General features: G+C 66.6%; 51 protein-coding genes and 1 riboswitch (2 of these 52 only partly in view). Of the genes, 24 read left to right on the top strand and 27 right to left on the bottom strand.

The window, feature by feature from the left end; genetic code table 11:
* Together ACODSU_RS02840 and ACODSU_RS02835 are read left to right on the top strand one after the other, a co-directional pair.
* On the top strand, positions 1-1,727 hold the 3' portion of the coding sequence (locus ACODSU_RS02840; RefSeq protein WP_488839904.1) for an acyl-CoA dehydrogenase family protein. It extends 1 nt beyond the left edge of the window; 1,727 of the gene's 1,728 nt are visible here — the last part of the coding sequence; the start codon is cut by the window's left edge — 2 of its three bases fall inside, at positions 1-2; its stop codon occupies positions 1,725-1,727.
* A 152-nt stretch (positions 1,728-1,879) separates the two neighbouring features.
* Positions 1,880-3,595, top strand: coding sequence for a tannase/feruloyl esterase family alpha/beta hydrolase (locus tag ACODSU_RS02835; protein WP_488839902.1), 1,716 nt, complete (start codon positions 1,880-1,882; stop codon positions 3,593-3,595).
* 58 nt (positions 3,596-3,653) lie between these two features.
* Here ACODSU_RS02835 and ACODSU_RS02830 read toward each other — a convergent pair whose 3' ends face one another.
* Positions 3,654-4,103, bottom strand: coding sequence for a carboxymuconolactone decarboxylase family protein (locus ACODSU_RS02830; protein ID WP_488839900.1), 450 nt, complete (start codon positions 4,101-4,103; stop codon positions 3,654-3,656).
* 275 nt (positions 4,104-4,378) lie between these two features.
* On the opposite strand from ACODSU_RS02830, the gene ACODSU_RS02825 reads away from it, so the two are divergent.
* On the top strand, positions 4,379-4,879 hold the full coding sequence (locus ACODSU_RS02825) for a DUF4365 domain-containing protein (RefSeq protein WP_476016422.1): 501 nt from the start codon (positions 4,379-4,381) through the stop codon (positions 4,877-4,879).
* Positions 4,876-6,000 carry a hypothetical protein gene (locus tag ACODSU_RS02820; RefSeq protein ID WP_488839898.1) on the top strand — a complete coding sequence of 375 codons (1,125 nt, stop codon included), beginning with the start codon at positions 4,876-4,878 and terminating at the stop codon, positions 5,998-6,000. The genes ACODSU_RS02825 and ACODSU_RS02820 overlap by 4 nt, the downstream gene beginning before the upstream one ends.
* 130 nt (positions 6,001-6,130) lie before the next feature.
* On the opposite strand, the gene ACODSU_RS02815 is transcribed toward ACODSU_RS02820, so the two are convergent.
* Both ACODSU_RS02815 and pobA read right to left on the bottom strand, forming a co-directional pair.
* Positions 6,131-6,373: a hypothetical protein gene (locus tag ACODSU_RS02815; protein ID WP_476016626.1), complete on the bottom strand. Its 243-nt coding sequence runs from the start codon at positions 6,371-6,373 to the stop codon at positions 6,131-6,133.
* Between the two features lie 335 nt (positions 6,374-6,708).
* Complete coding sequence (gene pobA, locus ACODSU_RS02810; protein WP_488839896.1) at positions 6,709-7,881, bottom strand: 4-hydroxybenzoate 3-monooxygenase; 1,173 nt, start codon at positions 7,879-7,881, stop codon at positions 6,709-6,711.
* 214 nt (positions 7,882-8,095) lie between these two features.
* Between pobA and ACODSU_RS02805 the strand changes: the two genes are divergently transcribed.
* The 3 genes from ACODSU_RS02805 (at position 8,096) to ACODSU_RS02795 (ending at position 9,920) form a co-directional block, all read left to right on the top strand.
* Complete coding sequence (locus ACODSU_RS02805) at positions 8,096-8,977, top strand: helix-turn-helix domain-containing protein (RefSeq protein ID WP_146870259.1); 882 nt, start codon at positions 8,096-8,098, stop codon at positions 8,975-8,977.
* Positions 8,978-9,076: 99 nt separating this feature from the next.
* Positions 9,077-9,454, top strand: a complete 378-nt coding sequence (locus ACODSU_RS02800; RefSeq protein ID WP_060985658.1) for a VOC family protein — start codon at positions 9,077-9,079, stop codon at positions 9,452-9,454.
* 37 nt (positions 9,455-9,491) lie between these two features.
* Complete coding sequence (locus tag ACODSU_RS02795) at positions 9,492-9,920, top strand: VOC family protein (protein WP_309827466.1); 429 nt, start codon at positions 9,492-9,494, stop codon at positions 9,918-9,920.
* 8 nt (positions 9,921-9,928) lie between these two features.
* On the opposite strand, the gene ACODSU_RS02790 is transcribed toward ACODSU_RS02795, so the two are convergent.
* The gene (locus tag ACODSU_RS02790) at positions 9,929-10,378 is read right to left on the bottom strand and encodes an Lrp/AsnC family transcriptional regulator (protein ID WP_060987274.1); all 450 of its coding nucleotides are present in this window, start codon (positions 10,376-10,378) and stop codon (positions 9,929-9,931) included.
* A 101-nt stretch (positions 10,379-10,479) separates the two neighbouring features.
* Between ACODSU_RS02790 and ACODSU_RS02785 the strand changes: the two genes are divergently transcribed.
* Both ACODSU_RS02785 and ACODSU_RS02780 read left to right on the top strand, forming a co-directional pair.
* Positions 10,480-11,100: a LysE family translocator gene (locus tag ACODSU_RS02785; RefSeq protein ID WP_015012064.1), complete on the top strand. Its 621-nt coding sequence runs from the start codon at positions 10,480-10,482 to the stop codon at positions 11,098-11,100.
* A 99-nt stretch (positions 11,101-11,199) separates the two neighbouring features.
* Positions 11,200-11,739, top strand: a complete 540-nt coding sequence (locus ACODSU_RS02780) for an EVE domain-containing protein (RefSeq protein ID WP_203422262.1) — start codon at positions 11,200-11,202, stop codon at positions 11,737-11,739.
* Positions 11,740-12,167: 428 nt separating this feature from the next.
* Here the strand turns inward: ACODSU_RS02780 and ACODSU_RS02775 are convergent, their stop codons facing one another.
* From ACODSU_RS02775 to ACODSU_RS02715, 13 genes are all read right to left on the bottom strand, one after another.
* Positions 12,168-12,878, bottom strand: a complete 711-nt coding sequence (locus tag ACODSU_RS02775; RefSeq protein ID WP_488839892.1) for a hypothetical protein — start codon at positions 12,876-12,878, stop codon at positions 12,168-12,170.
* Positions 12,879-13,065: 187 nt separating this feature from the next.
* On the bottom strand, positions 13,066-16,821 hold the full coding sequence (locus ACODSU_RS02770; RefSeq protein ID WP_488839890.1) for a molybdopterin cofactor-binding domain-containing protein: 3,756 nt from the start codon (positions 16,819-16,821) through the stop codon (positions 13,066-13,068).
* Positions 16,818-17,324, bottom strand: coding sequence for a (2Fe-2S)-binding protein (locus ACODSU_RS02765; RefSeq protein ID WP_488839888.1), 507 nt, complete (start codon positions 17,322-17,324; stop codon positions 16,818-16,820). The genes ACODSU_RS02770 and ACODSU_RS02765 overlap by 4 nt, the downstream gene beginning before the upstream one ends.
* Positions 17,325-17,341: 17 nt before the next feature.
* Positions 17,342-18,514 (bottom strand): ABC transporter substrate-binding protein, encoded by a 1,173-nt coding sequence (locus ACODSU_RS02760; RefSeq protein ID WP_488839886.1) that lies wholly within the window; start codon positions 18,512-18,514, stop codon positions 17,342-17,344.
* 120 nt (positions 18,515-18,634) lie between these two features.
* Entirely contained in the window at positions 18,635-19,360 is a 726-nt protein-coding gene (pncA, locus tag ACODSU_RS02755; RefSeq protein WP_488839884.1) for a bifunctional nicotinamidase/pyrazinamidase, read from the bottom strand.
* A gap of 75 nt (positions 19,361-19,435) precedes the next feature.
* Positions 19,436-20,179: an ABC transporter ATP-binding protein gene (locus ACODSU_RS02750; protein WP_488839967.1), complete on the bottom strand. Its 744-nt coding sequence runs from the start codon at positions 20,177-20,179 to the stop codon at positions 19,436-19,438.
* Positions 20,180-20,181: 2 nt separating this feature from the next.
* Positions 20,182-20,967 (bottom strand): ABC transporter ATP-binding protein, encoded by a 786-nt coding sequence (locus ACODSU_RS02745; RefSeq protein WP_488839882.1) that lies wholly within the window; start codon positions 20,965-20,967, stop codon positions 20,182-20,184.
* Complete coding sequence (locus tag ACODSU_RS02740) at positions 20,964-22,871, bottom strand: ABC transporter permease (protein WP_309827480.1); 1,908 nt, start codon at positions 22,869-22,871, stop codon at positions 20,964-20,966. The genes ACODSU_RS02745 and ACODSU_RS02740 overlap by 4 nt, the downstream gene beginning before the upstream one ends.
* A 167-nt stretch (positions 22,872-23,038) precedes the next feature.
* On the bottom strand, positions 23,039-24,250 hold the full coding sequence (locus ACODSU_RS02735; RefSeq protein ID WP_015012054.1) for an ABC transporter substrate-binding protein: 1,212 nt from the start codon (positions 24,248-24,250) through the stop codon (positions 23,039-23,041).
* A gap of 80 nt (positions 24,251-24,330) precedes the next feature.
* A complete protein-coding gene (locus ACODSU_RS02730; protein WP_488839880.1) occupies positions 24,331-24,915 on the bottom strand; it encodes an amino acid synthesis family protein in 585 nt (194 codons plus the stop codon).
* A 55-nt stretch (positions 24,916-24,970) separates the two neighbouring features.
* The gene (locus tag ACODSU_RS02725) at positions 24,971-25,612 is read right to left on the bottom strand and encodes an amino acid synthesis family protein (RefSeq protein WP_488839878.1); all 642 of its coding nucleotides are present in this window, start codon (positions 25,610-25,612) and stop codon (positions 24,971-24,973) included.
* Between the two features lie 21 nt (positions 25,613-25,633).
* Positions 25,634-26,554: a UPF0280 family protein gene (locus ACODSU_RS02720; RefSeq protein ID WP_488839876.1), complete on the bottom strand. Its 921-nt coding sequence runs from the start codon at positions 26,552-26,554 to the stop codon at positions 25,634-25,636.
* Between the two features lie 12 nt (positions 26,555-26,566).
* A complete protein-coding gene (locus tag ACODSU_RS02715) occupies positions 26,567-28,186 on the bottom strand; it encodes a 6-hydroxynicotinate reductase (RefSeq protein WP_488839874.1) in 1,620 nt (539 codons plus the stop codon).
* Between the two features lie 175 nt (positions 28,187-28,361).
* Between ACODSU_RS02715 and fdxA the strand changes: the two genes are divergently transcribed.
* The 4 genes from fdxA (at position 28,362) to ACODSU_RS02695 (ending at position 31,574) form a co-directional block, all read left to right on the top strand.
* Positions 28,362-28,691 (top strand): ferredoxin FdxA, encoded by a 330-nt coding sequence (fdxA, locus tag ACODSU_RS02710; protein ID WP_488839872.1) that lies wholly within the window; start codon positions 28,362-28,364, stop codon positions 28,689-28,691.
* A gap of 66 nt (positions 28,692-28,757) precedes the next feature.
* Positions 28,758-29,534, top strand: a complete 777-nt coding sequence (locus ACODSU_RS02705; protein ID WP_488839871.1) for a ferredoxin--NADP reductase — start codon at positions 28,758-28,760, stop codon at positions 29,532-29,534.
* Positions 29,535-29,586: 52 nt separating this feature from the next.
* The gene (locus ACODSU_RS02700; RefSeq protein ID WP_488839869.1) at positions 29,587-30,309 is read left to right on the top strand and encodes a TetR/AcrR family transcriptional regulator; all 723 of its coding nucleotides are present in this window, start codon (positions 29,587-29,589) and stop codon (positions 30,307-30,309) included.
* 77 nt (positions 30,310-30,386) lie between these two features.
* The gene (locus ACODSU_RS02695; protein WP_121941659.1) at positions 30,387-31,574 is read left to right on the top strand and encodes an amidohydrolase family protein; all 1,188 of its coding nucleotides are present in this window, start codon (positions 30,387-30,389) and stop codon (positions 31,572-31,574) included.
* Positions 31,575-31,668: 94 nt separating this feature from the next.
* On the opposite strand, the gene ACODSU_RS02690 is transcribed toward ACODSU_RS02695, so the two are convergent.
* Together ACODSU_RS02690 and ACODSU_RS02685 are read right to left on the bottom strand one after the other, a co-directional pair.
* On the bottom strand, positions 31,669-32,466 hold the full coding sequence (locus ACODSU_RS02690) for an outer membrane lipoprotein (protein ID WP_488839866.1): 798 nt from the start codon (positions 32,464-32,466) through the stop codon (positions 31,669-31,671).
* Positions 32,467-32,784: 318 nt separating this feature from the next.
* Positions 32,785-33,789, bottom strand: a complete 1,005-nt coding sequence (locus tag ACODSU_RS02685) for a YihY/virulence factor BrkB family protein (protein WP_404976619.1) — start codon at positions 33,787-33,789, stop codon at positions 32,785-32,787.
* A gap of 300 nt (positions 33,790-34,089) precedes the next feature.
* On the opposite strand from ACODSU_RS02685, the gene ACODSU_RS02680 reads away from it, so the two are divergent.
* From ACODSU_RS02680 to ACODSU_RS02665, 4 genes are all read left to right on the top strand, one after another.
* On the top strand, positions 34,090-34,863 hold the full coding sequence (locus ACODSU_RS02680; protein WP_056057149.1) for an SDR family oxidoreductase: 774 nt from the start codon (positions 34,090-34,092) through the stop codon (positions 34,861-34,863).
* 70 nt (positions 34,864-34,933) lie between these two features.
* The gene (locus ACODSU_RS02675; protein WP_488839864.1) at positions 34,934-36,625 is read left to right on the top strand and encodes a long-chain fatty acid--CoA ligase; all 1,692 of its coding nucleotides are present in this window, start codon (positions 34,934-34,936) and stop codon (positions 36,623-36,625) included.
* Between the two features lie 107 nt (positions 36,626-36,732).
* Positions 36,733-37,902 carry a serine hydrolase domain-containing protein gene (locus ACODSU_RS02670; RefSeq protein ID WP_488839862.1) on the top strand — a complete coding sequence of 390 codons (1,170 nt, stop codon included), beginning with the start codon at positions 36,733-36,735 and terminating at the stop codon, positions 37,900-37,902.
* A gap of 320 nt (positions 37,903-38,222) precedes the next feature.
* Positions 38,223-38,786 carry a shikimate kinase gene (locus tag ACODSU_RS02665; RefSeq protein ID WP_488839860.1) on the top strand — a complete coding sequence of 188 codons (564 nt, stop codon included), beginning with the start codon at positions 38,223-38,225 and terminating at the stop codon, positions 38,784-38,786.
* Between the two features lie 110 nt (positions 38,787-38,896).
* Here ACODSU_RS02665 and ACODSU_RS02660 read toward each other — a convergent pair whose 3' ends face one another.
* Together ACODSU_RS02660 and ACODSU_RS02655 are read right to left on the bottom strand one after the other, a co-directional pair.
* Complete coding sequence (locus ACODSU_RS02660) at positions 38,897-40,339, bottom strand: chloride channel protein (protein WP_488839858.1); 1,443 nt, start codon at positions 40,337-40,339, stop codon at positions 38,897-38,899.
* A 232-nt stretch (positions 40,340-40,571) separates the two neighbouring features.
* The gene (locus ACODSU_RS02655) at positions 40,572-41,501 is read right to left on the bottom strand and encodes a LysR family transcriptional regulator (RefSeq protein WP_488839856.1); all 930 of its coding nucleotides are present in this window, start codon (positions 41,499-41,501) and stop codon (positions 40,572-40,574) included.
* 158 nt (positions 41,502-41,659) lie between these two features.
* On the opposite strand from ACODSU_RS02655, the gene ACODSU_RS02650 reads away from it, so the two are divergent.
* Entirely contained in the window at positions 41,660-42,061 is a 402-nt protein-coding gene (locus tag ACODSU_RS02650; protein ID WP_488839854.1) for a RidA family protein, read from the top strand.
* Between the two features lie 72 nt (positions 42,062-42,133).
* On the opposite strand, the gene metH is transcribed toward ACODSU_RS02650, so the two are convergent.
* The 3 genes from metH to ACODSU_RS02635 all read right to left on the bottom strand — a co-directional run bounded on the left by metH (position 42,134) and on the right by ACODSU_RS02635 (position 46,333).
* Entirely contained in the window at positions 42,134-44,884 is a 2,751-nt protein-coding gene (metH, locus tag ACODSU_RS02645) for a methionine synthase (RefSeq protein ID WP_488839852.1), read from the bottom strand.
* A 20-nt stretch (positions 44,885-44,904) separates the two neighbouring features.
* Positions 44,905-45,006: riboswitch (S-adenosyl-L-homocysteine riboswitch) on the bottom strand.
* Positions 45,007-45,024: 18 nt separating this feature from the next.
* Entirely contained in the window at positions 45,025-45,789 is a 765-nt protein-coding gene (locus ACODSU_RS02640) for a hypothetical protein (protein ID WP_488839850.1), read from the bottom strand.
* Between the two features lie 88 nt (positions 45,790-45,877).
* The gene (locus ACODSU_RS02635; RefSeq protein WP_488839848.1) at positions 45,878-46,333 is read right to left on the bottom strand and encodes a PACE efflux transporter; all 456 of its coding nucleotides are present in this window, start codon (positions 46,331-46,333) and stop codon (positions 45,878-45,880) included.
* 74 nt (positions 46,334-46,407) lie between these two features.
* Here ACODSU_RS02635 and ACODSU_RS02630 point away from each other — a divergent pair, with 74 nt between their 5' ends.
* The gene (locus ACODSU_RS02630; RefSeq protein ID WP_488839846.1) at positions 46,408-47,349 is read left to right on the top strand and encodes a LysR family transcriptional regulator; all 942 of its coding nucleotides are present in this window, start codon (positions 46,408-46,410) and stop codon (positions 47,347-47,349) included.
* Positions 47,350-47,382: 33 nt separating this feature from the next.
* Here the strand turns inward: ACODSU_RS02630 and ACODSU_RS02625 are convergent, their stop codons facing one another.
* Positions 47,383-48,219, bottom strand: a complete 837-nt coding sequence (locus ACODSU_RS02625; RefSeq protein WP_488839844.1) for an MBL fold metallo-hydrolase — start codon at positions 48,217-48,219, stop codon at positions 47,383-47,385.
* A 98-nt stretch (positions 48,220-48,317) separates the two neighbouring features.
* On the opposite strand from ACODSU_RS02625, the gene ACODSU_RS02620 reads away from it, so the two are divergent.
* A complete protein-coding gene (locus ACODSU_RS02620; RefSeq protein ID WP_488839842.1) occupies positions 48,318-49,307 on the top strand; it encodes a GlxA family transcriptional regulator in 990 nt (329 codons plus the stop codon).
* A 150-nt stretch (positions 49,308-49,457) separates the two neighbouring features.
* Positions 49,458-50,369 (top strand): PPK2 family polyphosphate kinase, encoded by a 912-nt coding sequence (locus tag ACODSU_RS02615; protein WP_488839840.1) that lies wholly within the window; start codon positions 49,458-49,460, stop codon positions 50,367-50,369.
* Between the two features lie 57 nt (positions 50,370-50,426).
* Here ACODSU_RS02615 and ACODSU_RS02610 read toward each other — a convergent pair whose 3' ends face one another.
* Positions 50,427-51,173, bottom strand: coding sequence for a hypothetical protein (locus ACODSU_RS02610; RefSeq protein ID WP_488839838.1), 747 nt, complete (start codon positions 51,171-51,173; stop codon positions 50,427-50,429).
* Between the two features lie 279 nt (positions 51,174-51,452).
* Between ACODSU_RS02610 and ACODSU_RS02605 the strand changes: the two genes are divergently transcribed.
* From ACODSU_RS02605 to ACODSU_RS02595, 3 genes are all read left to right on the top strand, one after another.
* Complete coding sequence (locus ACODSU_RS02605) at positions 51,453-52,760, top strand: Glu/Leu/Phe/Val family dehydrogenase (RefSeq protein WP_422848344.1); 1,308 nt, start codon at positions 51,453-51,455, stop codon at positions 52,758-52,760.
* Between the two features lie 300 nt (positions 52,761-53,060).
* Positions 53,061-54,749 carry a class I adenylate-forming enzyme family protein gene (locus ACODSU_RS02600; protein WP_488839835.1) on the top strand — a complete coding sequence of 563 codons (1,689 nt, stop codon included), beginning with the start codon at positions 53,061-53,063 and terminating at the stop codon, positions 54,747-54,749.
* Between the two features lie 8 nt (positions 54,750-54,757).
* Positions 54,758-56,281, top strand: a complete 1,524-nt coding sequence (locus tag ACODSU_RS02595; protein WP_488839833.1) for an MFS transporter — start codon at positions 54,758-54,760, stop codon at positions 56,279-56,281.
* A gap of 19 nt (positions 56,282-56,300) precedes the next feature.
* Here the strand turns inward: ACODSU_RS02595 and ACODSU_RS02590 are convergent, their stop codons facing one another.
* Positions 56,301-56,636, bottom strand: the 3' portion of a protein-coding gene (locus tag ACODSU_RS02590) for a hypothetical protein (protein WP_488839831.1). It continues 834 nt past the right edge of the window; the window shows 336 of its 1,170 coding nt (coding positions 835-1,170); the start codon falls outside the window, past its right edge; it ends in the stop codon at positions 56,301-56,303.

Here is a 56,636-nt window from a genome sequence, read left to right as displayed (position 1 = left end):
TGCAAGCCCGCCAAACCCTTGCCGACATCCAGCACCTGCTGACCACCGTGCTGAAGGCGCCCACGCGCTGGCAGGGCCTGGCGCCGTTTGCGGATACCGATGGCGACCTGGCGGCCCAGGTGCTGGACGAAGCGGCTAAGTTTGTGGACAGCGCCATCGCCCCGCTGCAGCGCAGCGGCGATGAAGAAGGCTGCCGCTTTGACGGCGGGCAGGTGCACACCCCAGCAGGTTTTCGCGATGCGTACCAGGCCTTCTGGCAGGCGGGCTGGCCGTCGCTGTCTTGCGCGCCCGACGATGGCGGCCAGGGCCTGCCTGCGGTGCTGGAGTGTGTGCTGTTTGAATGGCTGGCCGGAGCCAACCACGGCTGGACCATGGCGCCCGGCCTGCTGCACGGCGCGTACGAATGCATCAAGCACCACGCCAGCGCTGAACTCAAGGCCCAGTACCTGGAGAAGGTCGCCACCGGCGAATTGCTGGCCACCATGTGCCTGACCGAAGCCCACGCGGGCAGCGACCTGGGAATGGTGCGCACACGCGGCGTGCCCCAGCCCGACGGCAGCGCGCGGGTGAACGGGAGCAAGATCTTTATCTCTGGCGGCGAACACGACCTGACGGACAACATCGTGCACCTGGTGCTGGCGCGCCTGCCCGATGCGCCGGCGGGGCCCAAGGGCCTGTCGCTGTTCCTGGTGCCCAAGGTGCTTCAGGATGGAAGCCGCAATGCCGTGGTCTGCGAACGCATCGAAGAAAAGATGGGCCTGCACGGCAGCCCCACCTGCGTGATGCGCTTTGATGACGCCACCGGCTGGCTGGTGGGCGAGCCGAACAAGGGCCTGAACGCCATGTTCGTGATGATGAACGCCGCCCGCCTGCACGTGGGCCTGCAAGGCATTGGCCTGCTGGAGGCCGCGTGGCAAAAGGCCAGCGCCTATGCCGCAGAGCGCCGCCAGATGCGCGCCCCCGGCGCCAAGGACACCAGCCTCATTCAAGACCACCCCGCCATCCGCCGCATCCTGCACACGCAGCGTGCATGGATCGACGGCGGCCGCGTGCTGGCCTACCACACGGCCCTGCAGCTCGATGTGGCCAAGCACAGCACCGACGCCGGCGAACGCGCCGCCGCGCAGCGCTGGTGCGCGCTGGTCACGCCCGTGCTCAAGGCGGCACTCACCGACCAGGCTTTCCACGGCGCCAGCGCCTGCCTGCAGGTGTTTGGCGGCCACGGTTATGTGCGTGAATGGGGCATCGAGCAGATCGTGCGCGACGCGCGTGTGGCCATGATCTACGAGGGCACCAACGAGATTCAGGCCATCGACCTGCTGGTGCGCAAGGTGCTGGCCGATGGCGGCCAGGGCCTGGGCGCCCTGCTGGGCAGCCTGCCCGGCGCAGCCCCCAGCGCCGCCGCCAGCGCGCGCCGCCATGCGCTGGTCGAGATCACGCAGACCCTGGCGATTGCCGCCCAGTCCGACCCCGAACTGCCCTACTGGGTAGCCGACGACTACCTGCGCGCCGTGGCGCTGGTGCTGCTGGAATGGGCCTGGGCCCAGATCAGCGCCGCCCGCCCCCACCGCGCGGAACAGTCCACGGCCGCCACAGACCGCTGGACCCCACCCGCCCAGGCCTTCGCCCAGTGGGTGCTGCCCGAATTCGACCTGCGCACCACCATCCTGCGCCAGCGCATTGCCCAGGCGTTTGAATTCAGGCCCCAGGAGGCCGCAAACGCATGAACCATATGCGCCAACAGCTCCTGATTCAGTAGCAAACACATCTTCCATCGATCTCCCTCCCACAGCGTGTTGAGGCCACGTTGCGGGGTTCCTTGCGCCTCAAAAAAACCACTGGAGACAACACCATGCGCTTGAAGATGAGAAGAAACCGGATGCGTGCCCACCAACCCCTGGCGCTCTCGGCCGCAGCCGCTGCCTTGCTCATGGGCTGTGGCGGCTCGTCCGATGCCGCCCTGCCCCAGCTCTCCGCCGCCACACCGGCCACCCTGCAGTCGTGCGCCACGCTGGCCAGCAGCCTGGCGCTGCCCGACACGCGCATCACCTCAGCCGAACAGGTGCCCGCAGGCCCCATCACCGTGCAGGGCGTGACCACCCAGGCGCCCGCGCACTGCCTCGTCAAAGGCAAGATGAAAGAGCGCACCGGCCCCGTGGACGGCGCCAGCTACGCCATCGGGTTTGAAATGCGCCTGCCCGTGGAATGGAACGGCCGCTTTCTGCACCAGGCCAACGGCGGCCTGGACGGCAGCGTGGTCACCGCGCTGGGCTCGGTGAGCGGCGCCGCACCCGTGGCACCCGGCCTGGTGCAAGGCTTTGCGGTGCTCAGCTCTGACGCAGGCCATGGCGCACCCACCCCGTTCTTTGGCGTGGACCCGCAAGCCCGGCTGGACTACGGCTACCAGGCCGTGGGCACCCTCACCCCCATGGCCAAGAACCTCATCAAGAGCGCCTACGGCAAGGCGCCCGACCGCTCGTACCTGGCCGGCTGCTCCAACGGCGGCCGCCACGCCATGGTGGGCGCATCGCGCTATGCCGACCAGTACGACGGCATCCTGGCGGGCAACCCCGGCTTTCACCTGCCCAAGGCCGCCACCACGCAACTGTGGAAGGCCCAGCAATACGCCAAGGTGTCCACCAAAGACGCCACCACCGGCCTGCCCGACCTGACCACCGCCGTGAGCCCGGCCGAGTTCAAGCTCATCAGCAGCAAGATCGTCGCCAAGTGCGACGCACTGGACGGCGTGGCCGACGGCCAGGTCAACGACGTGGCCGCCTGCCAGGCCGCCTTCAACCTGCAGACCGACGTGCCCACCTGCACCGGCGCGCGCGACGGCAGCTGCATCACCACCGAGCAAAAGGGCGTGCTGGCCAGCATCTTTGCGGGCCCCAAGAACAGCAAGGGCGAAGCGCAGTACACCGGCACCTGGTTCGACCCCGGCATTGCGGGCGCCAACTTTGCATCGTGGCACTTTGGCGCGCCCGCCACGCGCGACGCAGGTGCAGTGGCCTTCATCTTCACGTCGCCCCCATCCAGCGTGGCCGCATTCACCGCCATCCCTGGCATGCAGTACGCGCTGAACTTCAGCATGGAGACCGACTACCCCAAGATGTTCGCCACCAACACCACGTACACCGAGTCGCCCTGGTCGTACATGACCCCGCCCAACGAAGCCGACCTGAGCGCCCTGAAGAACCGGGGCGCCAAGATGATCGTCTTCCACGGCGTGGCCGACGGCGTGTTCTCGCCCATGGACACCGCCAACTGGATGGACCGCCTGCAGGCCAACCACAGCGGCAAGGCCGACGCCTTTGCCCGCTTGTTCCTGGTGCCCGGCATGAACCACTGCTCCGGCGGCCCCGCCACCGACCAGTTCGACATGCTGGCCCCGCTGGTGGCGTGGGTGGAACAAGGCAAGGCCCCCGACAGCGTGACGGCGAAAGTGCGCGGCGCAGGCGCCAATGTGGTCAACGCCGAACTGCCCGCCAGCTGGTCCGCCAACCGCACCCGGCCGCTGTGCGTGTACCCCAAGGTGGCACGCTACAACGGCACGGGGGATGTGGAAAGCGCAAGCAGTTTCAGCTGTAAGTAATCAGTTCAACGCTTGAAAAGCGGGAAGCCCGGCGCAAGCCGGGCTTCTTTTTTTCCTTTTACGCCTTGGCGCGAGGCTTCATGCGAAAGCTGACGCCCATGCGGTTGATGGCATGCATGGTGGCAATCGTGAGCGTCAGGTCCACCAGGTCCTTCTCGCCAAACACGGCCAGCGCGGCCGCATAGGCCTCATCAGAGGCATGGGTCTCGCTCACGCGCGTCACCTCCTCGGCCCAGGCCAGCGCAGCGCGCTCCTGCTCGGAGAACAGATACGCCGCCTCATGCCACACGGGGACGAGCACCAACTTCTCCACCGACATGCCTTCGGCCAGCAGGTCACGCGTGTGGATGTCGATGCAGTGCGCGCACCCGTTGATCTGCGACACGCGCAGGAAGACCAGGTGCGTCAGCAAGCTGGGCAGGCCCGTGCCCTGGGTGACGAAGTGGTGCAGCGTCCCGATGGCCTTGGCACCCTCGGGCGATACGTTGAACCAGACAGCGCGATTCATACAGCAGTTCCTTCACATTGAATGTTGAGCAGAGGGCGATATCGACCTCCTGCTCTCAAGACGTGTGATGTGAGGGTGCTGTGACAGATGCTGGTGAATGGTTGCGAAGTTCGCACGGCCCAAGATATCGCGCCACCGCAACTGGCGAAAGCTAAAAGGGGATTTAGGGCCTTTCCGCCTGCGCCAAGACAAGGCAAGGCTGCATGTAGCTACAGACTTGTTCGGATGCATTCGCGTGTAGCATGACGAGATAAGAAGGGCGGGGTGTCAGACGTATGGATCCAAAAAAGCAGAAAGAGGAATTCAACTACGCATACCTGTCCGCGTTGGCCGCCCACGCCGGGATCAATCGCGGAGACCTTCGTGTGGACAACGACAGCGTGGACGTCCTTTTCCAGAGTGTCGGTTACAGAGGGAGAAGGTTTCGGAATCCACAGATCCAGCTTCAGCTGAAGTGCACATCGCAAGACCTTATACGGGACGGTGTGATTAAGTTCCCGCTACCTCGAAAGAACTATGACGACTTGCGCGGTGACGATGTGATCACGCCCCGCTATCTCGCGGTTTTGCTTGTGCCAGCGGACACAGCCCGATGGATCGAGCATAACGACGGCTACATAGCCCTCTTCAACAACTGCTACTGGGTTTCACTTCGGGACTATGGTCCCACCGACAACGAGCACAGTGTCACTGTCGAGGTTCCCCTTGATCAGCGCCTGACAAGCGACACGCTGCTGAACATGATGGATCGCGCCAGCGAGGGGGAGTGGCTGTGACTGAAATCGTCAAGCGCTCTAAGGAGGTCTCGCCTGAACAACTGGAGGCGTATCTGCGCAATGCGCATTGGGTTCAAACTGGCAAGCTTCGCAGCGTCGCGACCATCTGGAACCGACAGGATGACCTTGACGCGGAAGTTGTACTCCCGCTTTCGCGCTCCGTAAAGGACTATGTTCCGCGCCTTCGCGATGCACTGGCAGCCGTCGCCTCTTTTGAACGGCGCGGGGTGCTTGATGTCATCAGCGACATTGGACGAATGTTCGCGAACGTCATAACCGTTCGCGTCATCCATGCTGATACTGACGACGGCACGATACCGATTAACGACGGGGTTCTACTGATCACCAAGGCCAAGGACTTGCTTTCTGCGGCCGCACAATCAATCTTCGCTAAACGTAAGCATTTCACCGGCAAGCCAGCTCCTGATGCGAAGGAGTACGTGGACACTTTGCTGCTTGGACAGACGGAAATCGGAAGCTACGTCGTCAACGTCATCGCGCCAGTTCAGGGAGGCAAGATGGCACCAGTAGAAGCGGACTCAATTCCGCTTGCGAAGGCTGTCACTCTAAACCTCGTCACCGGCCTGGAAGCTCTTGAAAAGGCTAGTAAACGATATCGGGAAACTGGGAGCTTGCGGGAATTCGAGACCACCATCGTTCAGGGGGCAAGCGCAAATATGTGTGACGCCCTTCTAGGCTTCAGTGGCATCAAGAGGAACAGGGCCTTCGAAGTTAAGGTGAGCCCATCAGAAGGTTCAATGTTCGAAACGGAGACTCGCACCTTCAAGTTTGATGCCCCTCAAGTCGAGATACTTGAGAAGGCCTCCGGGTACTTCAAGGATGACTACGTCTTGACGGGCCGAACATTGACTGGGTACGTAACGAAGCTCAGCAAACCGAAAGAGGATGAGGCAGGCACGATCACGCTAGACACTCAGTTTGACGATCTGAATAGAAAGGTACGGATTGAGCTTGGCAAGGACGACTACCACATCGCTGTTATCGCTCATGACACAAAGCAATATGTTCAGTGCAGCGGGGATGTTCATGTGAAGAGCAAAACGGCCAGCCTTCTGCACCCGCAAAACTTCCGCATTGTGGGCCTCGACGACCTCTTTTAGTGCGGGGCCAGGGTCTTCTCCGGTATTTGTAGCGCCCGGTACTTTCGCCATTCTGGTAGCGGACCACAACGGTGTGGTGCAGGCAGTTAGAAGTCTGATGCACCGCAGACCATCGCAGGGCGTTAGCTGCCTACTCCGCCGTGCCCGGCGTGCGTTCAGCCGGTGTCTGCAATCTGCTGGTTTCTTCTTTCGCCTTCTTCCCTTGGTCGTGGTGCCACTTGATGGCGTAGAACATGCAGGTGCCAAACACGAGCACCTTGAAGGTGATAAAGACTATGGGGACCCAATCCATTGTTGATGGCTTTCCTGGTTGTTGATGGGCACCCACTAACGTCAAGTGCACTGCCTCAAAACGCTGCGTCGGCAGCTTCATCGTGTTCAAGCCATCGTCGAATCACACATCGACAGCACGGGGCACATGATCTGAAAACTTGGTGTGATGCTATCGGGCCTGGTATGCGGGCGTAAGCATCAGTTCCGCCTAAATTTTGCGTAGCAGATGGCGATTGCCGTGCAGGGCGGTTGCATGGAAAGCGGCTTTGTCATTGGGTCCCGCAAGGGGGCCGCAGTGCGCAGGCCGTAGGGCGCGCCGCGTGAGCAGACGGAGCACCGCTTGCACACAACGCTGACCGGGCACATACAAAAAAGGCCTGCATGAGAGAACCCCATGCAGACCTTTGATTGGGTAGCAGTGCTACTGCCGGGCGCTCAGAACGGCAACCCCACATAATTCTCCGCCAGCGACCCCAGCGCCTTCTCGGACGAGAACAGGTACGCCAGGTCCGTGTCCTGCAGCTTCTGGTCATACGCCAGCGACTCGGGGAAGGTGTGCAGCATGGTCGTCATCCACCACGAGAAGCGCTGGGCCTTCCATACGCGGGCAAGGGCCTTTTCCGAGTATTTGTCGAGGCCGGTGCTGTCGCCATTCTTGTAGTGCGCCACCATGGCGTGGTACAGGTAGTAGATGTCGGATGCGGCGCTGTTCAGGCCCCGTGCGCCGGTGGGCGGCACGATGTGGGCGGCATCGCCCGCCAGGAACAGGTTGCCGTAGCGCATGGGCTCGGCCACAAAGGAGCGCAGCGGGGCGATGGACTTTTCAATGGATGCGCCGGTGATGAGCTGCTCGGCCACTTCGGCAGGCAGGCGGCGCTTCAGCTCGGCCCAGAAGGCTTCGTCGGACCAGTCTTCTACGGTGTCGGTCAGCGGCACCTGGATGTAGTAGCGGCTCAGCACCTGCGAGCGCAGCGAGCACAGCGCAAAGCCGCGTTCGTGCTTGGCGTAGATCAGCTCGGGCGAGACGGGCTTGGTGCGCGAGAGCACGCCCAGCCAGCCGAAGGGGTAGACCTTTTCGTATTCCTTGAGCACGTCGCGTGGGATGGACTTGCGGCTCACGCCGTGGAAGCCGTCGGCGCCGATGACGAAGTCGCAGTCGATGCGCACCACCTCGTCGCCACTGCGGTAAGTCACATACGGGTTGGCGCTTTTGAGGTCGTGCGGCTGCACGTCTTCGGCGTTGTGGATGACGATGCCCTTCATGCGGTCGCGCGCTTCGTACAGGTCGCGTGTCAGCTCGGTCTGGCCGTAGACCACTACGGAGCTGCCGCCGCTGTACTTGTGCAAATCGACCCGGTCCATCTTGCCGTCGTGGGCAATGATGAAGCCGTCGTGGATCTCGCCTTCCTTGTCCATGCGCTCGCCGCACTGGGCCTCGCGCATGAGTGCGGCAAAGCCATGCTCCAGCACGCCGGCGCGGATGCGGCCCAGCACGTATTCGCGGCTTTGGCGCTCCAGCACGATGGTGTCGATGCCCTTGAGGTGCAAGAGCTGCGAGAGCATGAGGCCCGAGGGGCCTCCGCCAATGATGCAAACCTGGGTTTTCATGGTGTCTCCTTTGTGGCGAGCGGCTCACAAAACTCCCCTGGCGTTGTTGTCCCGCCTTGCCGTACTACTTGTACTGTCTGCGGCAGGACGCCTAGCCAGGGCCGCTTCGCTGAGTTGTGTGAGCCGCTCTGTTGGGTTGATGACATGGGTCAAAACGACCACCCAAAGATACGTGGCACAGTCGCCGCGTTGAATGGACGGATGGAGCCAGAACATGCACTTTTCGAACATCGGAACCATCCACTCGTACAGCCTGTTCGGCGAGTCGCAGCACCTGCCCGATGTGCTGCACTGCGAGACGATTGCCGAGCGATCGGCGCTGCACGACTGGGAGCTGGCGCCGCACCGGCACACGCGGCTGCATCAGGTGCTGCTGATCACCTCGGGCGGGGGTGTGGCGCACCTGGATGGCGAGCGGATTGCGCTGTTTGCCGGTGCGCTCATCAACGTGCCGCAGGGGCATGTGCACGCATTCCGCTTTACGCAGCACACGCAGGGCTGGGTGGCCACGCTGGCGGACGAGCTGATGGACGAGATTTTTGTGCGCGTGGGCGATGTGCGCCGCGACCTGGCGCGCCCCGCCGTGGCGCCTGCGCCGCCACAGCTGCACCAGGCCATGGGCCAGGTCTGGCAGGAGTTCTCGGGCCGGGCCAAGGCGCGTGCGCTGGTGCTGCGGGGCCTGAGCGCCACGCTGCTGGGCTGGGTGGCGCGCGCGATGGAAGACCACAGCCCGGACGACACCCACGCGCCAGAGTCCAGCCTGGTGCAGCGGCTGGAGGCGCTGATCGAGGCGCATTTTCTGGAGCACTGGCAGGTGGCCGACTACGCGCGGGCGCTGGCGGTGTCGCCCACGCACCTGAGCCGCGTGGCGCGTGCTGCCACGGGCGTATCGGCCCAGCGGCTGATTGAGGCGCGGCTGATGCGCGAGGCGCGGCGCAACCTGGCCTACACGCACCTGGGCGTGGCCACCATTGCCTACACGCTGGGCTATGCCGACCCGGCGTACTTCACGCGCGCCTTCACGCGCGATGCGGGGCTGTCACCGCGTGCGTTTCGGGCGCAGGTGGCGGCGTCGGCGCCCGCTCCGGCAATGTGATGCGGGGTGACAGGCTGCTGACACTCCGCTGTCAGCAGCCCCCGCTCACCATCGGGGCTTCTTTCTTTCCATCACCCATTGAACGACAAGGAGCCTTTCATGAAAAACGCCATCGCCTGGTTTGAAATCCCCACCACCCAGCTGGACCGCGCCCAGGCCTTTTACGAGGCCGTGCTGGGCCAGCCCATGCGCCGCGAGAACATGGGGCCTAGCGAAGGCGCCGTGTTTGCCTACGACCCCGAGGCCGATGGCGCAGGCGGTGCGCTGATGATGGGCCCCACGGCGCCCCAGGTGTCGGGCAGCGGCACACTGGTGTACCTGGACGCATCGCCCTCGCTCGATGCTGCGCTGGAGCGCGCGGTGGCCCACGGCGGCCGCGTGGCCCTGCCCCGCCAGGCGCTGCCACCGGGCATGGGGTTCTTTGCGCACATCCATGACCTGGATGGCAACCGTGTCGGGCTGCATGCGCCCGATTGAGACCTGGCACCGAACCCTCTCACCGAAAGGAGACCCCATGGAAACACAGGAACTGCACCGAGGCCGGCTGATCGACCACATTCAGCTCGTGGTGCGCGACCTCGCCGCCAGTCGCAGCTTCTACACGGCCGTGTTCGACGCACTGAACGTGCCCATGGGCGGCACGGCCGAGGACTACTTCTGGGCGGATGAGCTGTTTGTCTCCACCGCCGACAGCGTGGCCGCACAGGGGCACCTGACAGGCCGCACGCACCTGGCGTTTCAGACGCAGGACCGGGCGATGGTGGATGCCTTCTACAAGGCGGCCCTGGCCCATGGCGGCAAGGACAACGGCGCACCGGGTGAGCGCGCCTACCACCCCGGCTACTACGCCGCGTTTGTGCTGGACCCGGACGGCAACAACATCGAGGCCGTGTTCCATGGCGACGCGCAGCGCAGTGCGGCGTCGGTGAAGATCACGTTCTGAAGTGTGGGTCAGCCCGCCTCCGGCCGGGCCAGTCCACGCAGCGGGATGGGCGTGGAGAACACGATGGACGTGCGCGTTTCGCCATAGCCGTTGATGTCGCCCAAGAAGCGCTCCAGATCGGGCAGGTCGCGCGCCACGACCTGCATCACATACGAGTCGTTGCCGCTGACATGGTGGCACTCAAGCACCTGGGGCGACTGGCGCAGCTTGTCGATCAGTGCCTTCTTGCCGGGCTGCGGCACGTTGATGCCCACCACGGCGCGTACGCCGTAGCCGACTTTGGTGGGGTCGATGTCGGCATGCACGCCACGCACCACGCCCGCTTCCTGCAAACGCCTCAGGCGCTCCAGCGTGGCGGGCACCGACAGGCCCACGGCCTCGGCCAGTTCCTTGAGCGAGGCGCGGCCATCGGCCTGTAGCGCGCTGATCAGGCGCCAGGCTTTGTCATCGACTTCCATACAAGCCTTTCTCGATGGGCACAGAAAAAAGCGAAACCCAATTCTGGATTCGCCGAATTTTCTGCATTCTCCATCGCCAGACGCCGCCCTAGCATCGGTGCATGGACTTCACTTCAATCACCGTGTTTCTGCAAGCCGCCGTCATCGGCGTGCTCATTGCGGCCCCTGTGGGCCCCATTGGCTTGCTGACAATGCAACGCACTCTGGAGCGCGGCCTGGCGGCCGGGCTGGCCACGGGCCTGGGCGCCGCTATGGCCGATGCGGTGTATGGCGCCGTGGGCGCCTTCAGCGTGCGCTGGCTCATCGACGGGCTGACGCAGGCCAGGACGCCGCTGGCGCTGGGCGGTGGCGCACTGCTGCTGGTGCTGGCGTGGCGCACCTGGCACGCGCCAGTGGCCCACAACGCCGCACCAGCACGCGACGCGCGCGGCCTGCTGGGCCTGGCGGCCGGCACGTTTGCGCTGACGCTGGCCAACCCGGCCACCATCGTGTCGTTCATTGCGGTGTTTGGCTCGCTGGGCGGCGGCCGGCCCAGCCTGCCGTCGCCGCTGTGGATGGTGGCAGGTGTGCTGGTGGGCTCTGCCGCCTGGTGGCTGCTGCTGACCAGTGCGATTGCCTACCAGCGGCAGCGCTTTACGCCCGCCTGGCGCCTGCGCATCAACCGGGCGTCGGCCCTGCTGCTGGGCGGGTTTGCGCTGTGGCAGTGGGGGCAGCTGGTCTGAGGCGTTGCGCTGCGCACAGGGATGCTGCAAAGGTACTGACACTGCGGTGTCAGCAGCAGGCCCGCACCATCGGTGGCTTCTTTGACCAGGAGCTTTTTCATGACCGACGCCCTGCTGCAACACCCCCTTTGGCCGGATGCCGAGCCTGCGCGCAACGACATACCTGTATCGGCAGCGACCTCTGCAGCCGCCACGCGCCGCAACTGGATCGCCGTGGCCTGCGCCCAGCACGCCCGCCGGGGCTGCGCCACGCCGGGCGCGGGCTACATGCAGGTGTGCCATGGCAAGGTGGCGCCGCTGCAGCGCATACGGCCTGGCGACCGTGTGGCGTACTACGCGCCCACGGTGACCATGGGCGGCAAGGACCGGCTGCAGGCCTTTGTCTCCATCGGCATCGTGTTGCCGGGGTCGCCGTATGCGTTTGATATGGGTGGCGGGTTTGTGCCGTCGCGGCGGGACGTGGCCTATGTGCCTGCACGTGAGGCGGCGATTGCGCCGCTGCTGGACGCGCTGGAGTTTGTGGACGACCGCCAGCGCTGGGGCAGCAAGTTCCGGTTTGGGCTGTTGGCCGTCAGCGACCACGACATGCGCCTGATTGCGCAGGCGATGCAGGCCGAGCTGCAATCACTACATTTTTAATAGCGCCTCAGGCAATGGGCACTAGCGCATCTGGCCCCAAAGGCTTCAAACGGGTCGTGAACAGCACCGTGGCGCCTCTGAACAGCCCGCAGACGGGCGTCAGCACACCGCCATCAGCGAGTCCACCACCCGGCGTTGGGCGGCGGTCAGTGCGGTATAGCCTTCACGCAGCAGTCGCAGCACGATTGCGTGGATTTCAATTTCGCTAGCGGGCATGGTCTTCTCCTTGAACGGCAACAGTGGGCGGCCGCCGCGTGGCTGGCCGATGACATGGGCGCCTGACACAACAAAAAAGAGCCGGGCGCCCGGGCCTGCCCCACCATGGACCAAGCCCCGATGCCACTGTGCCGAGGTGGCAACGCAGGCGGTAGCGCGATAAACAGGGAAGTTCGCTGGCTTTTTGACGCGCCGCTGCAAAGCTGAAGCGCTTAGGGCGCGGTGGCCCCAGGCACGTAGGCGTCGATGACCGGCGGCTCGCTGTCCCCCGCTGCGGTGCGGGCCAGCTTGAACCAGGTCCAGGTCTCGACGTCGGGCGCGTCGTAGCTGCCGTAGGACTGCCCGCCCCACGAAAAGTACGAGCCCTTGTTGCCCGTGGTAAGGGTGCGCTTGCCCACAGCCAGGCCGCCGTCTTTGAGCAGCGCCAGCCTGAACCCCTGCAGCTTGCCAGAGGTCCCGGGCTCATTGCCGGACGGCGCGGGCTGCGGAGCCAGGTCGAGCATGCCGGAGCTGCAGCGGGCCTGCGCGCCGCTGTAGGTGACCAGGCTCCACTGCCGGGTGAGCGAGGTGCGCACGTTGCGCGCGCGGTTGATGGTACGCGTGCGCAGCGTGGTTTCGCCGCGCTGCTGCTGCACCCAGACCTGCATCTCGGCCGAGCCGGTAAAAAACGGCAGGCTGCCCCGCACACCCGCAGGCTGCACCGGCGGCCAGGCGTACACGCCTTGCAGGGACGGGCAGCCAAACCAGCTGCTCTGCACGGGGCCAAACGCCGCAGGCGGCTTGGGCGACCCCTGCACCTCCGGCCCGCAGGCCGTGAGGGCCAGGCAACACAGGGCCAGCGTTGCGGCCCCGCCCATGCGCCGCACGCGCCGGTGGGGGGTGCGCAGCGCGCTGTGCAATGGCGAGGGAGCGGCAGGTGTCATGGTGTCTGGGCGGTGGTGCAGCCCGATTGTCGGGCTGAACACGGGCCCTACGGATGATCCATCTGCTCCATTTTTGATAGCTGCTTGCGCATATTCCACTAGCGCATCAGCACCAAAAGGCTCCAAAACGTGCTGACGCTCCCCCAGGCATGGCCTGGAGGGTCGTCAGAACCGTCTAAGAGCTGCTCTAAGGATGCGCAGGCCCCGCCCGCACGCGGGCCAGTGCCTCGGGCACATCGCGCCACGCCGGGCGGCCGGGGGCGTAGCGCTGGCGCATGTAGCCCGCCAGCTCGGTGATCTGCGCGTCGCTGAGCGCGTGGCCAAAGCCGGGCATGAAGCCGATGTCGCGCGCGGCGGGCTCGCGGATGCCGTGCACGATGACCTGCAGCAGGTTGTCGGGCCGGTCGCTGTGCAGATTGCTGTTGAGCGCCAGGGGCACGTTCACGCCCAGCAGCTTCGGGCCGTCGCCATCGTGGTGGCAGGCGGCGCAGGCACCGTCGAACAGGCGCTGGGCCTGGCCGGGCTGCGGGGCCAGCGCGGCGGCCTGGGCCACGGCGGCTTGTGCGCGCTGCTGCGGGTCAGACACAGGCTGTGTGGCTGGCTGGGTAGCAGCGTCTGTCGCGGTGAACGAGGCCAGGTAGCTTGCCATGGCGCGGATGTCGTCGTCGGGCAAGTGGGCCAGCTCGCGCACCACGGGCGCCATGGGGCCGGAGGCGCTGCCGTGCTGCGGACTGTGGCCGTGGCGCAGGTAGCCATACAGCGCATCGGCCGTCCAGGGCACGGGCGCTTTCGACAGGCCGGTAAGCGCAGGCGCCTCCCAGCCATCAATCATGGCGCCCGAGAGGAACGCAGCGCCACCCAACTCGGCGCCCAGCGCGTTGCGCGGCGTGTGGCAGGCGCCGCAGTGGCCCACGCCCTGCACCAGGTAAGCGCCCCGGTTCCATTCGGGCGGGCGGGTCGGGTCTGGCTTGAACGGGGTCGCGTCGTGGAACAGCGCGTTCCAGCCCGCCATGAGCGGGCGCACGCTGAACGGGAAGGTCAACTTGGTCTTCGGCACCTCGGCCCGCACGGCGGGCTGCGCCATGAGGTAGGCGTACAGCGCGGTCAGGTCGTCGTCGCTCATCTTGGCGAACGAGGTGTAGGGGAAGGCGGGGTACAGGTGCTGGCCGTCGCGCGAGATGCCTTCGCGCATGGCGCGCTGGAAGGCGCTGAAGGACCACTGGCCGATGCCGGTCTCGGCGTCGGGCGTGAGGTTGGTGGTGTAGACCTTGCCGAATGGCGTTTCCATGGCGCGGCCGCCCGTGTTGGGCGTGCCGCCCGGTGCGGTGTGGCACACCACGCAGTCGCCCGCAGCGGCCAGCAGGCGGCCCCGCTCGATGGTGGCGGCGTTGTAGACCGAGGCACCCGCCGTCTGCACCACGGGCGCGATGGAGGGGCGCCAGCCCAGCAGCGCGGCGCCCATGGCGATGCCACCAGCGGCCAGGGCCAGGGCGCGCGCCCAGGGGCTGCGCTGGGTGGGCCATGTGGCGCTGGCTGGCACGGTGGGTGCGGGCAGCTCCAGCGTGGGCAATACCTCGGCCTGCTCAGTGGGTGCGGTGCTGCCTGCAACCGCCTCGCCTGCGCCACCGGGCAAGGGGTTGAGCCCGGCGCGCACCACCTCGGGCGTGAACGGCGGCGCGCGAAAGCGCACACCCGTCGCATCAAAGATCGCATTGGCAATCGCCGCTGTGCCCGGCACAGAAGACGACTCGCCCGAGCCCAGCGGCGCCTCATCCTGCCGGGGCATGTGCATGACCTCGATGACCGGCACTTCGCGGAAGCTCAGGATGGGGTAGCTGCCCCATTCGCGGTTGTCCACCGCCTGCTTGACGGGCTCGAACGTCACCTGCTCCTTGAGCGCGCGGCTCGTGGTCTGCAGCACGTTGCCGTGCACCTGCTGCTCCACGCCGGCGGGGTTCACCATCAGGCCCGCGTCGTGCCCCACGACCACGCGGCGCACATGCACCTCGCCGGTCTTCTTGTTGACCTCTACATCGGCCACCCAGGCCGCCCAGGCGGCGCCAAAGCCGGGCCATTTGCTGTGGATGTAGCGGGCATAGGCAAAGCCCTGGCCTTGGACCCACTCACCTTTGTTGTCACCCTCCAAGGGGCGCTGCTGCGGGCCGGTGCGGCGAATCCAGCCCGCCTTTTCGGCCGTGGCCTGCACCAGCTCGGCGGCGCGCGGGTCGTTCAGCAACTGCAAGCGAAACTGCACCGGGTCCACACCCGCCGCCGTGGCCAGTTCGTCCACATACGATTCGTGCGCAAACGAATTGGGCAGCGCCGACACGCCGCGCAGCCACGACGCGCGCACGATGGGCGGCATGTCGTTGACGGCCACGCGCAGGTTGTCGTACTGGTAGGGCGGGCGCGCGGTGCGGTCACCCATCTCGTAGGCCTGGGCCACGGGCTCGATGGTGCGGGTGAGCAGCAGGGCCAGCGTGGGCGCGCCGTTGGAGGGGTAGGACGTTTCGAAGTCGTACGCCGCCACGGTGCCATCGGCCTTGAGCCCGCCGCGCACCTGCATGAGCTGCGCCGTGCCCTTGGGTTCCCACAAATGCTCCTGCTCGCGCGTGAGCTGCACGCGCACAGGGGCGCCCACGGCGCGCGAGAGCAACGCGGCATCGGCCGCCACATCGTCGGCCCCGTTGCGGCCGTAGCAGCCTGCGGCCTCCATGCGGATGAGGTCGATGTCCACATCGGGCAACCCCATCAGGCGGGCCAGGTCGGCGCGCAGCACATGGGGGTTTTGCGTGCCAGCCCACACGGTCATGCGCGGGCGGCCCGTGCTGTCATCACTGCGCCATTCGGCCACCGCGCACGATGGGCCGATGGAGCCGTGCATCTGGTACGGCCACACGTAGGTGCGCGGCATGGGCTGGCCGTCGGCAGACAGCGCGGCCAGGGCGCCCTCCACATCGCCCTCGTCCACCAGGCGGCGCTGCGTGGCGGGGTTGGCGCGGATGGCCTGGGTAATGGCCTCGGGGCTGTCCTGGCGCGGAAAGCCGGGCCAGTCCTTCCAGCGCACCTTCAGGTCGCGCAGCGCTTGCTCGGCCTGTTCCTCGCGCTCGGCGACGATTCCCACAAAGTCGCGGATCACCACCACGGCGCGGATGCCGGGGACGTGTGCGATGGACTGCTGGTCCACCGATTCGAGCGTGTTGCCGATGAAGTCGCCATGGTCGGCCCCCGCATACGGCGGGCGCACCACGCGGCCGTGCAGCATGCCGGGCACACGCATGTCGTGCACAAACACCAGCTCGCCACTGACCTTGGCGGGGATGTCCACGCGTGGCACGGACTGGCCGACCACGGTGTAATCGGCGGCGGCCTTGGTGGGTGTGGCGTCCATCAACTCCAGCGTGGTGTGTGCGCCTGCCAGCAGCGTGCCGTAGGCCACCTGGCGCGACGGGTCTGCCGTGACCTGCACCACACCGGCACGCACCTGCAATTGATCCACCGGCACGCTCAGCCGCTCTGCGGCCTGCGCCACCAGCCAGTGGCGCGCCTGCGCGGCGGCGGTGCGCAGGGGCTTGGCGTGGATCTGGATGGATGCACTCGCGATGGTGGCACCCTGGTTGGGCGCGCGGGTGGTGTCGCCCAGCACCATGTTCACCTGCGCCAGCGGCACATCGAGTTCTTCGGCCACGATCTGTGCGAGCGCGGTGCGGATGCCGGTGCCCAGGTCCACATGGCCGTTGAGCGCGGTCACGCTGCCGTCGTCCCACACGGCGATCAGTATCTCCACGCCCTCGGCCGGGTTGCCTGCCACCAGCGCGGGCTGGCCCTTGACGGGCGGTGGCGCGGGCGGTGGGTTGCGCACCACCAGCAGCACGCCCTGGGCGGCATGGAAGTCGGCGCGGGTGAGCGGGCTATGGGCGCGCAGGGATGGAGGCGTGTTCATGCCTGGGCCTCGCGCATCAGCTGGGCCGCGCGCAGCACAGCGCGGATGATTTCGACATGCGTGCCGCAGCGGCACAGGTTGCCCGACAGCTCGCGGCGCACGGCTGCTTCGTCGGGGTCAGGGTTGCGCTCCAGCAAAGCCACGGCCATCATCACCATGCCGTTGAGGCAATAGCCGCATTGCGCGGCTTGTTCATCCACAAAGGCTTGCTGCACCGGGTGAAGTCCCTCGGTAACGCTGCAACGCCCGGGCAGCCCCTCCAGCGTCGTCACCTCACGGCCTGCCACGCCCTGCGCCGGGATCACGCAGGCCCGCGCGGCAATGCCATCGACCAGCACCGTGCAGGCGCCGCACTGCCCCAGGCCGCAGCCGTATTTGGGGCCGTTGAGGGCCAGGTCGTTGCGCAGCACGTGCAGCAGCGTGGCGCTGGCCAAGGTGCTCTGCGGCAGGGCAAACGGCTGGCCATTGACAACGACCGGGGAGGGTGAAGCGTGCGCGTGCATGTCTCGGTGGGTTGTTCTCAGCGTCGCAGCGACCCGCTGCGCGTGTACATCTCCAGGTCCACAAAGTTGGAGCCATTGTGGTTGCCCGGGCCATACACCAGCGGAAAGTCGCCGATTTTGGTGGTGCCCATGTCTTCCATGGCCTTGATGAAACCTTCGCGCGTGAGCGCTTTGCCTGCGCGTTTGACACCTTCCACAAACACGCGCGCGGCGATGTAGCCCTCCAGCATGGTGTAGCTGTCGATCTTCTCGCCCGCGTCCGCGCGGTCCTTGCGGTAGTCGGCGACGATGGCCAGACGGCTGGCCTGCGGCGAGGGCACGATGCTGGCCGTGACCAGGCCTTCGAGGCCGCCGTTCAGACGCTGGGCAGAACCCGGTGCGTCGGTGATGCCCACCGAGATGGTGTACAGCGGCGACGCAGCACCCGCCGCCCGGTAGTCGTGCAAGAACACCTCCACCATCTTGCCCGCCATGATCATCACCACCGCACCAGGCTGGGCCTTGGTGAGCTGCGCCACCTGGGGCTTGGCGTCGGTGGCGGCGATCTCCATGGGCACGGAATCGACCACCTTGACCTTCAGGCCCTGCGCGATCTGCAGGCAGGTGTCGAGGTTGGATTTGCCGAACGCGCTGTTCTGGTAGATGACGGCGATGTTGTTGATGCCCAGCGTGGCCAGATGCCCCACGATCTTGCGCAGCTCGGTTTCGTAGCTGGCGCGCACGTGGAACAGGTAGCGGTTGTGCGTGGTGCGGAACGACGTGGTGCCCACCAGCGGCGCGAACATGGGCACGCCGGCCTTTTCGGCCAGGGGCATGGCGGCGATGAGGTTGCCGGTGGCCACGTAGCCGATCAGGGCAAAGACCTTGTCTTCGTCAATGAGCTTGGCCGTGTTTTCGGCCGTCTTCTTGGGTTCGTAGGCATCGTCGTGCGACACCAGCTCCAGCGTGCGCCCGTTCACGCCGCCGGTCTTGTTGACCTTGTCGAACGCCAGCGCAATGCCAGCCTTGTAGTCCACCCCGAAGTCTTTGGCCGGGCCGGTGAACACGGCCGACTGGCCTACCTTGATGCGGGTGTCTGTCACCCCGGTCTCGGCGGCTGCCGGGCCTGCGGCCCCCAGAGCAGCGGCGGCCAAGGTTGTCAGCACCGCACGGCGGTCGATGCCCCCCTCCTCCATCCCACGACATTTCATGAAACGCTCCTTACATCAAGTGCGCAAGTTTCCCTGCAAGCGGAGCGGCTGCGCAACCATTTCTGCGGGGTGTTGTGAATCCGTCAAACCCCGGCGCCGAAGCACCGGGGCGGTGCGCCATCAGGCGACATCGATATCGCTGGACTGGATGCGTTTGACGCCCTTGGCCTTCATGTTTTTCCAGGCCGCATCGAGCGATCCGTTGAGGTCGATGGCGCGGGTGGCGTCCTCGACCACATAGGTTTCGAAGCCCAGGCGTTTGGCGTCGAGCGCCGTCCAGGCCACGCAGAAGTCGGTGGCCAGGCCCGTGACAAACACGGTCTTGATGCCACGCTGCTTGAGGTAACCGGCCAGGCCGGTGGAGGTCTTGCGGTCGGCCTCTTCAAAGGCCGAGTAGCTGTCCACATGCTGGTGAAAGCCCTTGCGCAGGATCACCTGGGCCTTGGGCACCTTGAGGTCCTTGTGCAGGGCGGCGTCGTCGGTGCCCTGCACGCAATGATCAGGCCACAGCACCTGCTGGCCGTAACTGAGTTGGGTGGTTTCAAACGGCTTCTTGCCTGCATGGGCGCTGGCGAACGAGGCGTGACCCTGGGTATGCCAGTCCTGGGTGACCACCACGTTTTCAAACGCTGTGGCAATGCGGTTGATGACGGGCACCACCTCATCCCCCTTGGCCACGGGCAGCGTGCCGCCGGGGACGAAGCAGTTCTGCACATCGACCACGATGAGCGCCGCTCGCTCACCGGGTTTGATCTTGCCTGCCGCCCAGCTAGCAGGGAAGCTGGCCCCGGCCACGGTTAGCGCGGCCGATTGAAGAAGAAAGCGACGACGTTGCGCAGTTTGCATGGTGAACACTCCGGTTGGGAACGCACTGACACATCGGCTACGGCCCGGTAGGGCCAAAGCCGGGGAACTTCTGCTTCAGACGCTGAGGTAGGCGCGCCGCACCTCGTCGTTGGCGGCCAGATCTTCCATGCTGGCCTGGTAGCGGATCTGGCCCTTTTCGAGCACATAGGCGCGGTCGGACACCAGCTCGGCAAAGTGCATGTTCTGCTCTGACAGCAGGATGCTCACGCCCTGCTCCTTCAGCTCCAGAATCATGTGCGCCATCTGCTCCACGATCACCGGGGCCACGCCTTCGGAGGGTTCGTCCAGCAGCACCAGGTAGGGGTTGCCCATGAGCGTGCGAGCCACGGTGAGCATCTGCTGTTCGCCACCGCTCATGCGGCCGCCGGGGCGCTGGGGCATCTCGCCCAGGTTGGGGAAGAGCTTGAACAGGCGCTCGGGCGTCCACACCGGGGCGGCCGTGCCATCGGGCCAGGTGCGGGCGGGCTGGCGGCCCACTTCCAGGTTCTCCATCACCGTGAGGTCGGTGAACACGCGGCGGTCTTCGGGCACAAAGCCCAGGCCCAGGCGCGCGGCGTCGTGCGGGTCGGTTTTGGACAGATCTTTGCCCATGAACTGAATGCTGCCCTTGCGCTTGGCCAGCATGCCCATCAGTGTCTTGAGCGTGGTGGACTTGCCTGCGCCGTTACGGCCCATCAGGGCCACCACTTCGCCACGGCGCACATCCAGGTCCACGTCGTACAGGATTTGCGCGGCGCCGTACCAGGCCTGCAGGCCCTTGGCCTGGAGCAGCAGTTCTTTGGGGTTGTGGGTCGTCATGGTCATGCGGCCTCTACAGCAGCGGCTGCCGCTTTCTTCTCGAAGGTCTTACCAGTGCCGAAGTACACCTCCTGCACCTTGGGGTGGTCGCGCAGCTCCAGCGGCTTGCCCTCGGCAATCAAACGTCCGCGCGCCAGCACGATCATGCGGTCGGCATAGGCAAACACCACGTCCATGCTGTGCTCGGTAAACAGCACGGCCATATTGCGGTCGATCACCAGTTGCTTGGTCAGCGCCATCAGCTCGTTGCGCTCCTTGGGCGCCATGCCGGCGGTGGGCTCGTCCATGAGCAGCAGCTTGGGCGAGTTGGCCATGGCAATCGCCAGCTCCACACGCTTCACATCGCCATACGCCAACACGCTGCAGGGCCGGTCGGCCTGCGACTTCATGCCCACCTGGTCCAGCAGCGCCAGGGCTTCGTAACGTTTGTGGTCGGCAGCCCTGCGCCACATCGAGAACAGCAGACCGTCGTTGGAGATCAGTGCCATCTGCACGTTCTCCACCACCGTCAGCGACGCAAAGGTTTCGGCGATCTGAAAGGTGCGGCCCACCCCCATGCGCCAGATGTCGCGGGGCTTGCGGCCCACCAGCTCCTGGCCGTTGAGCTGGATGGAGCCTGCATCGGCAGGCAGCTGGCCGTTGACCATGTTGAAGGTGGTGGACTTGCCCGCGCCGTTGGGGCCAATCAGCGCCAGCAGCTCGCCAGCCGCCAGTTCGAAGTGGATGCCATCCACCGCCTTGACGCCGCCAAACGATTTGCCCAGACCGGTGACTTTGAGGAGGCTCATGCTGCGCCCTCCTTGGTGTTCTTGGCGTCGCGCATGTTGTCAAAAATCTGTTTGATGGTGCCAGCGATGCCCTGCGGAAACAGCAGCACCAGGATGAGGATGATGGCGCCCAGCATGGCGCGCCAGTAGTCGGTGTTGCGTGCCACGGTGTCGTGCAGCCAGGTGAAGGTGACCGCGCCCACCACCGGGCCTGCCAGCGTCTGGATGCCGCCCAGCAGCACCATCACCAACCCATCCACCGATTTGCCCACGGACAGCGACTCTGGCGAAATGCTGCCCTTGGAGAACGCATACAGCGCCCCTGCCAGCCCTGCCGCCGTCCCCGCCACCACAAACGCTGCCCACTGCATGCGCTTGACGTCGATGCCAATGGCATCGGCCCGCAGCACAGAGTCGCGCCCCGCGCGCAGCGCATAGCCAAACGGCGAGAACAACACGCGGCGCAGCCACCACACCCCTGCCCCCACCAGTACCAGCGTGAGCCAGTAGTACATGCGCTTGTCTGCCAGCCAGGCCGCAGGCCACACGCCTGTGAGGCCGTTGCTGCCCCCCGTGAAACTGTCCCACTGGTAGGTGATGGCCCAGGTGATCTGGGCAAAGGCCAAGGTCAGCATGGCCAGGTACACACCCGACAACCGCACTGCAAACCAGCCGTAGACAAACGCCCCGGCGGCGGCCACCAGCGGAGCCACCACCAGTGCGAGCTCCATGGGCAGCCCGAGCGAGCGCACCAACAGGGCCGCGCCATAGGCGCCCAGCCCGAAGTAGGCGGCATGGCCGAAGGAGTGCATGCCCGCTGGCCCCATGATGAAGTGAAGGCTGGCCGCAAACAGCGCTGCGATCAGCAGGTCGATCAGCAGCACCGTGGTGTACGGCGACTGCGCCGTGAGCACCGGTGCTGCTGCCAGCAGCAGGCCCAGCACGGCAGCCGCCACCAAGTAGGCCTTGCCTGGCCGACGCAGCGGCTCCTCCTGCATGCCCACGTAGCGGCTGGGTGCCTGCGGCCGGCCGAACAGGCCCCACGGGCGCCAGACCAGCACCACCGCCATCACCAGAAAATCCACCACCAGCGTCAGCTTGGAAAACGAAACACTCAGGCCGAACACATCGACCACACCCAGCCAGATGCAGATGGCCTTGATCTCGGAGATCAGCAGGGCTGCAGCGTACGCGCCCGGGATGGAACCCATGCCGCCCACCACCACTACCACGAAGGCGGCACCGATGGTGTGCAGATCCATCTCCAGCGTGGCGGGCTCGCGCGGCAGCTGCAGTGCGCCACCCAGCCCGGCCAGCATCGCGCCCAGCGCAAACACGGCCGTGAACAACCAGGCCTGGTTGACGCCCAGGGCGCTCACCATCTCGCGGTCTTGTGTGGCGGCGCGCACCAGCGTGCCAAACCGGGTGCGCGTGAGCAGCAGCCAGACGGCGCCCAGCACCAGCGGACCGACCACGATGAGGAACAGGTCGTAGCTGGGGAACTGCCGCCCCAGCAGGCTCACGGACCCCGACAGGCCCGGCGCGCGCGGGCCCAGCAGTTCGTCAGGGCCCCAAAGCCACAGCACCGCGTCCTTGATGACCAGCACCAGGGCAAACGTGGCCAGCAGCTGGAACAGCTCGGGCGCCTTGTAGATGCGGCGCAGCAGCACCACTTCGATCAGCGCCCCGAGCACGCCGACGATCAGCGCGGCGAGTGGCAAAGCCACCCAGAAGCCCAGGGCACCGCTCAGGCGCTCGACCAGCGAATACGCGACGTAGATGCCCACCATGAAGAACGAGCCATGGGCAAAGTTCACGATGCGCGTCACGCCAAAGATCAGCGACAGACCCGCCGCCACGAGGAACAGCGACGACGCGCTCGCCAACCCGTTGATGAGCTGGACGATGAAACCCGAAAAACTCATGTTCGATAAACCCTCAAGTCATCACCACCCGTGTTGCGCATCACTCGCAGCACATGAAAGAAGCTGGGCGCGCCCCAGCCAGCGCCATCAGAAATCCGGCTGTGCCGGACTGCCGGTAGCGTCTGCCGGGACCGAGGCGCGGCAGGCGCCTCAGACCTCAGAGGGAATCAATCAGCGCTTCGTGACTTCTTCACGTCGGCAGCGGACGGCTGGTACTTGGCATCGGCGCCATCCAGGTAGACGTAGTCCACCATCACGCCCTTGCCACCTTCGTTCTTGGTGCGACCGACAAACGCACCCATGGTGGCTTGGTGATCTTCAGGACGGTAGGTGATCTTGCCGAACGGGGTGTCTACCTGCAGACCCTTGAAGGCAGCGACCAGCTTGTCGGTGTCGGTGCTCTTGGCCTTGGCAATACCAGCCGCAGCCGACTTGATCATGCTGTAGCCCACCACCGAGCCCAGACGCGGGTAGTCCTTGAACTTGGCCTGGTAGGCCTGCTCGAACGCCTTGTGTGCGGGGGTGTTGATGCCGTACCAGGGATAGCCGGTCACCAGCCAGCCGTTGGGGGCCTCGTCTTTCAGGGGGTCCATGTATTCGGGCTCGCCCGTCAACACGCTGACCACCTCGATGCCCTTGAAGAGGCCGCGCGTGTTGCCTTCGCGCACGAACTTCGACAGGTCTGCGCCAAACAACACGTTGAAGACGGCGTCGGGCTTGGCATCCGACAGCGCTTGCACGACGCTGCCGGCGTCTACCCGACCCAGTGGTGTGGCTTGTTCGGCCACAAACTCCACGTCGGGCTGGGCGGCCTTGAGCAGTTGTTTGAAGGCCGCCACGGCAGACTGCCCGTATTCGTAGTTGGGGTAGACCACGGCCCAGCGCTTTTTCTTCATCTTGGCGGCCTCGGGCACCAGCATGGCGGCCTGCATGTAGGTGCCAGGGCGCAGGCGGAAGGTGTACTGGTTGCCACCTTGCCAAGTCATCTTGTCGGTCAGCGGCTCGCCAGCCAGGAAGAAAAACTTCTTCTGCTTGGCGAAGTCGGCCACCGCCAGGCCGGTGTTCGACAGGAAGGTGCCCGCCAGCACATCGACCTTCTCGCGCGACACCAGCTCTTCGGCCACGCGAACGGCGTCGCCGGGGTTGGCATTGTCGTCGCGCGTGATCAGTTCGATCTTCTTGCCATTGACGCCGCCCGCAGCGTTGATCTCATCGACCGCCAGCTCCATGCCCTTCTTGTAGGGCTCCAGGAAAGCAGGTTGTGCCTTGTAGCTGTTGACCTCGCCAATCTTGATCACGCCCTGTGCAAACACAGGGGCCAGGGTAAGGGCCAATGCAGCCGCAGCCGTGGCACGCATGAGGTTTCGTCGCATCGTCATGGGGAGACTCCTGAAGGATGGTTGGAGAGAGATCGAACGGGGGTAAGACAGGACAGGTGTGTGTTGTGCGCGCGCCGTGCTCAGCGCAGGCCGTCAACACCCTTGATTTCAGAGGCCGTGAGGCCGCCGACACGTGGCAACGGCCGCCCGCTGTCCGTCACGACAACGGCCACCACGATTTCATTGGCCCGCGGGGCATCGGCAACACGGGCTTCCATGGCGTCGAAATGGCTGCGCACATAGGCGGCATCCTTGTGGCCCAGGGGAACGTCGATGGCGGCGCCCAGGCCGCCCATTTTCTTGCTGGATGGCACCAGAGCGGCGCCCTTCTCGACCGCCACACGCAAGGGTGCACCCAGCTTGGGATGCAGGATGGCGGCGGCATGTTCCAGCTCGCCCGCCTCGCCCACGATGGCGGCCTTGCCGTAGCTCTGGGCCTGGCCGGGTTCAATGCCCAGGGCCTGCACGCAGCGCGCGCCCAGAAGGCCGCCCAGCTCTTCGCCGATGGCGATGAGTTCGTCGAGGTTTTCCACATAACGTCCGGCAAAGGGGTTCTCGATCACGGCCATGGCCAGCGCCTTGCGCACCGGGGGCTGAACGTCACGCCCCATTTCCACGCGGACCTCGTCGGTCTGGACGATGATCTTTCGAATCTTGGCTGGCATTTTTTGGCTCCTTGGGATCTTGTCTTGTTCGATGGTGTGCGGGTCGGCGGGCGGCTCAGCGCAGGCCGTTCCACTGGCTGATGTCTGCCGCCTTGAGCCCTCCGACGCGGGCGTGGATGCGCGGGCCCGTGGTCATGGCAAGTATGAACACGATCTCATCAGCGGATGGCGCGCCCGGAACACGCACTTCGATCGCGTCGAAATGGCTGCGTACGTAGCTGGCGTTGATGTGGGTGAGCGGCACATCCAGCGCTGCACCGGGGCCGCCCACTTTCTTGGTGGAGGGCACGATGGACAGCGCATTCGCCGGCTGCCCGGTCTTCTCTTCGGCCTGGCCCTTGGCATAGGCGTTGCGGTCGCCCTTCCAGCCCAACAGTTCGCGCATGGCGTAGCCGCCGGGCACATGCCACAGCGCACCGTGTTCCAGCTCACCCGCCGCGCCCACGATGGCGCCTTTGCCATAGGTCTCGATGCGCTCGGCAGGCACCGCCATGGCCCTCAGGAGGCGCTGGGCCATGTCCAGCCCCACGTCCTGCAGCGCGTCCATCATGGGGAGGATGTCGGGCTCGTACCGCCCCGCAAAGGGGTTTGTCAGCACCGCGCCGATGGCGCCGCGCAGCAGCGGCACGTCGGCCACCGGCCCGAATTCGTGCCGGATTTCCTCAAGATGGGTGAAAACGCGTCGTATCTGGATCATTCTGGAGACCTGTGCATTTCGTTAAGCAAATACTGAACCAACTTCCGATTCCACCGCCGGATCCCGGGGCCATACCGCATCCGCCAGCGCCTGGGGCGCCGAGGTCGCCACGAACTGCCCCTGGCACGCCAGCAGCGCAAACCACAGCAGGCCGCTGGACTGCAATTCTTGCGCTTTTTGCAGCCCCTGGTGCAAGGCCCGGCCCACCAGCTCTTTGGGTAAGACAGGGACATCCACGGTGACAGGGATGGCACCCAGGTCACTGGCGTCCCTCACCTGCCACGCGGGCCTGCGCACAATCCGCGCATCGGCCACATCCACCGCGTTGGCCACGATGGTTGCTGCCGCATCGGCCTGCGCCGCCGTGCGCGCCAGCACCGTCACGCTGTCGGCAATGCCGAGCGACTGGCTGCGCCCGCGCCAGCCACTGGTGGCCACACCGCGCACCGGCATGGCGCTGTCGATGCGGATCTGCCCATCCAGCACCAGGCCGTTGCGCAACTGTGCAGCATTCAGCGCAGCAATGTCAGCGTACACCCCCACCGTGACCGACTGGCCGGGCGCCAGGTGCAGCGCAATGTCGCCGCCGTTGTTGACCCAGGCGCGGTCTATGCCCGGCTGTTCGTAGCAGGTCAGAATCTCCTGCGCCACCGCGCCCGCCACCGCCGCCATCGATGTGATGAAACCTGCGCGATAAGGGCTGCAGGCGGCCCACATGCGGCGCGCCACCCCGCCCTGCAACGCGCAGTGCGCACCCACCGGCGCCCGCAAGCCGGGAAGTTCATTCACCAGCTCCTTCAGCAGCCCTTCAAAACGCTGCCACGCACGCTCGTGCGCCAGGGCCACGGCGTCGCACGCCCCTTCGGCCTGGAGGATGAGGTCCATTGGGCCATGCTGGAAATGCCAGCGGCCATCGGACAGGAGATTGCGGCAAGCGTTCACAGCACGGCTCACTTAGCCCAGCAGGGGAGGACGACCCAGCGGCCACGGGTTGGCCGCGGGCAAGGTTTGCCACACGCGCGCCTGCGGAGCACCGTCGTTGTGCCACGCGCCGCGCTCCAGCACTTCGCGCAGGCTGCGGATCTGCTCGGTGTGGCCGCCCAGCGCTTCGTAGTCCGCACGGCGCATGCTGAACTCGATGGGCGCCACGATGGCGGGCGTGGGCACGGTGCCAAAGCTGTTGTCCGGCATGCGCAGCACGTCGGCCATCACAGTGATACCGCCGCCCGGCCACACATAGGCGGGGGCACCGCCACAGGTCACATTGACCAGAGCGTTCTTGATGGAGCGGGTGAGCAGCACCGGGTTCTCGGTGACGCCTGCGCGCAGGCTGCCGCCTGCACCGCCGAGGAACAGCACGGAGGCGAGCGAGGGCTCGCAGTTTTCGCCGATGCGGTCCACGATGCGGCGCACTTCGGTGGGCATCTCGGCCTCCACCGGGTGGAGTTGCGCGTCCAGCACGTACCAGGACGCATGCTCCCCGGTGGTGGAGGTCATCAACAGGCGCAGCCCCGGCCAGGCGACTGATTCGTCCCAGCCCTCAATGATGGACAGCGGGTCGGCAATGTCGGTGCCGCCCCAGCCGGTGCCCGGGTTGGCCACCTGAAAGTAGCGGCCCGGCGTGGACTTGCGCCCGCGCATCTGGATGCCCGAGGGCTTCATGTCCAGGCAACGGCCCGCCTGGTGCTCGGTGAGCACGCCGGTGATGTGGTCGTCCACCACCACCACCTCGTCCGCATGGCCAAAGAACTGGCGCGCAAAGATGCCAATCGCCGCTGAGCCGCAGCCCACGCGCATGCGCTGCTCGGCCACACCGTTGACGATGGGCGCACGGCCCGCCTGGATGATGAGCTGCGAGCCACCGTCGATGGTGAACTCCACCGCCTGCTTGTTGCCCAGGGCCTGCATCATCTCGGCGGTGATGCGGCCTTCCTTCTTGGTGCCACCCGTGAGATGGTGCACGCCACCCAGCGACAGCATCTGCGAGCCGTATTCGGCCGTGGTCACATGACCCACCACCTCGCCCTTGCAACGCACGTTGGCCTGTTCGGATCCGAGGAAGCGGTCGGTGTCGATCTTCACCTTGAAGCTGCAGTAGCTGAAGATGCCCTCAGTCACCACAGTCACCATGTCCACGCCATCGGTTTGGGAGCCCACGATGAAGGGCGCAGGCTTGTAGTCCGGGTAGGTGGTGGACGAGCCCACGCCCGTCACGAACACTTCTTCCGACAGCAGCAGGTCGCCGTTCCATGCGGGTTCAGGAGCCACCTCCGTCCCTCCACCTTCTGCAGCCTCGGCGCGGCCCGCAAAGGGCACCAGCGTGGCCTCGCCCGCCTCCAGCGTCTTGCGCAGCAACACCACCGGGTCCAGCCGCACCAGCACGCCCGCCTGGTTGGCGTAGCGGTCGCAAGCGCCTGCGCGGCCTTCGGAAATCTGGCACAGCACCGGACACGCATTGCACTCGACCTTGGCGGCGTTCATGCGCTCATTGCGCGGCCGGGCGCGCTCCAGCACCTGCGGCAACTCTGGCGCATCCATACCCGGCAGCCCATCGGTCTTGGTGTGTTCAGTCATCGTGGCGACCCATTCATTGCATTGTTGCAAGTGCTTGTACGCGCATTGCATTTTGTGTAGCATTCACTTAACTTAAATGTTGTGAACACTACATTTCGTGTCAATGTAGCGGAATCAACAAGACTCTGCAATGGTGTTTTCGCACCCCCAAAAACGGTGCACGAGGAGCCCCAAAATGACGCACGTTGTGACGGACGCATGCATTCGGTGCAAGTACACCGACTGCGTCGATGTGTGCCCGGTCGATTGCTTCAAGGAGGGGCCGGAATATCTGGTCATTGACCCAGACGAGTGCATCGACTGCGCGGTGTGCATTCCGGAGTGCCCGGCCAACGCCATCTATGCCGAAGACGACCTGCCCGAAGTCATGGAAATCTTTCTGCAGTTCAACAAAAAGCTGGCGCCCACGCTCCCCGCAATCACCAAAAGAAAAGCGGCTTTGCCAGATGCGGAACAATGGAGGGTTGTGAGCCACAAGCTTTCAGGCCTGAACATTGCGCTGTAGAGCGCATGGGGCCCTGCTCTTCAGCCAAATTCCTTATTTGCTTCCAACTTTTCCATCTAACGCACCATGAGCGCCTTTCTTGACGAACGCGTCCTGACGGTCCACCACTGGACGGACCGCCTTTTCTCCTTCACCACCACGCGTGACACCGCGCTGCGCTTTTCCAACGGGCATTTCACGATGATTGGCCTGCGTGGCGAAAACGGCAAACCCCTGCTGCGCGCCTACAGCATCGTGAGCCCCAACTACGAAGAGCACCTGGAGTTCCTCTCCATCAAGGTGCCCGACGGCCCGCTGACCTCGCGCCTGCAGCACATCAAGGTGGGCGACACCATCGTGGTCGGCAAGAAGCCCACAGGCACCCTGCTGATCGACTACCTGCTGCCCGCCAAGCGCCTATACATGCTCTCCACCGGCACGGGCGTGGCCCCGTTCCTGAGCCTGATCCGCGACCCCGAGACGTACGAGAAGTTCGAAGAGGTCATCCTGGTGCATGGCGTGCGCGAGGTGAAGGAGCTGGCCTACCACGACTACATCACCGAAGAATTGCCCAAGCACGAGTTCCTGGGCGAGATGGTCAGCAAGCAGCTCAAGTACTACCCCACCGTGACGCGCGAGGCCTTCAAGCACCAGGGCCGGGTCACCACGATCATCGAGAACGGCCAGCTGGCGCGCGACCTAGGCCTGCCCGCACTCAACCCCACCGAAGATCGCGTGATGATCTGCGGCAGCCCCGAAATGCTGCGCGACCTCAAGCACATGATGGAAGAGCGTGGCTTCAAGGAAGGCAACACCACGAAGCCCGGCGACTTCGTGATCGAGCGCGCGTTCGCAGAGCAGTGATCCCCCGGCGGCCCCCTTACCGGGGGGCCCGCCTCATCCACCAGGACCCGCCATGTCTGCCACTCCCACCAAGACCCGGACCGCGTCCCCCCGCGCAGCCTCTGCCCGCAAGACGGGCGTGCGCGAGCAGGCCGCGCAGACCACGCGCGACAACATCCTGAAGGCGGCGACCAAGGTGTTCGCCCGCTACGGCTACGAAGGCGGCAGCGTGGAGAAGATCTCCAAGGCGGCCAAGTCCTTCGACCGGATGATCTATTACTACTTCGGCAGCAAGGAAGGCCTGTTCATCGAGGTGCTGGAGGAAACCTACCGGCGCATGAACGACGCGGAATCCAAACTGGACCTGGACACCGCCAAGCCGGTCGAGGCGCTGCAGGCGGTGATCCGCTTTGTGGTGGGCTACTACCGCAAGAACCCCGAGTTCATCACGCTGCTCAACACCGAGAACCTGCACAAGGGCAAGCACATCTCCAAGTCGATGCGCGCCCGCGAATACTCGTCACCCGCCATCGAGGTGATCCGCCGCGTGCTCGACAGCGGCCAGGCGCAAGGGCTGTTCCGCAAGGACGTGTCGGCGCGCGATGTGTACCTGCTGATCGCCGCCACGGGCTACTTCTACATGTCCAACCGGCACACGCTGTCGGCCTTTCTGGGCGAAGACCTGGAGACGCCCGACGCGCTGGCGCACTGGGAATCGTTTGTCATCGACAGCGTGCTGCGCACCGTGGCACCCGGCCCCCACCTGCCCAAGGGCAAGGCGGCAGCTACGGCCTGAATCGACAAGATCAACAAGAGATTTTTCCCTGCGGAGTGCCGCCTGGCGCCCCGCCCACCACCCCACGAGGAGAATCCATGGCAGAAGCAGCAGCAGGCGGCAAATCGGGCAAGGTCGTCATCCAGAACATCGGTCTTTTGTTGTCGGGCGACCTGGACCACCCCATCCTCGACGCCGACACCATCGTGGTGAATGACGGCCTCATCGTGGCCGTGGGCCGCTACAAGGACTGCGATACCGACCACGCCAACACCGTGATCGACGCACGCCAGACCTGTGTGGCGCCGGGCCTGATCGACAGCCACGTGCATCCGGTGTTTGGCGACTGGACGCCGCGCCAGAACCAGATCGGCTGGATCGACTCGACCATGAACGGCGGCGTGACCACCATGGTCTCGGCCGGTGAAGTGCACCTGCCCGGCCGGCCCAAGGACATCGTGGGCCTGAAGGCGCTGGCCATCACCGCGCAGCGCTCGTTCGACAACTTCCGCCCCGGCGGCGTGAAGGTGATTGCAGGCGCCCCGGTGATCGAGAAAGGCATGACCGAGCAGGACTTCAAGGACCTCGCCGACGCCGGCGTGACCCTGCTGGGTGAAGTGGGCCTGGGCTCCGTCAAGGCGGGCTACGAAGCCCAGCAGATGGTGGCCTGGGCGCGCAAGCACGGCATCCAGAGCACCATCCATACGGGCGGCCCGTCCATCCCGGGCTCGGGCCTGATCGACAAGGACGTGGTGCTGGAGGCTGATGCCGACGTGATCGGCCACATCAACGGCGGCCACACCTCGCTGCCCTGGAAGCATGTGTGCGAGCTGTGCGAGAAGTCGTCCCGCGCGATCGAGCTGGTGCACAACGGCAACGAGAAAATCGCCATCCAGGCCGCGCGGGCGGCCATCGAACTCAAGTGCCCGCACCGCGTGATTTTGGGCACCGACGGCCCGGCGGGATCGGGCGTGCAGCCCCTGGGCATGCTGCGCATGATTGCGCTGATATCGAGCTTTGCCGACATCCCCGCCGAGCTGGTGTTCTGCTTTGCCACGGGCAACACGGCGCGCATCCGCAACCTCAACTGCGGCCTGATCGAAGTGGGCCGCGCGGCCGACTTTGTGTTCATGGACCGGGCGCAGCACACCGCTGGCGCCACGCTGCTGGAGAGCGTGCAGCTGGGCGACATCCCGGGCATCGGCATGGTGATGATCGACGGCCTGGTGCGCTGCGGCCGCAGCCGCAACACGCCGCCTGCGACCGAAATCCCGGTGGTGCTGTAACCCGCTAACCAGCCACCAACAGCGACAGCGACAGCGACAAAAACAAAAGCCCGCAAATGCGGGCTTTTGTTTTAAGGGGAAGCGACTGACGGGCTCAGTAGGTGTCCGACACCCGCACCGCCCCTGGCTGGGGCTGTGACTGCGCATAGGGGTCTGCCGCCCGGGCCGAGCCGCCCTGGTCCACGCGGAAGCCCTTACCCTGCAGCACCACGGGCGTGCCTACTGCCGTGGGTTCTGCGCGCTGGAAGTGGCGCAGCGAGCCGTCTTCCATGCGCACCGCCACCTGGTACACCGTGTGGGTGCGGGTGCGCTCTTCGACCTTGTGGCCCACGTAACCACCGCCCACGGCGCCCAGCACGGTGGCGGCGGTACGGCCGCTGCCCTTGCCGATCTGGTTGCCCACCACGGCACCCAGCACGCCACCGGCCACAGCGCCTACGCCCGTGGCGGGCGCGGCTTGCTGAATCGCCTGCACCGATTCAACGCGGCCACAGCTGCGGCACACCGGCGCTGCAGCACGCACGGGCTGGGCCACACCCCCGGGGGCAATGCCACCGGCCATGTCGCCGGACCGGCCTGCGCTGCCGCCGGTCTGCGGACGGTAGTTTGCTCCGCTATTCATAGCACTCTGGGTAGTATTGACCGGCGCTTGGGCGCGTTTTTCTTCAATGATCTCGGACTCGGGCGTGCGGGGGGCCGCGGCCAGGGTGGCGGGGGCTGCCGCATCGGCTGCTGCCGGTGCCCGGTTTTGCATCACCAGGGTGGCGCCCAGGGCCAGCACGCTCACGCCCAGTACGCCAATGGCTGCCCACATCCATTTCATTGCCGAGCCGACGGGGGCAGCAGCAGGGATCGACGCAGGCGGGGTGGGAGAAGAAACCGTCAGGTTCATGGTCATTTCCTTGTTCGTATCGGAGAAGTCCGCAGGGGGCGGGTATGCACAGAAAACGCTGTGCGCCCGCTACGGGATGGAGCCGTGATGTTTCAACGGACCAGATGAGCGAAAGGTACACAGCGCCAGACGCTGCGGTGTGGCCGGTTTGTAAGCGGCAGTAAGCAGCGGTAAACCTCTTTTGGCCGCATTTGTGCCTAAGGGCCTGGCGCAGAGCCCCTGCTGCCCCAGCCTGAGAGCGCACCGGGCGCCATCGCGACAGCGGCCTCGGCGAGGCCTGTGCCCACCCATGCGTGTACTGGGCGCTGTTGCCAACATTTACAGCTCCTGCACCCGCGCCCGGGCGGACGCCGCCCACCGCGCCAGGGCCGCTGGGCGGCGCGGGCCGGAATGCAAGGCATCCTCCAGCGCCTGCGCACAACTCGCAGAAAACAGCAGGATGGCCGACGAAAAGTAGATCCACATCAGCAGCACCACCAGCGAGCCCGCCGCCCCGTAGGCCGACACCACAGCGGCGGTGGACAGGTACCAGGCCAGCAGCTGCTTGCCCACCGTGAACAGCGAGGCCCCCACCACCGCGCCCATCACCAGGTAGCGCAGCGACGGCTTGGGACCAGCGCCGATGCGCATGAGCCCCACAAACAGCGCCACGGCCAGCCCGAAGGCAATGGCTTCGTTGACAAGCTGCAGCAGCGGCGCCAGGGGCGCCAAAACAGGCAGGTGGCCTGCGGCCAGATGCTGCCCGGCCCAGCCCGCCAGCAGGTGGATCAGGGTGGACAGTGCCAGCGACACCAGCAGCAAGAACCCCAGTGCCAGCACATAGGCCAGCCCCCGCAGCCGCAGCGACGCCATGCGCCACCACGCGGCGCGCTGGGGCGGCGTGTCATCGTCGCGGCGCCACAGCCGCTCCAGCGCGGACTGCAGCTCCACAAACACCCCGGTGGCGCCCGAGACCAGCACCACAAATCCGATGACCGATGCCAGCCGCCCCTCTGACGGCGCCTGCGCGCTGGCCAGGGCCTGGCGCACCACGTCGGCCACCTGCTGGCCCATCACCGATTGCACCTGCGCGACCAGGCTGCTCTCCAGGTAGCCGCGGTCCACCCACCAGCCCAGCACGCCCACCAGCAACAGCAGCAGGGGCGCCAGGCTCAGCATGCCGTAGAACGACATGGCCGCACTCATGCGCAGCCCGTCGGCGTCCAGCCACATCTGCGCCGCACGCCAGAACGGCTGCACCAGGCGCCACAGCGGCTGCAGGGGCTGGGCCATGCGGGCAAGCCAGGGGGTGGTTGTCGCCAGGGGCGGGGAAGACTCGTTCATCCCCGCGAGCCTAGGGCCGGGGCGCGCATCCGTCCATCCGCCATGGCCGCAAGCGGGGGTAGGCGCCATCCCACACGCGGCAGGCAAGGCGGCAGCGCGCAGAGTTTCAAAGGTGACAGCGGCGGTTTTACACCGGGCGGACGCGGGACTAGCATGAAGCGCTGACCGACCAGCTTGCACGGCGGCCACCGCCGCCTTCCCTGCACCCCTTCGCCCCACCCGGCGCGCCACGAGCCACCGGGACCGGGGATCGGGCATTCATTCACCTTCACCCTCTCTCTGCACGAAAGCGTTTTCTCCATGAGCGTCAAGCAACTCTTCGATCTCACCGGCCAGGTCGCCCTGGTCACCGGCGGCTCGCGCGGCCTGGGCCTGCAGATGGCCGAAGCCCTGGGCGAAATGGGCGCCAAACTCGCCATCACCGCGCGCAAGGCCGATGAGCTGGCCGAGGCCAAGAAGCACCTGGAAGGCATGGGCTACGAGGTGCTGACCGTGGTGAACGACCTGCAAAAGACCGAGGACATCCCCGGCCTGGTGGACCAGGTGGTCGAGCGCTTTGGCACCATCGACATCCTCGTCAACAACGCGGGCGCCACCTGGGGCGCCAAGGCCGAGGACTACCCCGACGCCGCCTGGCACAAGGTGATGGACCTGAATGTGAGCGCACCGTTCTTCCTGTCGCGCGAGGTCGGCAAGCGCTGCATGATCCCGCGCGGCAAGGGCTCGATCATCGTCACGGCCTCGGTGGCCGCACTGAAGGGCACGCCCCCGGGCATGAACACCATTGCCTACAACACCTCCAAGGCCGCGGCATTGCACTTTGCACGCACGCTGGCCTCCGAATGGGGGCACTACGGCGTTCGCGTCAACGCGATCTGCCCCGGCTTCTTCCCGAGCAAGATGGCCAGCGGCCTCATCGAAAAGCTGGGCCCTGCGATGATCGAGCGCACGCCCCTGCGCCGCATTGGCGGCGAAGAGGACCTCAAGGGCGCGGTGGTGTTTCTGGCGTCCAACGCCTCGCGACACATCACCGGTGAGTCCATCGTGGTGGATGGTGGCGCTAGTTTGATTTGAAGCCCCCTGAGGCGCGACCTGCTTCGTCAGGTCTGCGCCCCGCACAAACGAACCCAGCGTTCCGTATCCCATGTCCGACCGCCACCTCGCCCACTGGCCGCCCGGCCTGTCGCGCCACCTCACGCTGCCGCAGACGCATCTGTTCCACAACGCCGAGGTGTCGGCCGCGCGCTACCCGGACAAGCCGTTTCTGGTGTTCTACGACACGCTGGTGACCTTCCGCCAGTTCCAGCAGCAGGCCGAGCACATCGCGGGCTTTTTGCAGCAGGTGTGTGGCGTGAAGGCGGGCGATCGCGTGCTGCTGTACATGCAGAACAGCCCGCAGTGGATTCTGGCGTTCTACGGCATCCTGCGCGCCAACGCGGTGGTGGTGCCGGTGAACCCCATGAACCGCACCGACGAGCTGCGCCACTACGTGCACGATAGCGGCGCCACCGTGGCCTTTGTGCCGCAGGACCTGCATGCGCAGGCCCAGCCTTTGGTGGATGCTACTGGCGGCGAAGGCAAGCTGAAGCACCTGATCGTGGCCGCCTACAGCGACTACCTGCAGGTGCCCACCGACCTGCCCGTGCCTGCTTTCGTGAGCGCACCGCGCCAGACGATTGATGCCCCCGGCGTCACGCTGTGGAGCGACATGATGGCGCAGCAGCGCACCCCGGGCCCCATCACCACCGGGCCCGACGACCTGTGCGTGATGCCCTACACCTCGGGCACCACGGGCCACCCCAAGGGCTGCATGCACACGCACTGCAGCGCCATGAGCACGCTGGTGGGCGGCGTGCAGTGGTTTGCGCGCACGCAGGATTCGACCTACCTCGCGGTGCTGCCGCTGTTCCACGTCACCGGCCTGTCGGGCAGCATGAACGGGCCGCTGTTTGTGGGCGCCACCGTGGTTGTGCTGCCGCGCTGGGACCGTGACGCCGCCGCCCAGCTCATCCAGCGTTACCGGGTCACCATCTGGCAGGCCATCTCGACCATGGTGGTGGACTTTCTGGCCAACCCGCGCATCGCCGACTACGACATCAGCAGCATCCAGGCCATACGCGGCGGCGGCGCGGCCATGCCCAAGGCCGTGGCGCAGCAGCTGAAGGACCTGACCGGTCTCGACTACGTGGAGGGCTACGGCATGTCCGAGACCATGGCCGCCACCCACATCAACCCGCCCCACCGCCCCAAGCCGCAGTGCCTGGGCATCCCGGTGTTCGACGTGGATGCGCGCGTGGTGGACCCGGCCACGTTCGCCGAACTGCCCCCGGGCGAGATTGGCGAGATCGTGGTGCATGGCCCCCAGGTCATGCAGGGCTACTGGAACAACCCGCAGGCCACTGCCGACAGCTTTGTGACGCTGGACGGCAAGCGCTTTCTGCGCACGGGCGACCTGGCGCAGGCGGACGAGGACGGCTACTTCTTCATGGTGGACCGGCTCAAGCGCATGATCAATGCGTCGGGCTTCAAGGTCTGGCCCGCCGAGGTCGAGACCATGATGTACGCCCACCCTGCTATCCAGGAGGTGTGCGTGATCGCCGCACACGACGAGCGCCGGGGCGAGACGGTGAAGGCCCTGGTCGTGCTGCGCGACGCCTTCAAGGGCCAGGTGAGCGAGCAGTCCATCATCGACTGGAGCCACGACCACATGGCCGCCTACAAAAGCCCGCGCATCGTGCAGCTGGTGGACAGCCTGCCCAAGTCCGGCACGGGCAAGGTGCAATGGCGCGAGCTGCAAGAGCAGGAGCGCAGCCGCGCGGCCGGTGCGCCCCCCTGAAGCCACCATGGAAGGCCTGCGTCATACGCTCTGTTTTTGATAGCTACTAGCGCAATGTGCACTGGCGCAACCAGCCAAAATCACCTCAAAACCCACTTCCCACTGCCATGAACCCCACTGCCCTCGCCCGCCTGCGCTCCGTGCTGCAAACCCATGTGGACCAGGGCCTGCTGCCCGGTGCCGTGGCCCTCATCCACCACCAGGGCCACACGGTGCTGCACACGGCGGTGGGCCACCAGCGCCCGCCCAGCGCCGAATCGGCGGTGCCCGCCATGGCGCCGGACACGTTGTTCCGCATTTATTCCATGACCAAGCCCATCGCCTCGCTGGTGGCGATGATGCTCATGGAAGAAGGCCGCCTGCTGCTGTCGCACCCCGTGGCGCACTACCTGCCCGCGTTTGCCGGCCAGCGCGTGTACGACGAAGCCACCGGCACCACCGCCCCCGTGCAGCGCGAGGCCACGGTGCACGACCTGCTGCGCCACACCGCCGGCCTCAGCTACGCGTGGGAGGCGGGCACCGTGCCCGACGCCTACCGCGCCGCCCGCGTCGGCTCGCGCCGCCACAGCAATGCGGACCTGGTCGCGGCACTGGGCCCGTTGCCCCTGGTCCACCAGCCCGGCACCCGCTGGGAATACAGCCGCGCCACCGACGTGCTGGGCGCCGTGCTGGAGGTGATCGAGGGCGAGAGCCTGGGCGCCATCCTGCAGCGCCGCGTGTTCGGCCCGCTGGGCATGCACGACACGGGCTTCTCGGTGCCCGCCGCGCAGCAGCACCGCCTGGCCGAAGCCTTTGAACGCGACCCGCAGACCGGCATCGGCATGCCTCTGATCGACGTGACCGCGCCGCCCGTGTTCGAGTCGGCCGGTGGCGGGCTGGTGTCTACCGCCAGCGACTACGCGCGCTTTCTGCAGCTCATGCTGGGCCGGGGCACCGCCCCCGGGCCCGACGGCCCCAACGGTATGGACGCCCCCGTGCGCCTGCTGGGCCGCGCCACGGTGGACTTCATGACCGCCGACCACCTGGGCAACCTGCCCGTGGCGGGCGACATTCTGCCCACCGGCTACGGTTTTGGCCTGGGCGTGGCCGTGCGCACCGCCACCGGCCAGGCCACTCGCCCCGGATCGGCCGGGCACTACAGCTGGAGCGGCCTGGGCGGCACCTTCTTTTTTGTGGACCCTGCGGAAGACCTGTTCGCCATCCTGCTCACGCAGGCGCCCGGCCAGCTCAGGTATCTGTGCGAGCTGTATCCGGCGCTGGTGTATGCCGCAATGTGATTCGGACACCCCCCTGAGCGCGCGCCACGGGGCAGCCGCCAGAGGCGGCAGCTCTTCAGGCCGTCCAAGCCTGCGCAGGCAGGCTTGGAGCCGCGGCCCTCAGCCCCCCGCTCTCGCGCTGCGCGCGGGCAGGGGGACGTCGCCCTCGCTGCGGGGTGGCCCTTGCTCGGCATCCACTGGTCTGGGTCGCGCCAGTTGCTAAGGCCGTGCCTGAGATGCGGTGCGCGGGGGCAGGCTTACACTCAACGCCCAGTCAAGGCACGCGACACAGCCCCACCCGCAGTGCGCAAGCCCGTCCCCCAGACCTCTTTCTTGAACCTATGCAGATTCGCTGCGCACTGGTCGGCATGCCCGGCTCGGGCAAATCCACCGTCGGCCGGCAACTGGCCCACCGGGCGGGTGTGCCCTTCATCGACCTGGACCACCGGCTGGAACAGACCCTGGGCACCACCATTCGCAGCTTCTTCGAGGCCGAGGGTGAGGCGCGCTTTCGCGACATCGAATCCCAGGTGCTGGCCGACGTGGCCCAGCAGCCCGGCGGCATGGTCCTCTCCACCGGCGGCGGCGCCGTGCTGCGCCCCGAGAACCGCGAGGTGCTGCGCCAGTTCGGCAATGTGCTGTACCTGCGCGCATCGCCCGAAGAAATCTTCAAGCGCGTCAAACACGACAAGACCCGCCCCCTGCTGCAAGGCGGCAACCCCATGGACAAGCTGCGCGACCTCTACGCCCAGCGCGACCACCTGTACCGCGAGACCGCCCACTACGTGATCGAGACCGGACGACCGTCGGTGCACACGCTGGTCAACATGGTGATGATGCAGTTGGAGATGGCCCACAGCGCCCGCGGCCCAGGGGACGCTGACGACGCGCCAACCGGTCAATGATCGCTCCACAGCGGCTTGGGAGCCGCTGAGTAACGATGCCATTCGCTGGCATGGCCGCTTTCCACGCAGGTCGCGTCCGCCGAGGGGGCAGCAGCAACCCAAGGCCCGCACTAGGACGCAGACGGGGGCTTGATCGGTTCTACTGAGACCTCGGGCTCTCCATGCGGTGCCGACGAGTTAGCCGTCGCATCGGCAGGGGCTGGCTCGGGCACCGGCTCGGCAGTCGGCGGTGCCGCTACGGGCTGCAAGGTACTCAGCATGTAGAGGGCCAAGGTTTCGTACAAGGGCCGCGCCACCATGCGCGACACCAGGCTGGCCAGCATGGCCGACGCCATCAGGCTCAACACCATGGAGTGACCATCCACCATCTCCATCACGATGATGAATGCGGTAATGGGCGCCTGCGTCACTGCGGCCAGAAACGCCGCCATGCCCATGGCAATCAACGCAGGGGCAATGTCGTGGCCCATGAGCGCGGCCACGTTGTGCCCCACCCCCGCACCAATCGACAGCGACGGCGCAAAAATGCCACCCGGAATCCCCACCCACGCCGACAGCCAGGTGGCCGCGAACTTGAGCGTGACATAGAACGCCGGCATATCCGCCTGCCCTTCCAGCATGTGCTTGACCGCCTCGGAGCCTGCACCAAAGGTGGCCCCTCCGGTCACCAGCCCGATGATGGCCACAACCAGCGCCCCCAGCGCGGCAAAGCGCACCGGGAACCGCGCCCGCCACCGATTCAGGCGCTCTGGGGCGGCCGTCAACGACGCGGCCATGAGCTTGGCAAACAGCCCGCCCAAACCACCACACACCAGCGTGACGCACAGTCCGGGCAGCAGCGCATCCCACGTGAGCCTGGGCACCTGAATGCGGCCAAAGTAGCTCAGGTTGCCGAAGGCCGACACCCCCATCAGGCCCGCCAGCACGATGCCCGCGATCAACAGGCCGCTGGAGCGCGACTCCAGCTTGCGCGACAACTCCTCAAACGCAAACACCACCCCCGCCAGAGGCGCATTGAACGCGGCAGCAATGCCCGCCGCACCGCCTGCCACCAGCAACCCATGGCCGGTAATGCCCGAATGCGGGCCAAACCAGCGCCGCGCGTGGTGCATGACCCCCGCTGCCACCTGCACCGAGGGCCCCTCGCGCCCGATCGACAGGCCAGCCGCAAAGCCCGCGCTGGCCAGCACCATCTTGGAGAAAGACAGCCACAGCGACACAAAACGGCTGCGCTGGCTTGCATCCAACCCGGGCTCCAGCGCCACCATGACCTGCGGAATGCCCGACCCTGCCGCCCCGGGGGCCCACCGGCGTGTGGCCCACACGGCGAGGGCGGTCACAGCGGGCGTCCACAGCAGCACCGCCCAGCCCCCCTGCCAATAGAAAATGCGCTCAAACAGCCCGAACGCGTGCTCGGCCATCAACGTGAACATCACCACACACAGGCCCGCTGCGGCGGCGTAGGCCAGTACCACGCTGCGCTCCAGCCACCGTCGCCCGTTCTTGAACTCCTGGTTCAGGTTGTCAAGGAAGTCGGGCTGTTGGTGGTGCATCGGTGCGGGTGGACGGCATCAAAGCGAAGCATTGTGCATGCCAGCTTGCGCAGACGGGGTGCGGGTCTTTCACTCCGCAGCATGGCGGTCGGACTCTGCGCCGGCCACCGATCCACATGAATGGCCAGCGGGGCGCCGTGAAGTCCCTTTCAGCCAATCCGCTCCAACGCACCAACGAGCACGACCCCTTTTCCGGTCTTTTCCCCCGACCCCTTTTCTGTCAAGGCGCTTCCTACGGCACCGTCGGGCTCCGCTGAAGTGGCGCATGCACTGCCATCAACCCCGCCACCCAGTCGATGAATACCCGCACCTTGGCGCTCACATGCCGTTGGGGTGGGTACGCCACGTACAGCGGCATGGGCTCCAGCGTCCAGTCCTGCAGCAGGGGCACCAGCTCGCCCGTGGCCACGTGGGGGCGGGCCATGTAGTCGGGCAGCCAGAGCACGCCCAGGCCCGCCAGGCCTGCGGCCAGGTAGGCGTTGCCGTCGTCCACGGCGCAAACATCGTGGCCCTGGGCGCGCACGTGTTCGGTGCCACGGCGCATCTCGAACGGAAGGGGCTGGCCGGTGCGTGCCCACAAAAAGCCCACGGTGCGGTGGTGCGGGCCTTCCAGCGCCTGCGGGTGCTCGGGCACGCCCGCGCGCTGCAGGTAGCTGGGGGCGGCGTATACGCGCAATTGCAGGTCGCCCACATGGCGTGCGACCAGCGCGGGGTTGGTGATTGCGCCGCCGCGCACCACGCAGTCCACGTTGTCGCCCACCATGTCCACGGGGCGGTCGCTCACGCCCATGTGCAGGAGGATGTCGGGGTATTGCGCGTGGAACGCGGGCAGCGCGGGGATGAGCACCAGGCGCGCCAGAGGGCTGGGCACGTCCACCCGCAGACGGCCCCGGGGCGCGGCGGCAGCGGTGGACACGCTGCCATCGGCGTCGTCCAGGTCGGCCAGCAGGCGCACTACACGCTCGTAGTAGGCGGCGCCGTCGGGCGTGACCTGCACGCGCCGGGTGGTGCGGTGCAGGAGCTTCACGCGCAGGCGGGCTTCGAGCTGCTGCACCAGCTGCGTGACGGTGGTGCGGCTCAGGTGCTGGGTGAGGGCGGCCTTGGTGAAGCTGCCGGATTCCACAACGCGGGCGAAGGCCTGCAGGGCGTCAAAACGGTCCATGGCGTGTAGTTGGTTGAGGCGCGCCGAACGGGCGACATGCCCGCCATTGTTCGGCGATCAGGAACAGTGGTGCGCAGATTAGCCTGTTTATCAGAACAACGCACGCGTCTACAGTGCCTGCATCGCAACCCTCTGCCCTGCAGAACGAAAGGATTTCCATGCCCCAACGTGATGTTGTCTTTGCCGCAGGCCGCCAGGCACTGTACGAGCGCAACCGCTATTCGCCCGCCGTGCGGGCCAACGGTTTCCTGTTTGTGTCCGGCCAGGTGGGCAGCCGCGAGGACGGCTCGCCCGAGCCCGACCTGGCCGCGCAGGTGCGCCAGGCATTCAGCAACCTCAACGCGGTGCTGCACGCAGCAGGCTGCACGTTTGATGACGTGGTGGATGTGACGATGTTTGTGGTCAACCCCGAGGCGAACTTCGCAACCGTCTGGGGCGTCGTGCCCGAGTTCTGGGGCGAGGCGCCCTACCCCACGCTGACGGGCATCGGCGTGACCTGGCTGTACGGCTTTCAGTTCGAGATCAAGGTGATTGCGAAGCTGCCGGAGAGCGCGGTTTGATGGCCGATTTTTGAATCGAATAGGCCGCTAGCGCTTATTGATCAAGCGCTAGCAGCTATATTATTCATAGCATCACAGGTTCGGCGCCAGCAGCCGCTCCAGCACCTTCTCATCCATGCCACGGCGCTCGGCCATGTCGTGCAGCTGGTCTTCGCCGATCTTGCCGACGTTGAAGTACACCGCGTCGGGGTGGCCGATGTAGAAGCCGCTCACGCTGGCAGCGGGCGTCATGGCCAGGCTTTCGGTGAGGCCCATGCCGATCTCTTCGGCGTTCAGCACACGGAACAGGTCGGTCTTGGCACTGTGGTCCGGGCAGGCCGGGTAGCCGGGCGCGGGGCGGATGCCGCGGTACTTCTCGGCAATCATGTCGTCGTTGCTCAACTGCTCGCCCGCTGCGTAGCCCCACAGGTCGGTGCGCACGCGGTGGTGCAGGCATTCGGCAAAGGCTTCGGCCAGGCGGTCGGCCAGGCTCTTGAACATGATGGCGGAGTAGTCGTCCAGCGCGTCGATGAAAGCCTTTTCCTTCTTCTCCACACCCAGCCCGGCGGTGACGGCGAACAGGCCTGCGTAGTCGGCAATGCCGCTCTCCTTGGGCGCCACAAAGTCGGCCAGGCAGCGGCTGGGGCGGGTCACGCCGTCGATGGTGTGCTTTTCGGCCTGCTGGCGCAGGCCATACCAGGTCATGGCCACATCGGTGCGGGTTTCGTCGGTGTAGAACTCGATGTCGTCGCCCACGCTGTTGGCGGGCAGCAGCGCCATCACGCCGCTGGCCGTGAGCCACCGGCCTTCGATGATCTTTTTCAGCATGGCCTGGCCGTCGGCAAACACGCGCGTGGCTTCCACGCCCACCACCTCGTCGGTGAGGATCGCGGGGTACGGGCCGGCCAGGTCCCAGGTCTGGAAAAACGGGCCCCAGTCGATGTACTTGGCCAGTTCCGCCAGGTCGAAGTTCTTGAACACGCGGCGACCCAGCGCGCGGGGCACGGCAGGCTGGTAGGCCGACCAGTCGATCGGCGTCCTGTTGGCGCGGATCTTGGCCAGGGGCCACAGGGGCGTGGCCTTCTTGTTGGCATGCTGGGTGCGCACTTTTTCGTAGTCGGCGTTCAGCTCATCCACATAGCTCTGCACGCCGTCGCCCAGCAGGCTTTGCGCCACGCTCACGCTGCGCGAAGCGTCGGGCACATAGACCACAGGGCCTTCGTAGTGAGGCGCGATCTTGACGGCGGTGTGCACGCGGCTGGTGGTGGCGCCACCAATCAGCAGCGGGATCTTCTTGACGCGGAAGTGCTCGTCCTTCTGCATCTCGCCGGCCACGTACTGCATCTCTTCGAGGCTGGGGGTGATGAGGCCCGACAGGCCCACGATGTCCGCCCCCTCGACCTTGGCCTTGGCCAGGATCTCGTGGCAGGGGACCATCACGCCCATGTTCACCACCTCGAAGTTGTTGCATTGCAAGACGACGGTGACGATGTTCTTGCCGATATCGTGCACGTCGCCCTTGACGGTGGCAATGACGATCTTGCCCTTGCTGCGCACGTCGCGGCCGGCCAGTTCGTCCTGGCGCTTTTCTTCCTCGATGTAAGGAATGAGGTGGGCCACGGCCTGCTTCATCACGCGCGCGCTTTTCACCACCTGGGGCAGGAACATCTTGCCCGCGCCGAACAGGTCGCCCACCACGTTCATGCCGTCCATGAGCGGGCCTTCGATCACGTGCAGCGGGCGGCCGCCCTTGGCCAGGATGGCGCGGTAGGCCTCTTCGGTGTCTTCCACGATGAAGTCGGTGATGCCGTGCACCAGCGCGTGAGAGAGGCGCTCGCCAACGGTCTTGGGGTGCTGGGGCGTTCCGCGCCATTCGAGCTTTTTGCTCTCGTCCTTGGCACCGCTTTTGGCGGTCTCGGCAATCTCCACCAGGCGCTCACCCGCATCGGGGCGGCGGTTCAGCACCACGTCTTCCACGCGCTCGCGCAGCGTGGGCTCCAGGTCGTCGTACACACCCACCATGCCGGCGTTGACGATGCCCATGTCCATGCCGGCCTTGATGGCGTGGTACAGGAATACGGTGTGGATGGCCTCGCGCACAGGGTCGTTGCCGCGGAAGCTGAACGACACGTTGGACACACCGCCCGAGACCTTGGCGCCCGGCAGGTTCTGCTTGATCCAGCGCGTGGCTTCGATGAAATCGACCGCGTAGTTGTTGTGCTCTTCAATGCCCGTGGCCACGGCAAAGATGTTGGGGTCGAAGATGATGTCTTCGGGCGGGAAGCCCACCTCATCGACCAGCACGCGGTAGGCGCGCTCGCAAATCTCGATCTTGCGGGCGTAGGTGTCGGCCTGGCCCTTTTCATCAAATGCCATGACCACGGCCGCCGCGCCATAGCGTTTGACCAAGCGCGCCTGGCGCTTGAACTCGTCCACACCCTCCTTCATGCTGATGGAGTTGACGATGCCCTTGCCCTGGATGCAGCGCAGGCCCGCTTCGATCACGTCCCACTTGGAGCTGTCCACCATGATGGGGACGCGAGCGATGTCGGGCTCGGACGCGATGAGTTGCAGAAAACGCACCATGGCGGCCTTGCTGTCGAGCATGGCCTCGTCCATGTTGATGTCGATGACCTGCGCGCCGTTTTCCACCTGCTGGCGCGCCACGGCCAGGGCCTCTTCGTACTGGCCGTTCAAAATCATGCGCGCAAACGCCTTGGAACCGGTGACGTTGGTGCGCTCGCCAATGTTGACGAACAGCGTGCCCTCGCCAATGGAGACGGGCTCCAGGCCGGACAGCTTCATGGGGGGCAGGGACGGGGCAGACGCGGACATAGGACTCACCTGTGCAGGGGCAGCAGAAAAACAGGTGAGCGTCGTTGCGGTGGGGCTTGAATAGCTTGTGGAGTGCCCAAGCCTGACGGCTTCACCATGGCGGTGGGGCCGCTGCAACGCTCCTTGGGCAAGGGGCGGATTTTACCGGGTCAGCGCACCGGCAGGAATTGCAAGAAGGTGCCGCCCACAATGCCCTGCACATAGCTGATGGCGGCGCGGCGGTACTTTTCGGTGGTGAAGGCGGCCAGCAGATCGAGCCGCGCGATGATCTTGCCGAACTCGCGCTCAAAGCTCAGGTTGCGGCCCTGGGCGCCGATCTCGTCGGCCAGCAGCAGGGGCTGGCCCTGGGCGTTGCGGCGCTGCGCCAGCAGCCACACGGCGGTCTCGACGTTGCGCGCGGCGTTGTAGAGGTGCTGGGCGTCCATGCCGTCGAGCAAGAAGAACTCGGTCTTACCGCCGTGGGCGGTGATGATCATGTCGGCCGTGGCATGGATGAAGGCCGCCACGCGGTCGCCTGCGAACTCGGGCGCCAGCGCCATTGCCATGGCAGCGATGTCGCGGCGGCCCTGCAGCGGGGCCCAGGGCTGGCGCTGCAACACGGCGGTGCGCAGCTGCTCCAGCGCCTGCTCGCGGCTGGTGGCGGGGCCTTTACGCCATTCGGCGGGGTTGCGGCGGTAGAGCTTGTCGGCCAGGCGCAGCAGGCCTTCGAGGTTCTCCTGCATGGCCAGGGTGGCCATGCGGTTGGCGTCGGACTGGGCCATTTCGGCGGCATGGGTGGGCGAGCCCTTCACCTCACCGCGCGGCGTGGGGGCGTTGCTGGCACAGCCTGCCAATACGCAGCAGGACACAGCCACACCAGCACACCGGCCCGGCAATCCCCGCAGCAGCAGCAACAACAAAAACGGCCCTCTCATGGGGCCGATTATGGGTGGCGGCTGAGCGCCCCTGCCCGACGGTGAAGGGCGGTTGACATTGGTTGAAGAAGCGCGTCTTGGCCCCTTGCTACGACGCCGCCATGGCCGATGCAGGCAGGCCGAACAGGTGGTCAAACACCCAGTTGAAGACGAAGGTGTAGCCAAGGAAGAACACGATGAGCCCCAGGTCCATCACAAACGCGTGCCACAGGCTCACGCCAAACCACCAGGCAAACAGCGGCACCAGCGTGAAGACCAGGCCGCCCTCGAACCCGATGGCGTGTGCCACGCGCCGCGCCACGCTGCGCCCGCGCACGGGCTGGCGCGCCTCCCAGCGCTCGAACGCCCAGTTGAAGACGATGTTCCAGGCGATGGCGATCGCCGAGGCCGCCACCGCCACCACGCTCGAATGCCCAGCGCCCTGGCCCGTGAGCAGCGCCAGGCCCATCGTGGCGGCGCCAATGGCGATCAGCTCGTACAGGGTCACGTAGATCAGGCGGCGCTTGACGCCTTGCAGGCCAAAAAGAGTCGGTGTCTTGTCCATGGCCTGTACTTTATATTCGCCACACTGACACATAAAGTCAGCTTATTTCAGTTTTATTGATAGATTAAACCGCCATGGCCTTCAACTCCGACAGCGTGCAGGTGTTTCTGACCGTGCTCGACCACGGCTCGTTCTCGGCCGCCGCGCGGGCGTTGTCGCGTGTGCCGTCGGCCGTGAGCATGACCATTGCCCACCTGGAGGCCGAACTGGATGTGCAGCTGTTTGACCGCAGCGGACGCGAGCCCCGCCCCACCGCCGCCGCCCGCGCACTGGAGCCCCAGGCCCGGCTGCTGGCGGGGCAGCTGCAGCAACTCAACGCCCAGGCGCTGGCGCTGACCCAGGGGCTGGAGGAGCGGCTCACGCTGGCCATTGCGCCCGAGCTGCTGGCTGCGCGCTGGACGGAGGCGCTGGCGGCGCTGGCGCAAGAGCACCCGCTGCTGCAGATCGAGGTGCTGGCCGCGCCGCAGGTGGATGCGCTGGCGCTGCTGCACAGCGGCCGCGCGCAGCTGGCGCTGGTGTTTGAGCGGCCCAGCATCGACGGGCGCGAGGGCTTTCAGGAAGTGGGCACCGAAACCCTGGTGGCGGTGATGGCGCCGCAGCACCCGGTGCTGGTGGCCGCCCGCACCACCGCCCAGGCACGGGGTGCCCCACCGGAGAACGCCATGCTGCGCGAAGAGCACCTGACCACCACGCGCCAGATCGTGGTGGCCAGCCGCGACCTGGCGCAGACCGACCCGCGCTTTGTGTTTGCCCGCCACCACTGGCGCACCGACAACCACCTGGCCGCGCTGGGCCTCATCGAAGCCGGGATGGGCTGGGGCTGGCAGCCGCGCGCGCTGGTGCAGTCGCGCATCGAGGCGGGGCGGCTGGTGGAGATGCCGTTCGAGAACCTGAGCAACGGCGCCGCGCTGTGGGTGGACGTGGTGTGGTCCAAGGAGCGGCCGCTGGGTCTGGGCGCTGCGCGGTTTGTGGCGCTGATGCGGGACCAGCGGGCGCTGGAGGCCGAGCTGGCGTGAGTTACAGCCTTTTTAGGCGGTAGCGCTAGTCGATCATGCCTCTGCAGCTACTGAATTCATAGCATTGCTTTTGACGGTGGGCCCGGGGTAGTACCGGCACTCGCCGTCCCCGGGCACCCACAGGCGGTGCGCCCACCCGCCGCGCTGCGCCAGGGCGCGCACCTGGGCGCGGGTGGTGGGGCAGTGGTCCAGGGCCTCCAGGTGGTTGACGACCACCGCGCCGGTTGTCAGCGCGGCGGCCTGCGCGACTTCTGCAGCGTCCATCAGGATGTCGGCGCCCAGGTCAAACCGGGCGCCACCGGCGGGCAGCACGGCCACATCGGGCTGCAGGCGCTGCAGGCAGTCGCGCACCGGGGGCGTCAGCACGGTGTCTCCGGCCAGGTACACGCTGGGCTCGCCCGGCAGCTCCAGCAGGTAGCCGTGGCCGTGCTCCATCAAGCGCGCCACCCAGCCCCGGCCGTGGGTGCAGGCCACGGGCGTGACCTGCCCGCCCAGTGCAAAGGGCTGACGGCCATCGCCCGCCAGCGGCTGCACCTGCAGGCCGCGCTGCGCGAGGTAGGCGGCGTCGTGTGGCATGCAGAAGACGGGAATCTGGCGCTCGCGCAGAAACTGCTTGCCCGCGCGGTCCAGGTGGTCAAAGTGCCCGCGCTGGCAATGGGTGACGAGCGCATGGGTCACGCGCTGCAGCGCCGCGTCGGCCTCGGCGGGCAAATCCACCAGGGGGTTGCGCTGGCGCCGGGTGCCCAGGTAGCGCAGCGCAGGCAAAGTGCCCCGGGGCGCGAGCATGGGGTCCACCAGCAGGCCGACAGGGCGGCCTGCGTGCTGGAACTCCAGCAGCACGGTGGCGTTGCGCAATTGGGTGATGAGCATGGGAGGCTTTCAGTGGAATGGGGTGTTGCCATTGTTGAAAAGCAGGCCTCCCGCGAAAATGGCGCAGATTGACAATTTCTTGCGCTTTTGTGCCACCCATGGTTTCCCCATCCTCCATACCCCAGCCGCCCCTGCGCGTGGCACTGCTGCTCTACCCGGGCTGCATGCCGGCGGGCCTGTTTGCGGCGGCGGACATGGCACGCGCCGCCAACCTGCGTGCGCAGGCCAGCGTGATGGACATCTGCTGGGCAGGTGTGGACCGGTCGCCCGTGCCCACCTGGCAGGGCCCCGCGCTGGCCCCCACCGTTGCGCTGCAGCAGGCTGAGGCCGATGTGGTGCTGGTGCCGGGCCTGTGGCTCTCGTCGCCTGACCAGCTGCAAGCGCCGCTGCAGCAGCTGGTCCCGGTGGTGCAGGCCTTGCGCGCGCTGCCCCGGCGCACGCAGGTGTGGAGCTACTGCGCGGGCGTGGTGCTGGCGGCCGCCAGCGGGCGGCTGCGCGGCCAGGGCGCCACGGCCACCTGGTGGTTGCGCGCCGCGCTGGAGCACCAGTTTGCCCAGGTGGACTGGCGCTTTGACGAGCCGCTGGTGGCCGGCCCCACCGCCACCACGGCCGCCGGGGCCAACGGTTACCTGCCGCTGATGCTGCACGCGCTGGCCGCCCGCCTGCCACCCCAGGCATTGAACGACCTGCAGGAGCTGCTGATGCTGCCCCGCCCCCGCACGGCGCACCCGGCATTTGCCGGGCACGATCTGATGACGCTGGCAGACGCCGACCTGCGCCGCGCCATGCTGTGGGTGCAGCGCAGCCCCGCCACCAACCTTCGACTGCCCGCGCTGGCCCAGGCGCTGGGCCTCTCGCCCCGCACACTGGCGCGGCGGGTGCAGGCCCACACGGGCCTGACGGCGGCCCTGTGGATGCGCCGCATCAAGCTGCGCCAGGCCAGCGAGGCGCTGTGCGACACGCCGCTGCCGCTCAAGCGCATCGCCGAAGACCTGGGCTTTGCCAGCGAGGCCGGACTGCACCGCGCGTTCCGCCAGGCCACGGGGCAGACGCCGCTGGCCTACCGCATGGCGCATGGGGCGCGCTGAGCGGATTCTGCGGCCAGTTTCAAGCCCCACAGGCCTCAAGCGCTAGTGAATCATGCGCTAACAGCTATGATTTTGGTAGCGTCTGAATTTTGAAGGAAGAGGATACTGCGCCCGCGCCGCTGACGTACGATGGCCTATCGAGGAGCCCGCATGAACCACCCGTTTCACAGCAGCAACAAAGACGTGGCCCTGCGCTGGTCGCAATGGCAGCCGGATGCGCCGCAGCATGACGATGACAAGCGGCCCGACGGCCAGCCCGAGCGGCGCAAGGTCGGCAAACACCGCCGCACGGTGTCGCTCAAGGACTGTGACCCGTCGGCCAAACCTTTTTCGCTGGGCGACAAGCTCAGGGACAAGGCCGTGACGGAGTCCATCGCACAGGAGCTGGACACACTGCAGAACCTGTTCTACGCCGACAAGCGCTACAAGCTGCTGGTCATCTTGCAAGGCACCGATACCTCCGGCAAGGACGGCACCATCCGGGGCGTGTTTGGCCGCATGAGCGCGCTGGGAGTGCACGCCGTGGGCTGGAGTGCCCCCACCGAGGCCGAGCGTGCCCACGACTACCTGTGGCGCATCCACCAGAAGGTGCCCGGTGCGGGCGAGATCACGGTGTTCAACCGCAGCCACTATGAGGACGTGCTGGTGCCCGCCGTCAACGGATGGATCACGCCCGAGCAGCACCACCAGCGCTTTGGGCACATCAACGACTTTGAGCGCATGCTCACGCACACCGGCACCATCGTGCTCAAGTTCATGCTGCACATCAGCGCTGACGAGCAGCGCGAACGCCTGCAGGAGCGCCTGGACGACCCGGCCAAACACTGGAAGTTCTCGATGAGCGACATCGAGGCCCGCAAGCAGTGGAGCCAGTACCAGAAGGCCTACGAAATGCTGCTGGCCGCCACGCACACGCCCTGGGCGCCGTGGACCATCGTGCCCGCCAACTCCAAGACCCACCGCAACCTGATGATCGCCACGCTGGTGCGCGAGGTGCTCACCGGCCTGGACCTGCGCTACCCGCCGGGCGACCCGGCGCTGCAGAAGATCCGCATCGAATAGGCCTCAACCCACAGCGGGCCCAGCGGTGCGCGGTGCGGACAAAAACTGCGCAGGCCGTCACTGGCCCGGCGGGCATTCCGGGATACGGCCCCAGGCGTCGCCGCAGAAGTTCTGCCGCGTGCGGGTGAGGCAGCTCGCGCGCGACAGCTCGTTGCCCATGGCCGCGCACTGCGCCAGCGCGCCGCGCAGGCGGGCCAGGCTGTCGCCCGGCGACGGCACGGGTGCTGCGGGGGGCGGCCACGGTGCGTTGTCGGCCGGTGCCACTGTGCGTGGCTTGCCGGTGGCAGGCAGCGATGCCGCATCGGCCACGCGGGGCACGGTGACGGGGGTGAACGGCGGTGCAGAGGCTGCCGCTGCGGCTACGGGCGGGGGGGCGGCAGTGGCGCTGTCTGGTGCAGACGCAGTGGCCGCCGGGCGTGCGCGTTGGGATTCGATGATTTCTTCCACCGGCTCGGGGCGCGCGGGTGCGGACTCGGCAATGGCCGGGATGCTGGGCGCGGCCGCTGGCGCGGCGACAGCCGGGGCGTGCTGCGCGGGCGGCGCAGCATTGGGTCGCCCCAGCAGGTACCAGGCTGCGGCGCCCGCCACGGCCAGCACAGCCACGGCGGCGCCTGCGTAGGCCATGGGTCGCTGGCGCGGCGGGGTGCCGGTGGGGTGCTCATCGTCATCGAACACAAATTCCATCGGCGCCGGGGCGGCGGGGGGCGCCTCTGCCTCCAGCGGGTGGGCGCACTTCACGCACCAGCGCGCCGTCGGGTGGTTGGGCGCCTGGCATTGCGGGCAGGGGGTCTGGGTCACGCTCATGATTTCCCTCTCTTTTTTTTCGTGGCCCCCGCTTTCTGGGGGACCTGGCGCAGCGCCCGGTGCTGCGCCGGGCTGGCTGAGTCTAGGGGCAACCGGTGCCGGGCAAGGGCCGGAGCCAGCGGCCACTATCGCGCCCGCGCATTGCCGCACCGCAGCATGGAATGCGTCTTTGCCGAACTATGCGTCAAATGCATAACCCACAAACACACCGGCCTTGGACAGTGCCCCAGCCCAAGCATAAGCTTCGCAGCCTGAACTGATCCCACAAGGAAATTCACCATGTCAAACCCTGTCGGCGCCCCCGCCGCACAATCCCACCCCCTGCCCTCGTACCTGCAGGCCGACCACCTCGGCCCCTGGGGCAACTACCTGCAGCAGGTGGACCGCGTCACCCCTTACCTGGGCAACCTGGCGCGCTGGGTGGAAACGCTCAAGCGTCCCAAGCGCATCCTGATCGTGGATGTGCCGATCGAGCTGGACAACGGCACCATCGCCCACTACGAAGGCTACCGCGTGCAGCACAACCTGAGCCGGGGCCCCGGCAAGGGTGGCGTGCGCTTTCACCAGGACGTGACGCTCTCGGAAGTGATGGCCCTGTCGGCCTGGATGTCGGTGAAAAACGCGGCGGTGAACGTGCCTTACGGCGGTGCCAAGGGCGGTATCCGCGTGGACCCTAAGAAGCTGTCGATGGGTGAGCTGGAGCGCCTGACGCGCCGCTACACCAGCGAAATCGGCCTGCTGATCGGCCCGTCCAAGGACATCCCCGCACCAGACGTGAACACCAACGGCCAGGTCATGGCCTGGATGATGGACACGTACTCGATGAACGTGGGCGCCACCGCCACCGGCGTGGTCACCGGTAAGCCTGTGGACCTGGGCGGCTCGCTGGGCCGTGTGGAAGCCACCGGCCGCGGCGTGTTCACCGTGGGTGTGGAAGCCGCCAAGCTGACCGGCCTGGCGCTGGACGGCGCCCGTGTGGCCGTGCAGGGCTTCGGCAACGTGGGGGGCATTGCCGCCAAGCTGTTTGCCGAAGCCGGTGCCAAGGTGGTGGCTGTGCAGGACCACACCGGCACCATCTTCAACAGCAAGGGCGTGGACGTGCCAGCACTGCTGGCCCACGTGAAGACCCGTGGCGGCGTGGGCGGCTTTGCTGGCGCCGAAGTGATGAAGGCCGAAGAGTTCTGGGGCGTGGATTGCGAGATCCTGATCCCTGCCGCACTGGAAGGCCAGATCACCAAGGACAACGCGGGCCAGATCAAGGCCAAGCTGGTGATCGAAGGTGCCAACGGCCCCACGACCACCGAAGCCGACGACATCCTGAACGACAAGGGCGTGCTGGTGCTGCCCGACGTGATCGCCAACGCCGGTGGCGTGACGGTGAGCTACTTTGAATGGGTGCAGGACTTCTCCAGCTTCTTCTGGAGCGAGGACGAGATCAACGCCCGCCTGGTGCGCATCATGCAAGAGGCCTTTGCGGGCATCTGGCAAGTGGCGCAAGAGCACAAGGTGAGCCTGCGCACCGCCACCTTCATCGTGGCCTGCCAGCGCATCCTGCACGCCCGCGAAATGCGCGGTCTGTATCCATAAGCCCTCGCCGCCCACCCCCTCGGCCTCGCCCCTTACCCGGGGGAGGCCGTCAGACCACCGCCAGCCGCTGCGATCCAGCCCTGGCGGTTTTTCTTTGCCCTTACCCCGCCCAACCCCCTGCGGCTGTTGCGCCATGGCGACGCGACCATGCCATGCGCCAGCCGTTCAAGAGGCCAAAACGACCGCGCAGCGGCCTCAGAAACCAAAAGATACGTACACATACAAATGGTGATCTTTGCCCCGGACCTTGCGTGAAAAACTGCCTGGACTTCGCATTCACGCCGTCTTCGGGAGATTCCGGTGGCCCTTCCATCCCTGCGCAGCCTGCTGGCGCGCTTTCTGCTCAGCCGCCTGCGCACCGCGCGCTCCGTGGCCCGCCTGGCGTACCGCCTGCACCCCCACAAACCTGCGCTGATCGACCGGCGCGGCACCCTCACCTACGCGCAGCTGCAAGACCGCGTGTACCGCCTGCAGGCATGGATGCAGGCCCAGGGCGTGAAGAAGGGCGACGTGGTCTTCACCTGGCTGCCCGAAACCGGCGAGCAGTACGAAACCCGGCTGGCCACGTTCGAGAATGGCACCATCTTTGCCAGCTTTCACAAGCACCTGCCGGCCGATGCGGCGCTCACCACCATGGGCCGCGTCAAGCCCACGGTGTTCATCCACGACCCGCTGCTGAGCACGCCCATCCTGCAGGCCGTGCGCGAGCAACTGCCTGGCCTGCGCATGCTGGCGCTGGGCGACGAATACGAGCGCGCCCTGGCGCAGCAGACTCCGTCGGCCGGCACGGTCGATGTGCACGAGGACGATGTGTTCGCGCTGCACATGACCTCGGGCACCACGGGCCTGCCCAAGTCCATCGGCTACAGCAACCGCAAGTACCTGGACAGCGTGCGCCTGATCTCGCGCGCCATCGACTTCAAGCCGCCCGCCAACGGGCCGGACGTGAACATGCTGGGCCTGCCGCTCACCGGCCCGGGCTCGGGCCTGGTACTGCCCACGCTGCTGGCGGGTGCGGCGCTGGTGATGCCCGAGGACTTTCGTGCCACCACGCTGGCCGGGCTGATCCAGAAGCACCGCGTGTCGCGCGCTTTCCTGTCGCCCTCGGCCATCATCGACCTGCTGGACGAGCCCACGCTGGGCCAGTACAACCTGTCTTCGCTGACCCATGTGCCCTACGGCTCGGAGATGATGCCCGCGCCCAAGATTGCGGAGGCCATCCGCCGCTTTGGACCCATCTTCCAGCAAGGCTACGGCTGCCTGGAAGCCCTGCCCCCCATCACCTGGCTGCTGCCCCACGAGCACGTGGACGCGCAGGGCCAACCACTGGGCAACGACATTCTCTCCACCGTCGGCCGCGTGATGCCGGGTGTGGACGTGGTCATCCGCGACGAGCAGTTTGTGCCGCTGCCCCTCGGCCAGATGGGCCTGATCACCGTGCAGACGCCGGTGCGGTTTGACGGATACTGGCTGGACCCGGAAAAGACCAGCGAGACCCTGCGCGACGGCTGGGTGGTGATGGGAGACCTGGGCTACTTCGACGCCGCCGGTTACCTGCATGTGCTGGGCCGCAGCGCAGACCGCGTGGTGCGCAATGGCCAGGCACTGAACCCGCGCGAGATCGAAGAAGTGGCGCACTGCCACCCGGCCGTCAAAGAGGCCTGCCTGGTGCAGCATGGCCCCGCCGCCGTGCTGGTGGCCAGCCTGCGGCAAAGCTGGCGCAACGACCGGGGCACCCAGGCCCTGGAGCATGACCTGGCGGAGTTTCTGGTGCAGCACCTGCCGCCCGAAATGAGGCCCGACGATGTGCGCCTGGTCACCGAGATTCCGCGCAGCTTCCTCAACAAGATGCTGCGACGCGAGGTGCGCCTGATGCTGGAGGCGATGCCGCCGCGCAGCAGTGCGGCGCACACGGCACGCGCAGAGCCTGTGGCGGGCCCGATGGGGAAGGCGCCCCAACCTGAAGTCATGGCCTCCGCACACCCATGACAGCGCCCATGAACATGCAGCCCACCCCACAGATCCGCCTGAGCCTGGGTACCAAACTCGGCTATGCCGTGGGCAACGTCGGCCTGCAGATGCTGATTGCAGCCATGAGCTTCCTGCTCATGATCTTCTACACCGATGTGGCCCTGGTGCCCCCCGCCGTGGCCGGTGCGGCGCTGCTGGTGGGCAAGGTGTGGGACACCATCAACGACCCATTGTTTGGCTGGCTGACCGACCGCACGCGCTCGCGCCACGGCCGCCACCGCGTGTACCTGATCTACGGCGCCCTGCCCCTGGCGGTGGTGGCCGCCGCCGTGTGGATGGTGCCCCCGGGCCTGAGCCCCTGGGCAGCGTTTGTATGGATCGCCGTCACCTACACCCTGTTCGACACCGTGATGACGCTGGTGCAGTTGCCCTACCAGGCCATGGCCGCCAACATGACGCAGGACTACGACGAGCGCACCAGCCTCACGGCCTTTGCATCCATGGGCGCCCTGCTGGGCTTTTTTGCGGGCAGCGTGTTCATGCCGCTGCTGGTGCGGGCCGCGCCGGATGCGCGCACGGGCTACGCCCTGGCGGGCGCCTGTTTTGGGCTGGCCGCCGGGGTGGCCGTGGCCGTGGTGGCCTGGCGCGTGCGCGAGCCCGCGGCCACCAGCCACGCACCCGCCACCCCCACCACCGAAGCAGCCGCACCCGGCTGGGCATCGGTCCGCAGCACCCTGCTGGCCACGCTGCGCAACCGTCCGTTTGTGATGCTGGTGAGCGCAGCCGGGCTGGTGCGCCTGGGCCTCACGCTGGTGCAGGCCTCGCTCGCGTATTTCGTCATCTACCAGTTGCAGGGCGACAAGGGCGACCTGCCGCGCTTCATGGGCATCCTGCTTGCGGTGGTGGGCATCTCGCTGTTCGTGTGGAAGCGCGTGGTGGACCGGTGGGAGAAGAACCTGGCCTACATCCTCGGGCTGGTGTTCTGCTGCGCAGGGCTGGTGGCGCTGTACTGGGTGGGTCCGGGCCAGCAGGCCCTGGTGACGGGCATCCTGGTGGTGGTGGGCATCGGCATGGGCGCGCACTGGATCGTGCCGTTTGCCATGGTGCCCGACACCATCGACCACGGCCACATGCAGGCGGGCGAGCGCCAGACCGGCATGTACTACGGCCTCTATGGCCTGGTGGACAAGCTGGCGCGCACCCTGGCCACGGTCCTGGTGGCCGGCATGCTGGAGCTGACCGGCTATGTGCCCAACGTGGCCCAGTCGGCCCAGGCGCTGCAGGGCATCACGGCCATGACGGGACTGCTGCCAGCGCTGTGCCTGGTGCTGGCCATCCCGCTGCTGATGGCCTACCCCATCACCCGCGCCCGCCATGCAGACCTGGTGCGCAGCGTGGGCGCTGCCGCGACGGCGGAGAAGGCCAGTACGACCGCAGTGGCTGCAGTGGCCGCAGCCCCTGTACGCCAGAGCGAACACACCACCCGCCCTGCGTGGGAGCCCTCACGCACCCTGCCCGGTGGTGGGCACGACTTCGCACACAGTCGTTAGAGAACATCCGGGAGCGCCCTCAGGCAGACGGCGCTGGCCCGACCGGTTCGGGCGGCAACACGCCACGCAGCGCCAGACAGAAGGGCTGCGCACACTCAGCGCGCGCTGCGTACGGGCAGCCCACGGTCTCGCACAGGCCCGATTCCCCGTTGCGCGCCCTCGCGTCCTCGCGCGGCACCTGGCCGCTGGCCTGCAGCACGGCCATCTGGGTCCAGGGGTCCAGGCGCCCTGTGGCCTGCTGTAGCATGTCGCGGCCATACACGGTGGCGGCCAGTTGCGGTTGCAGGTCCAGCACCAGCAGCGCGCTGGTGCGCGGCGCGGCGGCATCCATGCCCTGCAACACCAAGGCCATCAC

This window comes from Acidovorax sp. FG48, from assembly GCF_057809085.1.
This window is presented reverse-complemented; position numbering and strand designations above follow the sequence as displayed.

Excerpts from the sequence above, each read along its gene's own strand:
- ACODSU_RS02835 (WP_488839902.1), top strand. The coding sequence starts at position 1,880 with ATGCGTGCCCACCAACCCCTGGCGCTCTCGGCCGCAGCCGCTGCCTTG.
- ACODSU_RS02830 (WP_488839900.1), bottom strand. The coding sequence starts at position 4,103 with ATGAATCGCGCTGTCTGGTTCAACGTATCGCCCGAGGGTGCCAAGGCC.
- ACODSU_RS02825 (WP_476016422.1), top strand. The coding sequence starts at position 4,379 with ATGGATCCAAAAAAGCAGAAAGAGGAATTCAACTACGCATACCTGTCC.
- ACODSU_RS02815 (WP_476016626.1), bottom strand. The coding sequence starts at position 6,373 with ATGAAGCTGCCGACGCAGCGTTTTGAGGCAGTGCACTTGACGTTAGTG.
- pobA (WP_488839896.1), bottom strand. The coding sequence starts at position 7,881 with ATGAAAACCCAGGTTTGCATCATTGGCGGAGGCCCCTCGGGCCTCATG.
- ACODSU_RS02805 (WP_146870259.1), top strand. The coding sequence starts at position 8,096 with ATGCACTTTTCGAACATCGGAACCATCCACTCGTACAGCCTGTTCGGC.
- ACODSU_RS02800 (WP_060985658.1), top strand. The coding sequence starts at position 9,077 with ATGAAAAACGCCATCGCCTGGTTTGAAATCCCCACCACCCAGCTGGAC.
- ACODSU_RS02795 (WP_309827466.1), top strand. The coding sequence starts at position 9,492 with ATGGAAACACAGGAACTGCACCGAGGCCGGCTGATCGACCACATTCAG.
- ACODSU_RS02790 (WP_060987274.1), bottom strand. The coding sequence starts at position 10,378 with ATGGAAGTCGATGACAAAGCCTGGCGCCTGATCAGCGCGCTACAGGCC.
- ACODSU_RS02785 (WP_015012064.1), top strand. The coding sequence starts at position 10,480 with ATGGACTTCACTTCAATCACCGTGTTTCTGCAAGCCGCCGTCATCGGC.
- ACODSU_RS02780 (WP_203422262.1), top strand. The coding sequence starts at position 11,200 with ATGACCGACGCCCTGCTGCAACACCCCCTTTGGCCGGATGCCGAGCCT.
- ACODSU_RS02775 (WP_488839892.1), bottom strand. The coding sequence starts at position 12,878 with ATGACACCTGCCGCTCCCTCGCCATTGCACAGCGCGCTGCGCACCCCC.
- ACODSU_RS02770 (WP_488839890.1), bottom strand. The coding sequence starts at position 16,821 with ATGAACACGCCTCCATCCCTGCGCGCCCATAGCCCGCTCACCCGCGCC.
- ACODSU_RS02765 (WP_488839888.1), bottom strand. The coding sequence starts at position 17,324 with ATGCACGCGCACGCTTCACCCTCCCCGGTCGTTGTCAATGGCCAGCCG.
- ACODSU_RS02760 (WP_488839886.1), bottom strand. The coding sequence starts at position 18,514 with ATGAAATGTCGTGGGATGGAGGAGGGGGGCATCGACCGCCGTGCGGTG.
- pncA (WP_488839884.1), bottom strand. The coding sequence starts at position 19,360 with ATGCAAACTGCGCAACGTCGTCGCTTTCTTCTTCAATCGGCCGCGCTA.
- ACODSU_RS02750 (WP_488839967.1), bottom strand. The coding sequence starts at position 20,179 with ATGACGACCCACAACCCCAAAGAACTGCTGCTCCAGGCCAAGGGCCTG.
- ACODSU_RS02745 (WP_488839882.1), bottom strand. The coding sequence starts at position 20,967 with ATGAGCCTCCTCAAAGTCACCGGTCTGGGCAAATCGTTTGGCGGCGTC.
- ACODSU_RS02740 (WP_309827480.1), bottom strand. The coding sequence starts at position 22,871 with ATGAGTTTTTCGGGTTTCATCGTCCAGCTCATCAACGGGTTGGCGAGC.
- ACODSU_RS02735 (WP_015012054.1), bottom strand. The coding sequence starts at position 24,250 with ATGACGATGCGACGAAACCTCATGCGTGCCACGGCTGCGGCTGCATTG.
- ACODSU_RS02730 (WP_488839880.1), bottom strand. The coding sequence starts at position 24,915 with ATGCCAGCCAAGATTCGAAAGATCATCGTCCAGACCGACGAGGTCCGC.
- ACODSU_RS02725 (WP_488839878.1), bottom strand. The coding sequence starts at position 25,612 with ATGATCCAGATACGACGCGTTTTCACCCATCTTGAGGAAATCCGGCAC.
- ACODSU_RS02715 (WP_488839874.1), bottom strand. The coding sequence starts at position 28,186 with ATGACTGAACACACCAAGACCGATGGGCTGCCGGGTATGGATGCGCCA.
- fdxA (WP_488839872.1), top strand. The coding sequence starts at position 28,362 with ATGACGCACGTTGTGACGGACGCATGCATTCGGTGCAAGTACACCGAC.
- ACODSU_RS02705 (WP_488839871.1), top strand. The coding sequence starts at position 28,758 with ATGAGCGCCTTTCTTGACGAACGCGTCCTGACGGTCCACCACTGGACG.
- ACODSU_RS02700 (WP_488839869.1), top strand. The coding sequence starts at position 29,587 with ATGTCTGCCACTCCCACCAAGACCCGGACCGCGTCCCCCCGCGCAGCC.
- ACODSU_RS02695 (WP_121941659.1), top strand. The coding sequence starts at position 30,387 with ATGGCAGAAGCAGCAGCAGGCGGCAAATCGGGCAAGGTCGTCATCCAG.
- ACODSU_RS02690 (WP_488839866.1), bottom strand. The coding sequence starts at position 32,466 with ATGAACCTGACGGTTTCTTCTCCCACCCCGCCTGCGTCGATCCCTGCT.
- ACODSU_RS02685 (WP_404976619.1), bottom strand. The coding sequence starts at position 33,789 with ATGAACGAGTCTTCCCCGCCCCTGGCGACAACCACCCCCTGGCTTGCC.
- ACODSU_RS02680 (WP_056057149.1), top strand. The coding sequence starts at position 34,090 with ATGAGCGTCAAGCAACTCTTCGATCTCACCGGCCAGGTCGCCCTGGTC.
- ACODSU_RS02675 (WP_488839864.1), top strand. The coding sequence starts at position 34,934 with ATGTCCGACCGCCACCTCGCCCACTGGCCGCCCGGCCTGTCGCGCCAC.
- ACODSU_RS02670 (WP_488839862.1), top strand. The coding sequence starts at position 36,733 with ATGAACCCCACTGCCCTCGCCCGCCTGCGCTCCGTGCTGCAAACCCAT.
- ACODSU_RS02665 (WP_488839860.1), top strand. The coding sequence starts at position 38,223 with ATGCAGATTCGCTGCGCACTGGTCGGCATGCCCGGCTCGGGCAAATCC.
- ACODSU_RS02660 (WP_488839858.1), bottom strand. The coding sequence starts at position 40,339 with ATGCACCACCAACAGCCCGACTTCCTTGACAACCTGAACCAGGAGTTC.
- ACODSU_RS02655 (WP_488839856.1), bottom strand. The coding sequence starts at position 41,501 with ATGGACCGTTTTGACGCCCTGCAGGCCTTCGCCCGCGTTGTGGAATCC.
- ACODSU_RS02650 (WP_488839854.1), top strand. The coding sequence starts at position 41,660 with ATGCCCCAACGTGATGTTGTCTTTGCCGCAGGCCGCCAGGCACTGTAC.
- ACODSU_RS02640 (WP_488839850.1), bottom strand. The coding sequence starts at position 45,789 with ATGAGAGGGCCGTTTTTGTTGTTGCTGCTGCTGCGGGGATTGCCGGGC.
- ACODSU_RS02635 (WP_488839848.1), bottom strand. The coding sequence starts at position 46,333 with ATGGACAAGACACCGACTCTTTTTGGCCTGCAAGGCGTCAAGCGCCGC.
- ACODSU_RS02630 (WP_488839846.1), top strand. The coding sequence starts at position 46,408 with ATGGCCTTCAACTCCGACAGCGTGCAGGTGTTTCTGACCGTGCTCGAC.
- ACODSU_RS02625 (WP_488839844.1), bottom strand. The coding sequence starts at position 48,219 with ATGCTCATCACCCAATTGCGCAACGCCACCGTGCTGCTGGAGTTCCAG.
- ACODSU_RS02620 (WP_488839842.1), top strand. The coding sequence starts at position 48,318 with ATGGTTTCCCCATCCTCCATACCCCAGCCGCCCCTGCGCGTGGCACTG.
- ACODSU_RS02615 (WP_488839840.1), top strand. The coding sequence starts at position 49,458 with ATGAACCACCCGTTTCACAGCAGCAACAAAGACGTGGCCCTGCGCTGG.
- ACODSU_RS02610 (WP_488839838.1), bottom strand. The coding sequence starts at position 51,173 with ATGAGCGTGACCCAGACCCCCTGCCCGCAATGCCAGGCGCCCAACCAC.
- ACODSU_RS02605 (WP_422848344.1), top strand. The coding sequence starts at position 51,453 with ATGTCAAACCCTGTCGGCGCCCCCGCCGCACAATCCCACCCCCTGCCC.
- ACODSU_RS02595 (WP_488839833.1), top strand. The coding sequence starts at position 54,758 with ATGAACATGCAGCCCACCCCACAGATCCGCCTGAGCCTGGGTACCAAA.